General features: G+C 62.3%; 47 protein-coding genes and 1 pseudogene (1 of these 48 running past the window's edge). 29 read left to right on the forward strand and 19 right to left on the reverse strand.

Going from position 1 to position 57671, the window contains the following annotated elements:
- Positions 1-148: 148 nt before the first annotated feature.
- The 4 genes from JHD67_RS10200 to JHD67_RS10215 all read right to left on the reverse strand — a co-directional run bounded on the left by JHD67_RS10200 (position 149) and on the right by JHD67_RS10215 (position 3284).
- Entirely contained in the window at positions 149-304 is a 156-nt protein-coding gene (locus JHD67_RS10200) for a lipid-A-disaccharide synthase N-terminal domain-containing protein (RefSeq protein WP_199099077.1), read from the reverse strand.
- Positions 301-1368, reverse strand: coding sequence for a glycosyltransferase family 9 protein (locus tag JHD67_RS10205; RefSeq protein WP_199099078.1), 1068 nt, complete (start codon positions 1366-1368; stop codon positions 301-303). Before JHD67_RS10205 ends, JHD67_RS10200 begins: the two co-directional genes overlap by 4 nt.
- Positions 1369-1671: 303 nt before the next feature.
- Positions 1672-2175, reverse strand: a complete 504-nt coding sequence (locus JHD67_RS10210; protein ID WP_199099079.1) for a hypothetical protein — start codon at positions 2173-2175, stop codon at positions 1672-1674.
- 11 nt (positions 2176-2186) lie between these two features.
- Positions 2187-3284, reverse strand: a complete 1098-nt coding sequence (locus tag JHD67_RS10215; RefSeq protein ID WP_199099080.1) for a porin — start codon at positions 3282-3284, stop codon at positions 2187-2189.
- A gap of 209 nt (positions 3285-3493) precedes the next feature.
- Here JHD67_RS10215 and JHD67_RS10220 point away from each other — a divergent pair, with 209 nt between their 5' ends.
- Together JHD67_RS10220 and JHD67_RS10225 are read left to right on the forward strand one after the other, a co-directional pair.
- On the forward strand, positions 3494-5257 hold the full coding sequence (locus tag JHD67_RS10220) for an ATP-binding protein (RefSeq protein ID WP_199099081.1): 1764 nt from the start codon (positions 3494-3496) through the stop codon (positions 5255-5257).
- Positions 5257-6621, forward strand: a complete 1365-nt coding sequence (locus tag JHD67_RS10225) for a sigma-54 dependent transcriptional regulator (RefSeq protein ID WP_199099082.1) — start codon at positions 5257-5259, stop codon at positions 6619-6621. Before JHD67_RS10220 ends, JHD67_RS10225 begins: the two co-directional genes overlap by 1 nt.
- A gap of 32 nt (positions 6622-6653) precedes the next feature.
- On the opposite strand, the gene JHD67_RS10230 is transcribed toward JHD67_RS10225, so the two are convergent.
- Both JHD67_RS10230 and JHD67_RS10235 read right to left on the reverse strand, forming a co-directional pair.
- Positions 6654-7190: a Spy/CpxP family protein refolding chaperone gene (locus JHD67_RS10230; protein ID WP_199099083.1), complete on the reverse strand. Its 537-nt coding sequence runs from the start codon at positions 7188-7190 to the stop codon at positions 6654-6656.
- Between the two features lie 87 nt (positions 7191-7277).
- Positions 7278-7592 (reverse strand): hypothetical protein, encoded by a 315-nt coding sequence (locus JHD67_RS10235; RefSeq protein ID WP_199099084.1) that lies wholly within the window; start codon positions 7590-7592, stop codon positions 7278-7280.
- A gap of 502 nt (positions 7593-8094) precedes the next feature.
- Here JHD67_RS10235 and JHD67_RS10240 point away from each other — a divergent pair.
- Entirely contained in the window at positions 8095-9477 is a 1383-nt protein-coding gene (locus JHD67_RS10240) for a phenylacetate--CoA ligase family protein (RefSeq protein ID WP_199099085.1), read from the forward strand.
- Between the two features lie 221 nt (positions 9478-9698).
- On the opposite strand, the gene JHD67_RS10245 is transcribed toward JHD67_RS10240, so the two are convergent.
- Positions 9699-11012: a divalent metal cation transporter gene (locus tag JHD67_RS10245; RefSeq protein WP_199099086.1), complete on the reverse strand. Its 1314-nt coding sequence runs from the start codon at positions 11010-11012 to the stop codon at positions 9699-9701.
- A 210-nt stretch (positions 11013-11222) separates the two neighbouring features.
- On the opposite strand from JHD67_RS10245, the gene JHD67_RS10250 reads away from it, so the two are divergent.
- From JHD67_RS10250 to tkt, 10 genes are all read left to right on the forward strand, one after another.
- A complete protein-coding gene (locus JHD67_RS10250; protein ID WP_199099087.1) occupies positions 11223-11483 on the forward strand; it encodes a hypothetical protein in 261 nt (86 codons plus the stop codon).
- A 142-nt stretch (positions 11484-11625) separates the two neighbouring features.
- The gene (locus JHD67_RS10255) at positions 11626-12429 is read left to right on the forward strand and encodes a VOC family protein (protein ID WP_199099088.1); all 804 of its coding nucleotides are present in this window, start codon (positions 11626-11628) and stop codon (positions 12427-12429) included.
- Positions 12426-12734 (forward strand): hypothetical protein, encoded by a 309-nt coding sequence (locus JHD67_RS10260; RefSeq protein WP_199099089.1) that lies wholly within the window; start codon positions 12426-12428, stop codon positions 12732-12734. The genes JHD67_RS10255 and JHD67_RS10260 overlap by 4 nt, the downstream gene beginning before the upstream one ends.
- Before the next feature lie 311 nt (positions 12735-13045).
- Positions 13046-21607, forward strand: a complete 8562-nt coding sequence (locus JHD67_RS10265; RefSeq protein WP_233171795.1) for a glycoside hydrolase family 94 protein — start codon at positions 13046-13048, stop codon at positions 21605-21607.
- 126 nt (positions 21608-21733) lie between these two features.
- Positions 21734-23125, forward strand: coding sequence for a glucose-6-phosphate dehydrogenase (gene zwf, locus JHD67_RS10270; protein ID WP_199099091.1), 1392 nt, complete (start codon positions 21734-21736; stop codon positions 23123-23125).
- Entirely contained in the window at positions 23119-23853 is a 735-nt protein-coding gene (locus tag JHD67_RS10275) for an HAD family hydrolase (protein ID WP_233171796.1), read from the forward strand. Before zwf ends, JHD67_RS10275 begins: the two co-directional genes overlap by 7 nt.
- Positions 23854-23855: 2 nt before the next feature.
- Positions 23856-24956: a transaldolase gene (gene tal / locus JHD67_RS10280; protein WP_199099092.1), complete on the forward strand. Its 1101-nt coding sequence runs from the start codon at positions 23856-23858 to the stop codon at positions 24954-24956.
- A complete protein-coding gene (pgi, locus tag JHD67_RS10285) occupies positions 24953-26641 on the forward strand; it encodes a glucose-6-phosphate isomerase (RefSeq protein ID WP_233171797.1) in 1689 nt (562 codons plus the stop codon). The genes tal and pgi overlap by 4 nt, the downstream gene beginning before the upstream one ends.
- Positions 26638-28296 carry a phosphoglucomutase (alpha-D-glucose-1,6-bisphosphate-dependent) gene (gene pgm / locus JHD67_RS10290; protein WP_199099093.1) on the forward strand — a complete coding sequence of 553 codons (1659 nt, stop codon included), beginning with the start codon at positions 26638-26640 and terminating at the stop codon, positions 28294-28296. Before pgi ends, pgm begins: the two co-directional genes overlap by 4 nt.
- Positions 28297-28339: 43 nt before the next feature.
- The gene (gene tkt, locus JHD67_RS10295; RefSeq protein WP_199099094.1) at positions 28340-30385 is read left to right on the forward strand and encodes a transketolase; all 2046 of its coding nucleotides are present in this window, start codon (positions 28340-28342) and stop codon (positions 30383-30385) included.
- Between the two features lie 21 nt (positions 30386-30406).
- Here tkt and gnd read toward each other — a convergent pair whose 3' ends face one another.
- The 3 genes from gnd to JHD67_RS10310 form a co-directional block, all read right to left on the reverse strand.
- Positions 30407-31312: a phosphogluconate dehydrogenase (NAD(+)-dependent, decarboxylating) gene (gene gnd, locus JHD67_RS10300; RefSeq protein ID WP_199099095.1), complete on the reverse strand. Its 906-nt coding sequence runs from the start codon at positions 31310-31312 to the stop codon at positions 30407-30409.
- Between the two features lie 111 nt (positions 31313-31423).
- Positions 31424-32947: a mercuric reductase gene (locus JHD67_RS10305; protein WP_199099096.1), complete on the reverse strand. Its 1524-nt coding sequence runs from the start codon at positions 32945-32947 to the stop codon at positions 31424-31426.
- Positions 32947-34272: a glucoamylase family protein gene (locus JHD67_RS10310; RefSeq protein ID WP_199099097.1), complete on the reverse strand. Its 1326-nt coding sequence runs from the start codon at positions 34270-34272 to the stop codon at positions 32947-32949. Before JHD67_RS10310 ends, JHD67_RS10305 begins: the two co-directional genes overlap by 1 nt.
- A gap of 259 nt (positions 34273-34531) precedes the next feature.
- Between JHD67_RS10310 and JHD67_RS10315 the strand changes: the two genes are divergently transcribed.
- From JHD67_RS10315 to ligD, 5 genes are all read left to right on the forward strand, one after another.
- The gene (locus JHD67_RS10315; protein ID WP_199099098.1) at positions 34532-38425 is read left to right on the forward strand and encodes a glycosyl transferase family 36; all 3894 of its coding nucleotides are present in this window, start codon (positions 34532-34534) and stop codon (positions 38423-38425) included.
- 350 nt (positions 38426-38775) lie between these two features.
- Positions 38776-40329 (forward strand): FAD-dependent monooxygenase, encoded by a 1554-nt coding sequence (locus tag JHD67_RS10320; RefSeq protein ID WP_199099099.1) that lies wholly within the window; start codon positions 38776-38778, stop codon positions 40327-40329.
- Positions 40330-40456: 127 nt separating this feature from the next.
- Positions 40457-40606, forward strand: a complete 150-nt coding sequence (locus JHD67_RS10325) for a hypothetical protein (protein WP_199099100.1) — start codon at positions 40457-40459, stop codon at positions 40604-40606.
- 48 nt (positions 40607-40654) lie between these two features.
- Positions 40655-41497: a hypothetical protein gene (locus tag JHD67_RS10330; protein ID WP_199099101.1), complete on the forward strand. Its 843-nt coding sequence runs from the start codon at positions 40655-40657 to the stop codon at positions 41495-41497.
- 135 nt (positions 41498-41632) lie between these two features.
- Positions 41633-43129, forward strand: a complete 1497-nt coding sequence (gene ligD, locus JHD67_RS10335; RefSeq protein ID WP_199099102.1) for a DNA ligase D — start codon at positions 41633-41635, stop codon at positions 43127-43129.
- A 264-nt stretch (positions 43130-43393) separates the two neighbouring features.
- Here the strand turns inward: ligD and JHD67_RS10340 are convergent.
- A pseudogene (locus tag JHD67_RS10340) lies at positions 43394-44092 on the reverse strand (response regulator transcription factor); the annotation flags it as partial.
- 287 nt (positions 44093-44379) lie between these two features.
- On the opposite strand from JHD67_RS10340, the gene JHD67_RS10345 reads away from it, so the two are divergent.
- The 3 genes from JHD67_RS10345 to JHD67_RS10355 all read left to right on the forward strand — a co-directional run bounded on the left by JHD67_RS10345 (position 44380) and on the right by JHD67_RS10355 (position 45847).
- Complete coding sequence (locus JHD67_RS10345; protein ID WP_199099103.1) at positions 44380-44724, forward strand: glycine zipper 2TM domain-containing protein; 345 nt, start codon at positions 44380-44382, stop codon at positions 44722-44724.
- A 223-nt stretch (positions 44725-44947) separates the two neighbouring features.
- On the forward strand, positions 44948-45289 hold the full coding sequence (locus JHD67_RS10350; protein WP_199099104.1) for a PRC-barrel domain-containing protein: 342 nt from the start codon (positions 44948-44950) through the stop codon (positions 45287-45289).
- A 183-nt stretch (positions 45290-45472) separates the two neighbouring features.
- The gene (locus JHD67_RS10355) at positions 45473-45847 is read left to right on the forward strand and encodes a hypothetical protein (protein WP_199099105.1); all 375 of its coding nucleotides are present in this window, start codon (positions 45473-45475) and stop codon (positions 45845-45847) included.
- Between the two features lie 22 nt (positions 45848-45869).
- Here JHD67_RS10355 and JHD67_RS10360 read toward each other — a convergent pair whose 3' ends face one another.
- Complete coding sequence (locus JHD67_RS10360; RefSeq protein WP_199099106.1) at positions 45870-46883, reverse strand: DNA topoisomerase IB; 1014 nt, start codon at positions 46881-46883, stop codon at positions 45870-45872.
- Between the two features lie 65 nt (positions 46884-46948).
- Positions 46949-47800, reverse strand: coding sequence for an ATP-binding protein (locus tag JHD67_RS10365; RefSeq protein WP_199099107.1), 852 nt, complete (start codon positions 47798-47800; stop codon positions 46949-46951).
- Between the two features lie 263 nt (positions 47801-48063).
- Here JHD67_RS10365 and JHD67_RS10370 point away from each other — a divergent pair, with 263 nt between their 5' ends.
- The 4 genes from JHD67_RS10370 (at position 48064) to JHD67_RS10385 (ending at position 51193) form a co-directional block, all read left to right on the forward strand.
- Positions 48064-48432, forward strand: a complete 369-nt coding sequence (locus JHD67_RS10370) for a response regulator (RefSeq protein ID WP_199099108.1) — start codon at positions 48064-48066, stop codon at positions 48430-48432.
- Positions 48433-48473: 41 nt separating this feature from the next.
- Positions 48474-50027: a PAS domain-containing sensor histidine kinase gene (locus tag JHD67_RS10375; protein WP_199099109.1), complete on the forward strand. Its 1554-nt coding sequence runs from the start codon at positions 48474-48476 to the stop codon at positions 50025-50027.
- Between the two features lie 93 nt (positions 50028-50120).
- The gene (locus JHD67_RS10380) at positions 50121-50540 is read left to right on the forward strand and encodes a response regulator (protein WP_255557193.1); all 420 of its coding nucleotides are present in this window, start codon (positions 50121-50123) and stop codon (positions 50538-50540) included.
- 107 nt (positions 50541-50647) lie between these two features.
- On the forward strand, positions 50648-51193 hold the full coding sequence (locus JHD67_RS10385) for a type 1 glutamine amidotransferase domain-containing protein (RefSeq protein ID WP_199099111.1): 546 nt from the start codon (positions 50648-50650) through the stop codon (positions 51191-51193).
- Positions 51194-51196: 3 nt separating this feature from the next.
- Here the strand turns inward: JHD67_RS10385 and JHD67_RS10390 are convergent, their stop codons facing one another.
- The 4 genes from JHD67_RS10390 to JHD67_RS10405 all read right to left on the reverse strand — a co-directional run bounded on the left by JHD67_RS10390 (position 51197) and on the right by JHD67_RS10405 (position 52975).
- Entirely contained in the window at positions 51197-51412 is a 216-nt protein-coding gene (locus JHD67_RS10390; protein ID WP_199099112.1) for a hypothetical protein, read from the reverse strand.
- Positions 51413-51458: 46 nt separating this feature from the next.
- Complete coding sequence (locus JHD67_RS10395; protein ID WP_199099113.1) at positions 51459-51743, reverse strand: hypothetical protein; 285 nt, start codon at positions 51741-51743, stop codon at positions 51459-51461.
- 188 nt (positions 51744-51931) lie between these two features.
- On the reverse strand, positions 51932-52465 hold the full coding sequence (locus JHD67_RS10400) for a DUF4142 domain-containing protein (RefSeq protein ID WP_199099114.1): 534 nt from the start codon (positions 52463-52465) through the stop codon (positions 51932-51934).
- 48 nt (positions 52466-52513) lie between these two features.
- Positions 52514-52975: a PA2169 family four-helix-bundle protein gene (locus JHD67_RS10405; protein ID WP_199099115.1), complete on the reverse strand. Its 462-nt coding sequence runs from the start codon at positions 52973-52975 to the stop codon at positions 52514-52516.
- A 265-nt stretch (positions 52976-53240) separates the two neighbouring features.
- Between JHD67_RS10405 and JHD67_RS10410 the strand changes: the two genes are divergently transcribed.
- Entirely contained in the window at positions 53241-53471 is a 231-nt protein-coding gene (locus JHD67_RS10410; RefSeq protein WP_199099116.1) for a hypothetical protein, read from the forward strand.
- 32 nt (positions 53472-53503) lie between these two features.
- Here the strand turns inward: JHD67_RS10410 and JHD67_RS10415 are convergent, their stop codons facing one another.
- Complete coding sequence (locus JHD67_RS10415; RefSeq protein WP_199099117.1) at positions 53504-54226, reverse strand: response regulator transcription factor; 723 nt, start codon at positions 54224-54226, stop codon at positions 53504-53506.
- Positions 54227-54290: 64 nt separating this feature from the next.
- On the opposite strand from JHD67_RS10415, the gene JHD67_RS10420 reads away from it, so the two are divergent.
- Together JHD67_RS10420 and JHD67_RS10425 are read left to right on the forward strand one after the other, a co-directional pair.
- Positions 54291-54659, forward strand: a complete 369-nt coding sequence (locus JHD67_RS10420) for a hypothetical protein (protein ID WP_199099118.1) — start codon at positions 54291-54293, stop codon at positions 54657-54659.
- A complete protein-coding gene (locus JHD67_RS10425) occupies positions 54604-56694 on the forward strand; it encodes a catalase (RefSeq protein WP_199099119.1) in 2091 nt (696 codons plus the stop codon). Before JHD67_RS10420 ends, JHD67_RS10425 begins: the two co-directional genes overlap by 56 nt.
- Before the next feature lie 157 nt (positions 56695-56851).
- On the opposite strand, the gene JHD67_RS10430 is transcribed toward JHD67_RS10425, so the two are convergent.
- Entirely contained in the window at positions 56852-57133 is a 282-nt protein-coding gene (locus tag JHD67_RS10430) for a hypothetical protein (RefSeq protein ID WP_199099120.1), read from the reverse strand.
- Positions 57134-57602: 469 nt separating this feature from the next.
- Between JHD67_RS10430 and JHD67_RS10435 the strand changes: the two genes are divergently transcribed.
- Positions 57603-57671 carry part of the coding region annotated (locus tag JHD67_RS10435) for a response regulator (protein WP_199099121.1) on the forward strand (this coding region is incomplete at its 3' end). The annotated region continues 2237 nt past the right edge of the window, so 69 of the 2306 annotated nt are shown.

Here is a 57671-nt window from a genome sequence, read left to right on the forward strand (position 1 = left end):
CCCCCCCCCCCCCCCCCCCCCCCCCCCCCCCCCCCCCCCCCCCCCCCCCCCCCCCCCCCCCCCCCCCCCCCCCCCCCCCCCCCCCCCCCCCCCCCCCCCCCCCCCCCCCCCCCCCCTTTCCCCCCCCCCCCCGCAAACCGAGATTCGGTCACGGGTCTCGTGGGCTCGGAGATGTGTATAAGAGACAGGGTATGCTGCTTTCGCGCCGGTGCTCGCTATGAATCCATTGCAGAAGGAATCGGGCGGAGAAGATGATCTGGCCAATCATGCCGATGATTACCCACGCTGTGCTGGTGTTGTTCATGGCGTTAAAGCTCGTGGTTTGAACGGGCTGGTGTCGCGCAGCGGGAGCTGGTTGTCGTCGCGCAGCACAAAGCGAAGGCGTCCAAGCATGTCCGGGTGGGCCGCCACGATGCGACAGGCGGCCTCGCGTGCGGACAGGTCTTGCGTCGAGAGGGCGCTATTGCCCGGACCATAGGGCTCGTAGACGCTGGCATCGGTGACACAGAACATGCCCACCGTGGATACCTGGGCGGCTGCGGCCAGGTGCATCACTCCGCAGTCGGCAGTGATCACCATGTCCATGCCGGCCATCACCGCGGCCATTCGGCGAATGTCGGAGGAGTAGTAGCCGTGCCATTCGGAGCCGAGCATCGAATGCCCATGCATGGGGATAAGCTCGATGATGCTGGCCGAGGGGCAAAGTGTTTTGAAGGTGTCGATGAACTCGCGCCACCATTCCATCGGGTAGCGTTTAGCGCCCGTGGCGTTAGCGAATATGCCCACCACAGGCAGTGATTTGGTTTGCCGGGATGCCGACAGCAACTCATCAATCACGTGGCGCCCATGTGCCAGCTCGGCATCGGCGAGGCGCATGTCCAGCAGCGGGTAGCTTTCTTCGCTCGTTGTGGGCTGGCCTAGCGCCCAGCGCAGCAGGTTCACGGGGCGCTTGGCCATGTGCCGCATCGCCACCTGGGTCGGCGCGGCGTGGGTGAGTCCAGCGCCTTCTCGCCGATCGCTGAAGCCAAGCTTGTAGTTTCCATGGAGCAATCGCGTCATGGCGCGACTGAAGCCGGAGCCGAGGCAGGGGTCGATGATCAAGTCATAGCGCGTTCGCCGCATCTGACGCAGTAAACGCAGGAAGCTCAATGGATGCTTGAAGCCTCGCTTGGGCAGGCAGTAGACATTCTTCACGCTGAAGTAGGTCGAGAACACCTCTTTTGCTATATCTCCCTCGGAGAGCACATCGATCTCCGACCCTTTGAAGTGACGCTCCAGTTCGGCGATCAGTGGCGTCAACAGGATCGTGTTGCCCAGGCGATGATTGGGGCGACAAACCAGGATGCGGAAGATGCCCTTACGGGGCATGGCATCCGGGGGCTGCACAGGGGCGCCGTTCAAGCGGCACCCGCCCCGGTGGTGACGGGCGTGCTCAAGCTCGCGGTTTGCGTAGTGTGAGACCGGATGCGGGGTGGCGTGATGGCGTGGGCTTGCTGGGGCACGGCGACGCTCGCGAAATGGCTGACGGTCAGATGCCAGCGAATTTCATGCCAGTCGCTCAGGTGGCTGTTTTATAAGCAATATCGCCGTTTTTAGAGGGCATCGGTTGAGCGCGTAAATCTGCAGACTGCAAACTTTGTCTGCAAGAATTGGCGGGGTTTGTGTCGCCGATCAGGGCGTGTGGTGTTCCGAGCAATCGGAGATATCGTCGATGGTGCGTGCGGGTAGGCTGACCGTCAGCGCTACGTGCACGCTTGTGTCGACGTGGCAAGTGGCGACATAGCCGATGGCGCCTGGGGTGGTGGCGACAAAACGTACGACGGCATCCTGCGAGGCCAGTACATACGGTGGGCTCACACCTTGGAAGTACTGGCGATCCCAGTAGTCCTGCAATTGATTGCCATCCATGTGCAGCAGTACACGCGTAAACGCCTCGCGCAGCGGCGCGCCGCTGGGTAGATTGACGGGTGTCAGGGGTGTTCCCTGGCCGTCCACGAAAACCTTCTTAAGGTACACATCCCTCAGCATGTTGTGATCGAGTGTCAGTTGCGGCGCATCCGGTGCGGTGATGATGGCGATCTGCGGCTGCGCGGCTGCGGCAGATCGGGCCAGCATCAGCATCAGCAGGCCGTCGACGACGAACTGCCGAACCCGCTGGCTGCGGTTGGCGCGCATCGCGTCGGTGCTCAAAACAGCACGGCGATCGAGGCCAGCCAGCCGGTCGGTGCCAGCGCCTGATTGTGCAAGCCGTCGCGATACTCCAGTTTCAACACCACCCCTTGGATCGGTTTGTAATTGATCGCGGTGGCGTGGACGGTGGTGGTCTGCGCGGGTCTGGAGGATCGATAGCGTTCATAGCGCTCGATCAGGTAGAGGCGTTGCCATAGCGGCACTTCGGCCTGTACGAAGCCGCCTCGTTCGTCGGGGTTTTTGCTGGTGCTGCTGCGATAGATGCCTTCGCCGGTAAGGCTAAGGTAGCGAGAGGTCCAGCTGAAATCGATGCCGCTGAGTAGGTACTTCTGACGAGGCGATTCCAGCTCGTAGTTCACGGCGGAAGCGCCGATGTTCAGTGAGTCACCCAGCAGGTGATAGAGCACGCGGCCTCCGAAGGCCTGGCGAAAATTGTTGTGCAGCGCCTGGTTGGTGCCGTAATTGGTGAACGCGTTGTCCTCGTCGTGCCCGATGTTCAAGTTCTTGCTGTCATCGGCGAATACCCAGTAATCGAGGTCGTTGCCTTGCATCGGGAGCGTCCCGAACATCATGGCGCCCGTGGCATGGCGAGCAAAAGCGGCGGAGGTGGATAGTGGGCGCGACACCGTCCAGGTCAACGGGTCGGCATGCACCAGATTCCATTCGCCTACAGGGGTAAGGAACTTGCCTAAGCGGAAGGTGATGGCCTGATTGGCGTGGTAATCGGCATACAGGCGCTCGATGTCCAGCTCGGAATCGTCGTCGTCGCCGTGGCTGCTGGTGTTGACCGGGTTGCTGGCTTCGATTTCGGCGAAGAGCTGCCAGCGGGTGCCAAGGTCCTTGGTGATGAACAGGCTCAGTTCGCGCACGTTGTACTTCGTGTTCGTACCCTGCACATTGTAGAAGTTGAAGTCGGCGTAGCCGCCAATGCGCAGCCCTTGGCCGGGGAAGTACAGGCCCTGGCCCAGCGTGTAGGGCGTAGGCTGCCAGCTGTTGTCGCCGGTATCCGCCGCCTGGGCGCCTGCAGCGTGGCCCAGCCACAGCAGGGTGGCGGCAAGGCCTTGGCGCAGGAGGCAACGAATGGGCCGGTTCATGGTGATGCCTTGCCTCGAGGGCTTTGTGGTGCCGCCCGATGCGTGAGGCGCATGCGTGGCGGCAGCCGGATTGGTGGTAGCAACCAGGTGGCCCTGTAGGGTGTCCCGGTGCCGCAGCAGATTCTGCGACACTGGACAGGGCGTCGCAAAGCGCGACGTCTGGAGCCATCCACAATCACCTCGATTTCTTACCATCGCGACGCACGCCCTTGACCACACGATCCGCCCTGTTTCGCCTGCTGCTGTGGACCCTGTTAGGTGCCGTGTTGGTGGTGGGCGTGGTGTCCTTCTATCAGTTTCGCGCAGCATTGCGCGGGGAGATTGCGGGGAACCTCCGCTTCGGCGCCAGTACAGTGATGCAGCGCATCGATACCCTGGTGTTCTCGCATGTCGAGAACATGCGCGTGTGGAGTGGGCTGGAGGTTATGCAGGACATCCGGGTCGACGATGTCGACAAACGTCTCTCGCACGTTCTTTCGGACCTGCATGCCGGGCAGGGCACCGCCTACGCCGCGCTGCTTTGTGCCGATGGGCGGGGGCGGGTCGTGGCGGCCAGCCAACCGTCACTCATTGGTGGACAAGAGCCATCGGGCGGCGCCTGGCGGCCGATACCCGGTGCGCGCCTGGGCAATATAGCGATAGCCGAAACCCATTCGGCAGACGGCTGGGGGGCGACTCTGCGGGTGCCAGTGCCCAACGCGTTCGGCCAAGGCAGCATTGGCTACCTCTATGCGGTGCTCGACTGGCGCGCCATCGAGCAATTATTGGATGAGGCGGTGGATCACGGCTCTCGTAATCTTCTCCTGGTCGATGAGCATGGTCATGTGATCGCTGCTTCAGCCGGCGTGCGCTCGCATGTCGATGTTTCGCAGTTAAAGCTCGACTGGCGCTTGCCAGCTCACGGTTCGGTTTCTTATGTGCGGGATGGTGCGGCCTTGGGCTACGGCACCGTTCTGGTCGGTGCCGCCATGTCGGCCGGCTATCAGCAGTTTGAGGGGCTGGGTTGGCACATTGTGATGATGGAGCCGACCGCGGTCTCGTTTGGGCCTATCTGGCGGCTGCTGTGGTCCATGTTGGCCGTGCTTGGGTTGACCTTGCTTGCCAGTCTGTGGATTTCATCGCGACTGGCCAATCGCATTGCCCTGCCCATCGTCGCGCTTACCGAGTTTACGCGTAGCTTCCGGCAGCGAGAATCGGCCATGCCGCCGCTGGCCACCACGCATATATCTGAGGTGCAGGAGTTGCATCGTGCCTATGTGGAAATGATCGATGCACTGGCCCGATCGCGTGAACAGGTGGTTCGCGCCGGCAAGCTTGCAGTGGTGGGTGAAATGGCTGCCATCATGGCGCACGAAGTGCGTACGCCCATGGGCATCCTGCGCAGTTCCGCCCAGCTATTGCAGCGTCAGCCCCACCTTGGTGAGCGCGAGCACGAATTGATCGGCTTTATCTTCAGCGAGACCGAGCGTCTCAATCGTCTGGTGACGTTGTTGCTTGAGTGTGCCCGCCCGGCGCCGCCCGATTTTCGGCCGCACGATCTGCATGCTGTCGTCGACAACGTCATCGGTCTGCTGGCCTCGCGTGCGGACAAGGCTGGCGTATCCCTGTCGCGCAATTTTGGCGAGCAGGAGTTGATCTTCAGCTGCGATCGCGAGCAGATGATGCAAGTGCTTCTCAATCTCGTCCTGAATGCATTGGCCTTCGTGGGCGAGCAGGGGCGCGTACAGGTTCTTACGCGGGTTGATGCCTCCGTGCTGTGGATCTGTGTGGCGGACGATGGCCCTGGCGTGCCAGAGGGCCTCCGTCAGTCGATCTTCGACCCCTTCTTCAGTCGCCGTGAAGGCGGCATTGGCCTGGGGCTTACCATCGTGCAGCAGATCGTGCAGGTCCATGGCGGCGAAATCATGGTAGGCGAGAGCGCCTGGGGTGGTGCATCCTTTGACCTTCGATTCCATGTGCAAGGGCAGGGCTGATGAGCGTCAAGCGGATACTCGTGGTGGATAACGAGGCGAAGATGCGCCGCATCCTCGAGCTGTCGCTAAAGTCATTGGGACATGTGGTGGTGGAGGCGGCCGACGGCGCGGACGCGCTGGCCAAAGTTGAGCAGCAGTCGGTCGACCTAGTGCTCACCGATCTGCGCATGCCGCGCATGGATGGCATCGCGTTGCTTGCGGCTTTGCGCCAGCGCGGGCATGACGTGCCAGTCATCGTAATGACTGCGTTCGGCACCATCGAGACGGCTGTCGCTGCCATGAAGCTCGGCGCCATCGATTACATCATCCGTCCCTTTGAGATGGAAACCGTTGAAATGGCCGTTGCGCGCGCGCTGGCCATGCATGCCGTGCAGCGTGAGAACCGCTTTCTACGCGAGGAGATTTCACGCGGCTGGGGCGAGTTCATCGGTGTCAGTCCAGCGATGCAATCGCTTTACGAGCTGATCCAGCAGGTCGCCCCTGCGCGTAGCAGTGTATTCATCGTGGGCGAAACCGGTACGGGTAAGGAGTTAGTGGCGCGTGCCATGCATGCTGCATCCGGGCGCACCGGTCTGTTTGTGCCTATCAATTGCGCAGCCATTCCAGCGGATCTGCTGGAAAGCGAGCTGTTCGGCCATGTCAAAGGAGCATTTACCGGTGCATTGCGCGATCGCGTCGGCAAGTGCGAACTCTCCAGTGGTGGCACGATTTTTCTTGATGAAATCACTGAAATGCCGGTTAATCTGCAAGCCAAGTTGTTGCGCGTATTGCAGGAAGGTTCTGTCGAGCGGCTTGGTGCCAATGCGTCCGTCGCTGTAGATCTTCGCGTGGTAGCGGCCACCAATCGCGATCCCGTGGAGGCGATGGAGGCAGGCCAGCTTCGTCGCGACTTGCACTTTCGTCTCAATGTCGTTCGCATCGACGTGCCGAAACTGAGCGAGCGGCGCGGCGACTTGCCTTTGTTGGCCAATCACTTCCTGCACAAGTACGCGCTGGAGCTCGGGCGCGTCACGCCGCGGCTGAGCGCCGCCGTACTTGAACGGCTTGAAGCCTATGCGTGGCCGGGCAATGTCCGTGAGTTGGAGAACCTAATGGAGCGTGCCGTCGTGCTTTGCCGGGGCGATGAGCTGACCATGGCACAACTTCCTGCCGAGCTGGTATCGGGTGTGGGCACTGCGGCACCATCTTCGGCCATAGTGTCCCCAGAGGGTTCGTTGATATTGAAGGATCGCGTCGAGTCGCTAGAGCGTCAGCTCATCGAGGACGCTCTGGCGCGTAGCGACAACAATAAAGCAGCCGCGGCGCGCCTGCTTGGCGTGAGCGAGCGAACGCTTTGGTACAAGCTCAAGACCCACCAGGCATAGCCCCGGCGGCTATGGATTCGTGCTCCGTGGGCCTATTTGGAAATGGGCATGGTGGCCGGGGCGGTCTTCGTGGCGTTGGCCTCATGTTTATGCATGGATGCATGCTTGGGGTTCTCGTTCCTGAAGGCACTGTCGGCGATGGCTTTCTGGTCGTCGGAGAGCACGCTGTACAGGTCGCGCATGGAGGACGCCAAGCTCTTCATGTTGTCGGCGTGGAGTTGGGCAAGCGACGCGTAGGAGCTCATGGCATCGTTCGCGTTCATCGAGGAAAGCTTTTGCGCGCGATCATGAAATGCCGTGCGTGTCTTCTGCGCGTTGTCGCGCATGGTCTGCGCGAAAGCATTCCATTGCGGCGCCTGCTTGTCGGTGATTTTCAGTTCCGCGTATAGGTCCTTGATGCGTTGCTCCACCACGTCCTGGCTTTTTTGCGCATGACTGGGCGTGGATGTCGCGTTGGTCGAAGGCGGGCCCTGCATGGCAGGTTTCGTGTCCTGGGCCATGGCGGGTAGGGAAAGCAGCGAGAACGCCAGTGCGATCGGCGTGGCGATGAAGCGAGTGCTGGGTTTCATGGCGGTGTGCTCAAAGGATTGCCGAATGGGATCGACCAAGCCCTGGGGAGCCCGTCGATAACGTAAGCCACGCATGGCGAGCTGCGCTTAGGGCGGGTAGCCATTGGCGTAATACACCACGCCCGGTGGTGGCGGTGGCGGTGCGGTCTGGTAGACCACCACGGGCGGCGGCTGATAAGCGCCCTCAATCGCCGCGCCGGCGGCCACGCCCATCACGGCGCCGATGGCGAAATCGTCGCTGCCCCTTCGGTGATCGTCATGACCGTAGTACGCCTCTTGGCGATGTTCGCCGCCATGGCGGTCATGTTGCGCTTGTGCCGGCATGGCCAGTGCGGTGGCGGCCATGGCGAGCGTCGCCAGGGCCGCGGTCCGGTAGATGTGCCTGCGCTTGGGTTCGTTCATAAGGGCGTACTCCTTGTGGGTGACGAGGGTTCCCTGGTGATGGCTGTGGCGAGCGGATCAGGGCGAATCGGTATAAAGGATCAAACCTTCTCCGGCATTGCCACTGCGTGATCCAAGGCAAGCAAAGCGCTGCGCGTGCGTCGCGGTATCCAGCCTTGAATCACGCCTGTCTTTCGAAAGGTGACCAGTGCGCACGGGGTGAAGAAGCGCACAAAGCGATCATCGCCGTTGGTGGTGGATTTGTATGTGCGGCGTCGTACACATCATTGAGATCGAGGCTCGACGTTGCCCGTGGTCGCCGTGACAGGGTCTTGTGTGTGATACCGAACGGAGCGGCGGTGCTGCCTTTTGTAAGGTTGCTCGCGTCGCCGGTCGGCGCACGGCGTCGTCGCTGCACGAACGGATTCTTCCGACTGGCGTACCCCTCCACCCATGACTCAGGTGTGGCTGTCATGCATGAATGGTTTAGGTTTGCGCGCCTCCGTCTCAGTGGGGGCGCGTCATGAGCGGTTGGTATGAGACGGCCTTCCAGCATGTGCTGTACCCGGCCTACGAGACCGGGCTCCGTCGTCGGAGCACGCTCTCATGGTTGAGTGAGTATCGGAGCAGCCAGTGGCTGCCTCCCGAGGGGGTGGTGGCGTTGCAGTGGGCTCGCCTCAAGCGGCTTCTGGCGCACTGCGAGCGCGAGGTTCCCTTCTATCGTCGGCGCTGGCGTGAACTCGGTATTACCGCCGAGGATATTCAGTGCCCCGATGATTTTGCCAAGCTCCCTTTGCTGAGCAAAGACGATATCCGCAATCATTTTGACGAGCTTCAGGCCGAATCGTGGCGCGACCGACTCTTGTTCAAGGCCACCGGTGGTTCCACCGGCGAGCCGCTGCGTTTTGGCTATACGCGGGAAAGCAACGACCGGCGCACCGCCGTGATGTGGCGCGGTTATGAGTGGGCCGGCTCGCGCATGGGGCGCCGTACGATGTATTTGTGGGCGGGCGCCATCGGTGAATCAGGCCGTATGCGGCGCCTGAAAGATCGGTTGTACAACGCCGCCTTTGCGCGCCGCACGCTGAATAGTTTTCAGATGACCGAGGCCAACATGGCGGAGTACGCCGACGCCATCGATCGCTATCGACCCGAAATCATCGTTGCCTATGTCGGCCCCCTGGTGAGGTTGGCGCAATGGCTGGTCGACGTCGGAAGGTCCATTCATCAGCCACGGGCGATTGTGGGTGCCGCCGAGGCGCTGCACGAGTTTCAACGTGAGTTGTTGGAGAAGGCTTTTGGTTGTCCGGCGTTCAATACCTACGGTTGCCGCGAGGTGATGTTGATCGCGGCGGAGTGCGAGCAGCGCTGTGGGTTGCATGTCAATGCCGATCATCTGGCGGTGGAGCTGGTCGATCGCAATGGCGCCGTTCCGCGCGGGCGTCCTGGTGACGTGGTGGTTACCGACTTGTTCAATTACGGCATGCCGCTCATTCGTTACGTCAACGGCGATATGGCGACCGAGGGTGATGGGGCTTGCAGTTGCGGCCGGGGCTTGCCGTTGCTGAGTCGGGTGGACGGCCGCGTGCTCGACGCCATTATCAGTCCCGATGGGCATTTGCTGCCTGGCATATTTTTTCCCCATATGCTCAAGGAAGTGCGGGGCATCGAACGCTTTCAAGTGGTGCAGCGGCGGCTGGATCAGCTGGATATTTCCATTGTTCGCGGCAAGGATTTCGAGGAGGAGGCGCTGCCCTTCATTCGACACGAGGTCCATAGGGTTCTTGGCGCCAGCGTGGCTCTCAACTTCCAGTTCGTCGATGACATTGCGTTGACACGCAGCGGCAAGCTGCGCGTCACGGTGTCAGAGCTTCACCATCGGGAGGGGCTGGCCGGCCCGGCGTGAGCGTCTTTTGCGGGGCTCTCAGAGTTGCCATGCCCATGGAAAGGCGACCGTTGTCGCCGTGAATCCCATGCAATGCTGGTCGGTTTCGATCCGGTGCGCATCCCGGCAGCTCGGGGCGGCGCCCGCGAGGCATGGCCATCATTCTCGAAAGTGCGGGCCACTTAGGTGCGGGTGTGTGGGCATCTTTGGGTGATGGTCGGGCATGGGGGTCTGGCCACAGGTCACTTTCCCCAGGTGATGAACATGACGATCGCGGCGGCGGCCATCGCCGCTGTCGCGAGCCAGCCGAACAGCTGGAGGAACCACGGCAGGGTGAATGCCCCCATCACCTTGGTTCGAGAGCTCATCAGCATCATGACGACCATCAGCGGCACGGCGACCACGCCATTGATGACGGCGCTCCAATACAGCGCCTTCACCGGGTCCAGGGGCGTAAGGTTGAGTGCCATCCCTGCCACGCTCGCCACGATCAATACACCATAGAAGAACTTGGCGTTCCTGGGCTTGTGGCTCAGCCCGGCGCGTTGGTTAAGCGCGCCGGAGGCCGCGTAAGCCGTGGCGCCGGCAAGCACGGGAACCGCAAGCAAGCCGGTGCCGATGATGCCTGCCGCAAAAAGTGCAAAGGCCAGCTTGCCGGCCAGCGGCCGTAGGGCTTCAGCGGCATCCGCGGATGTGTTGATGTCGGTCTTGCCATGCGCATGCAGCACGACGGCGGCCGTCAGGATGATGAAGAAAGCGATGGCGTTCGAATAGATCATGCCGACACTGGTGTCGATGCCTATGCGTCGCAGGGCGGCGGGCGCTTGCGAGGGGCTTATCTTGAGCGGCTTTCGTTGGCTGTACGGCCACATTTCCTCTACTTCTTGCGACGCCTGCCAGCAGAATAGATAAGGGCTGATGGTGGTTCCCAGCAGGGCCACCACGCCGACGGCGTACTTGGCGTCCTTGACGATGTGAGGTACGACTACGCTCTTGAGTACGGCCCCCCAGGGCACATGAATAACGAGCACCGTTGCCACATAGGCAAACAAGCTGAGCGTGAGGAACTTGAGGAAGGGTGAGTAGCGAGGGAAGGGGATGAACATCTGCAAGAGCAGGGACACCACCGAGAATACCGCCGCATAAGCGAGTGCCGGACCGCCTATCAGCAGTTTCAGCGCGGCTCCCATGGCGCCGATATCCGCCGCAAGGTTAATGACGTTGGCGGCCACTATCGACGCGACCAGCCCATAGACCAGGGGCCTTGGATAATGGTTTCGTATGCCGGTCATCAGGCCGCGGCCGGTTACGCGGCCTATTCCAGCGCTGATGGCCTGTATCGCAATCATCAGCGGTATCGTGAGCAGGATGCACCAAAGCATGCCGTAGCCAAAGGCGGCGCCTACCTGCGAGTAGGTGGCGATTCCGCTGGGGTCGTCATCGGCGGCGCCGGTGATCAGGCCGGCGCTGAGGCGTCGCCAGAACGGCTTTGGACGCGGGCCGTCGCGCAAGGCGGCGTGCTCATCGCCGGTCCTACTTTCGGGGCTCTGTGACATCGGTGGCCACCTGGGTTCCGTCGCGCAGCGGTTTCATCGGTCAAGGTGCACGCCATGGCGCCCGGTACGAGTATGCACCCCTTGCGCCTGGGTCCTCGTGGCGGCGCGCGACGGTGGTGCGCGGCGTCGGTTTGGATGCGCGCACCAGCGCACCTCGATGCGTACATCAATAGCGTATCGCCGAACCCAAGGATTCACGAGGGTCGGTATATGAAACGTATTCCTCCCCTCGCGGCCTTGATTCCGGCCCTGTTCGCGTTCACGCCGGCTGCCCGTTCGGCGGCAAGGTCGACGATGGTGACGGTGCCGCATGGCCGCGCAGGAGAGCGTGCCTATCCTGGGCGCTTACACGGCACGCTGGGTGCGATAGCGAACCGACAGCGGGCGGGTCTCCGACTAGGTTTCGATGAGCACGAAACCGTGGTGGAGAAAGGCTATGAAAGCGCGTTTGTGGTCGAGGGCGGTGGGTAACAAATCCAGGCGGCGTGCGACGAGCAAGCCGGCGGTGCCGGTCACCGAGTGGCAGGCGCCCTACAGTGTGCTTCTGGGGGTCCTGGTCCTGGCCATAGCGATTCCTGCCATAGGTTCTTCGCCGCCCTGGCCGTCGCTCGTCATGCCGCCCAGTCAAGAGCACCATGTCGGCAAAGTGATCTTTGTGGAGTTGGTGACTCCCGATCTCGCAGCGACGGAGCGGTTCTACTCCGGCTTGCTTGGCTGGGTTTTCCAGAATGATCGGAGTGGCGACCGGCAATACGCCGCGGCGCTGGTGAATGGGCACCTGGTGGCGGAGTTGATGCAGAAGCCGCTAACTCCTGGCACCAGGAAGCAGCCCGCATGGCTGGGCTTCCTGGCGGTGCGGGACGTCGATGCAACGGAACGCTCCGCATTGCAGGACGGGGCGAAACTGCTATACGGCCCGCGCGACTTTCCCGGGCGAGGCCGCGAGGCCGTGTTCAGCGATCCTCAGGGTGCGGTTTTCGCCGTGCTGGCCTCCAGTAGCGGGGATCCACCCGATACGCTGGCAGCGCCCGGCGAGTGGATATGGAGCGCGCTGATAACGAATGACCCGGACGCGGACGCGGCTTTCTACCAGAAGCTATTCCATTACGAGATCTACGACGTAACCGGCGATGCAGCGGAGCAGCATCTGTTGCTGGCATCGGACAGCTACGCACGCGCCAGCGCCAATACCCTTCCGGGCAATCGATCCGTCGCGTATTCCCATTGGCTCAATTTCATTCGTGTCAACGATGCGGCGGCCATGAGCGCGCGCGTCGTGGCATTGGGTGGCAGGGTGCTGGTCGAGCCACGAATCGATCGTCATGGCGGCATGGTCGCCGTGGTTGCCGACCCCAACGGCACGCCGTTTGGTCTGCTGGAGTGGCCCGACGCCGAAACCAAGCTAGTGATGCCATGAGCATCCCTTCGCTACGTTGGTCGGTAAGCGCCCTGATGGTGGGATTGTTTGTCAGTTTCGCGATCGGCTGCGTGGTTCGAGGAGGCGGGTATGGCGGCGGCGTGGATGTCGTGGGCGGCTTGGACTATTACGAGCCCTACGGTGTCGAATACGGAGGCTGGGGCCCGGGTTATCAGGTAGGCCCCGTGCGCGGCAATGATCGCCGGCATGCCGTGTCCGGTGGGCGATCTGCGGCGCATGCCCCCGGGATGTCTTCCGGGTCGCGCGCGCCGCCGTCCATCCCGGGTGGCTCGCGCGGGCGCTGATTTCGCGGGGTTTGCGGTGTTCTCGGCGTGACTGCTCTGTCAACGCGCCGAGACATTCACGGGGTTTCGCGTTGGTGCCTGCCTTCTTCACATCATCCTTCCCGATGAGACAGTAGAAATGAACGTCTGGGCGTCGTCGCGACGTCCATGCGCGCGGTGCATGGCATTTCACCGCTCTACTTGATCTCAAGACGGGAACGTGGCTTTTGAAGATCCGTAACCCGCTCTCTGCGTCTTCGCTCCGTCGTCTCAGGGTGGCCTTGCGTCGACGTTCTTTAAGTCGGCCTATCTCGCACGTGCCTGAGCCCGCCTTGCGCTCGGAGCTGTTCAGCGCCGAGCAGATGGATCTGCATGGCGCTGCGCTCGCCAGCGCGCACCGCGCAAGCGCCAACTCGCGCGACAACTCGCTGTTGGATCGCCTGGCGGACAATGAGGCGGTGCTCGCGCATGCTTGCGATATGCTCACGCGGGCTCATCGCGCGGATCGGCGAATTACGCCGGCCGCCGAGTGGCTGCTCGACAACTATTACTTGATCGAAGAGCAGATTCGAACGGCGCAGAGGCATTTGCCGGAAGGCTACAGTCGTGAGCTGCCGCGCTTGCTCAGTGGGCCGTCCGCGCAGTTGCCGCGCGTCTACGATATCGCGCTGGAGACCATTTCCCACGGTGACGGTCGCGTGGATGGCGAAAGCCTGAGTCGCTTCGTCTCCTCGTACCAGACTGTCACCATGCTCACGCTCGGTGAATTGTGGGCGATTCCGATCATGCTGCGGCTCGCCTTGATCGAGAACCTTCGGCGTGTCGCATCGCGCGTCATGGTCGACTGGGGTGACCGCAATCTCGCGCACAAATGGGCCGATCGGATGACGGAGATTGCCGAGCGCGACCCCAAGAGCATAGTGCTCGCAGTGGCCGATATGGCGCGATCCGACCCGCCCATGACCAGTTCGTTCGTTGCCGAGCTGACGCGGCGATTGCAGGGGCAGGGGCCCGCATTGGCGCTTCCGCTGAACTGGATCGAGCAGCATCTGGCCGAATCCGGCTTGAACATCGAGCGTCTGGTGCAGGTGGAGGCGCAGCAGCAGGCGGCCGACCAGGTATCCATCGGCAACAGCATCGGTAGCCTGCGCATGCTCTCCGCCATGGATTGGCGCGAGTTCGTGGAAAGCACCAGCACGGTTGAGCGCATCTTGCGAGAGGACCCGGTGGGGGTTTATCCGTCGATGGATTTCGCCACGCGTGACCACTATCGCCATGTGGTGGAGCGACTGGCGCGATTTGGCGCGCTGCCCGAAGCCGAGGTGGCGCTTGTCGCCATCGAGCTTGCGCAACAGTACGGGCAGTCCGGTGAGGGCGGGGAAGCTCAGGCGCATGTCGGCTACTACCTGGTCGGCAAGGGGCTGCCTGCACTTGAAGAGCGCATCCATGCCCGGCTGCCCCTTCGAGATGCCTGGCAGGAGCGGGTCACCCGGGCGCCACTGACGTTCTATATGGGTGCGATCGTGCTGCTGACGCTGTTGCTTGCCTGGCCACTGTTGAATGCCCTGGGCAATCATGGCGTGCGTGGGTTCGGGCGCGTATTGATGGCGGCCCCGGTGATTTTGGTGGCGAGTCAGTTGGCGATCAGTCTGGTGAATTGGCTGGCATCGATCGTGATTCGACCGCAGATGTTGCCGCGCATGGACTATTCGCGGGGGCTGCCAAGCCAGGTACGTACGCTGGTGGTGATCCCCTCCCTGTTTTCCTGCCCGCAAGATGTCGACGATCTCGTCGAAGGTCTGGAGGTTCGTTTTCTCGCCAATCGCGACGATCACCTGCATTTTGCGCTGTTGACCGATTTCACGGACGCACATGCTGAAGTGATGGAGCAGGATGAGGGTTTGCTCCAGATGGCGCAGCGACGGATCGACACGCTCAATGAGATCTATGCCGACCCGGCCGCCGATCGGTTCTTTCTGTTTCATCGGCCCCGGCGGTGGAACGCCATCGACAAGATGTGGATGGGCTACGAGCGCAAGCGAGGAAAGCTTGCCGATCTCAATGCGCTGCTGCGCGAAGGTCGCCTCGATCGATTCGCCTTGATTGTCGGCCGGGTCGCCGTGCTCAAGGATATCAAGTACGTCATCACACTGGATGTCGACACGCAGCTCCCGCGCGGCGCGGCGCGCCAGTTCGTCGGTGCCATGGCCCATCCGCTCAATCGGCCGGTCTACGACGCCGGTAAGCGAAGGGTCGTTGCGGGCTATGCCATTCTCCAGCCGCGCGTCGGCATCAGCCTGCCCAGTGCCGCGCGTTCGATCTATGCAAGGCTATTCGGCAGCGATGCCGGTATCGACCCCTACACCCGCGCCGTATCCGACGTCTATCAGGATCTGTTCGAGGAAGGATCGTTCATCGGCAAAGGCATCTATGACGTGGATGCCTTCGAGCTTTGCATCGGCGATCGGTTCCCCGAGAACAGCATTCTCAGTCATGACTTGATCGAGGGCTGCTATGCCCGCTCGGGATTGATCAGCGACTTGCAGCTGTATGAGGAATATCCCTCCCGCTACAGCGCGGATGCGCGTCGCAGGCATCGCTGGATTCGTGGCGATTGGCAGCTATTGCCGTGGCTGCTGCGTCGCCCGCCTGGGCTTGATGGTGCACGTGCTCCCAGCCATTTGTCGGCGCTCTCGCGCTGGAAGATCTTCGATAACCTGCGTCGCAGTCTGGTTGCGTTCGCGTTGCTTGTGCTGCTCTTGCTCGGCTGGCTCTGCATGTCTCCTGCGGTCGGGTGGACTATCGGCGTGCTGGCCGTGCTGTGGGTGCCGCCGTTACTGACATCGCTGCTTGGCCTTGTTCAGATATCCCGTGATCTACCGCTCGATCAGCATCTGCGAGTGGCGCTGCGTGCGGCCGGTCAGCACTTTCTGCGCGCCTTGCTCGCACTGGCATGGCTGCCGCATGAGGCGCTATCCAATATGGATGCGGTGGTGCGAACGCTGTGGCGCATGGCGGTCAGTCGGCGAAACCTGTTGCAGTGGAGTGCCTCGCGGGATGTCGAGCGGAGCAGCAAGACGACGTTGTTGGGGTTGTATCGGTTGATGTGGGCCGCACCGTGCCTGGCCGTGGTGTTTCTGGGCGTGTTGGCGCTTCGATGGCCGATGGTTCTGGTGGTGGCGGGGCCGGTGCTCTTGTCCTGGCTGGTCGCGCCGGCGGTCGCCTGGTGGCTGAGTGAGCCGCCGGCAAGCGCCGCGTTCCAGCCAAACCCGAGCCAGTTGCGTTTCCTGCGGATACTGGCGCGCAAGACATGGGCCTTCTTTGAGGTGCATGTCGGGCCGCAGGAGAACTGGTTGCCGCCCGACAATATCCAGGAAAAGCCTTCCCTGATCGTGGCGCACCGCACGTCGCCAACCAATATGGGCCTGGCATTGCTGGCGAACCTGGCGGCCTACGATTTCGGCTATCTGACGGCGGGCCGATTGCTGGATCGTACCGGGCACACCCTGAGCAGCATGCAGCGCATGGCGCGTCATCGGGGGCACTTCTACAACTGGTATGACACGCTTTCCCTGCAGCCACTGCCACCGCACTACATCTCGGCCGTGGACAGCGGCAACCTCGCGGGGCACCTGCTGACGCTGCGTGCCGGGCTGTTGGCGCTGGCCGACGATCCCGTGTTCGATAGCCGGCTGCTGGATGGCCTGGAAGACACGCTTGAGCTGGTGCGCGGGGCATTGCGTGTGTACGGCATGGACGTGGCTGTGCTGGGTGGTTTTCAGCAGCAGATGGAGGCTGTTCGCCTGGCGCCGCCGCGCACGCTCGCCGAGGCACAGGCCAGCATGAACCGCCTGCTCGTGGAGGCTGAGGCCGTGGCCGCCTCGCTGGATATCGATGCGGAGGGCGACGGCAGCCTCTGGCTGTCGGCACTGGTGACGCAGTGCCGGGATGCGAGTGATTACCTCGGGCAGTTCGTTTGGGTATTCGATGCGCAAGAAGATCCGTGGCCGGAAGGCATGCCATCCTTGCGACAGCTGGGTGCCGTTGGCGGTGATCCCCTGGTTCCGATGGCATCGGGCATTTCACCGGAGGTGCGGCAGGCGGCGACCGAGATCATCGCGCTCATCCAGCGGCTCGCGAGCCAGTTGGGTGAGCTTGCGGTCATGGAGTATGGCTTTCTCTATGACGAGCAGCGCGACCTGCTTGCCATTGGCTACAACGTGGATGAGCGCCGACTTGATGCCGGTTATTACGACCTGCTTGCGTCGGAGGCTCGGCTCACCAGTTTTGTGGCCATCGCCCAGGGGCAATTGCCGCAAGAAAGCTGGTTTGCGCTGGGGCGACTGCTGACTGCGACGGATGGTGATCCGGTGCTGTTGTCGTGGACCGGGTCGATGTTCGAATACCTGATGCCCATGCTGGTCATGCCCAGCTACGGCGGGACGCTGCTGGACCAGACGTGTCGCGCGGCAGTGGCGCGGCAGATCGAGTACGGCAATCAACGCGGTTCGCCTTGGGGTATATCCGAATCCGGATACAACACGGTGGATGCGCATTTGAACTATCAGTATCGCGCATTTGGCGTGCCTGGCCTTGGCCTTAAGCGCGGCCTTGGCGATGAGCTGGTGGTGGCGCCTTATGCCACGGCCCTGGCGTTGATGGTGGCGCCGGAGGCGGCGTGTGCAAATCTGCAGCGACTGGCCGGCGAGGGGCTGGAAGGGCGTTTTGGGTTCTATGAGGCGGTCGACTATACGCCGGCACGTTTACAGCGTGGGCAGCATTCGGCGGTGGTGTTGTCGTTCATGGTCCACCACCAGGGCATGAGCCTGTTGGCGCTGGACCATGTGCTCGGGCACCAGCCGATGCAGCGGCGCTTTGAGTCCGATCCCAGCCTGCAGGCGACGCTGCTCCTGCTGCAGGAGCGCATGCCCAGGGCGGCGATGGAGTATCTGCACACGGCCGAGTTTTTAGCGGGCAATGGCGCCGCACCCGCGCCGGAAGCTACTTTGCGTGTATTCACCGATCCGGATCGGATGAGGCCGGCGGTGCAGCTGCTTTCCAATGGCCGATATCACGTGATGGTCAGCAGCGCCGGCGGCGGCTACAGCCGCTGCCGCGACATGGCGGTTACGCGTTGGCAAGAGGACATCAGTTGCGACAACTGGGGCATGTTCTGCTATCTGCGTGACGTGGCCAGCGGCGAGTGCTGGTCGGCCGCCCATCAGCCGATGCTGGCGCCGACCGATCATTACGAGGCCATTTTCTCCGACGCACGCGCCGAGTTTCGCGTGCGAGCGCACGACTTCGATGCGCATACCGAAATTGTGGTGTCCCCCGAGGACGACATCGAGCTTCGCCGCATTCGACTTACCAACCGCGGACGCGCCCGCCGCACCATCGAAATCACCAGCTATGCCGAGGTGGTCCTGGCGCCGGCCATCGCTGATGCGTTGCATCCGGCTTTCAGCAACCTGTTCGTGCAAACCGAGCTTATCCGCTCGTTGCAGGCCATTGTGTGCACGCGGCGGCCGCGCACCGGTGGCGACCCGGTGCCGTGGATGTGTCATCTGATGGCCGTGCACGATGCCGACATCGACGAGATATCGTACGAGACCGACCGCGCGCGCTTCATCGGTCGGGGACGCAGCCTGGCGAACCCTGCAGCCATGGACGGCGCTGCCGGTCGACTGTCGGACAGCGAGGGCTCGGTACTCGATCCCATCATCGCTATTCGCTGTCGCATCACGCTGGAGCCTGAGCAGTCGGTGCTGGTGGATATGGTGACCGGGGTTGGCGAGACCCGGGATGCCTGCATTCACCTGATCGACAAGTACCGGGACCGTCACCTGGCCGACCGTGTATTCGATCTCGCCTGGACACACAGTCAGGTGCTGTTGCGTCAGCTCAATGCCAGCCTGGCCGATGCGCAGCTTTATGAGCATATGGCCACATCCATCATTTACGCGAATGCATCCTTGCGCGCCGAGGCGGGCATCCTGCGGGCCAATCGGCGCGGGCAATCGGGCCTGTGGGGGCAGGCGATTTCCGGCGACCTGCCTATCGTGCTGCTGCATGTATCCCGCCTGGCCCAGATTGAGCTCGTGCGCCAGTTGGTCCAGGCACATGCGTATTGGCGGCTCAAGGGTCTGGCGGTGGACCTGGTGATCTGGAACGAGGATCACGAGGGCTACCGACAACAACTGCAGGATCAGATCATGGGCCTGATCGCGTCCGGGGTGGAGGCCAGCCTGATCGATCGGCCTGGCGGCATCTTCGTGCGTTCCGCCCAGCAGATATCCAACGAGGATCGCATCCTGGTGCAAGCCGTCGCGCGCCTGGTGCTGGCCGACAACCGGGGGAGCCTGGTCGAGCAGATCGGTCGCCGCCAACTGCGAACCAAGCCGGCGCGCTTGCAGGTCACCGAGAGCCGGATTCCCTGGTATAGCGAAGTCAAGCCGATGGCCGAGGTGGCGCCCGGCGCCCTGCAGTTGCGCAGCCCGTACGGCGGATTCAGTACCGACGGTAGCGAGTACGTCATTACGCTGGGCGCGGAACAGGCCACGCCAGCGCCTTGGGTCAATGTGCTGGCCAATGCCCAGTTCGGCACCATCGTGTCCGAAAGCGGCGGCGCCTATACGTGGGCGGAGAACGCGCACGAGTTCCGCCTGACGCCATGGGGTAACGATCCGGTGACCGACGCCAGCGGCGAGGCCATCTATCTGCGTGACGAACAAACCGGCCGCTATTGGTCGCCCACGCCCTTGCCGCGACGGGGCGAGGGCGCGTACCTGACCCGGCACGGGTTTGGCTATAGCGTGTTCGAGCACAACGAGGATGGCGTGCGCTCGGAGTTGTGGGTGTATGTCGCGCTGGATCTTCCGGTCAAGTACATGGTGTTGAAAGTGCGCAACGGCTCCGGTCGACTGCGGCGCTTGTCCGCCACGGGGTATGTGGAGTGGGTGTTGGGTGACTTGCGCTCCCGCACCGCGATGCACGTGGTCACGGAGTCCGATCCGGTGACGGGCGCGATATTTGCGCGCAACGCCTACAACACGGAGTTTCCGGATCGCGTGGCGTTCTTCGACGTCGATAATCCTGGGCGCAGGGTGACGGGGAACCGCAGTGAGTTCCTGGGCCGCAACGGCAGTATGCGTGCGCCCGCGGCGATGGCGAATGCACGCCTGTCGGGGCTGGTGGGGGCGGGGCTGGATCCGTGTGGAGCGATCCAGATTCCGTTCGACCTGGATGATGGCGACGAGTACGAGATCATCTTTCGGCTTGGTCTTGCCAGTGACACCAAGGCGGCGGTCGAGTTGGTGCAGCGATGCCGGGGCTTGGGTTCGGCGGCGGCCGCGCTCGATGCCGTGCGCCTTCACTGGCGTTGGACGCTGGGCAAGGTTCAGGTGCAAACGCCGGACCCTGCGGTCAATGTGCTCGTCAACGGCTGGTTGATGTACCAGACCATTGCCTGCCGCTTCCTGGCGCGTAGCGGCTATTACCAGTCGGGCGGCGCTATCGGTTTTCGTGACCAGTTGCAGGATTCCATGGCGATGGTGCATGCGGCACCGTACCGCGCGCGCCAGCATCTTCTGCTTTGCGCGGCGCATCAGTTTCCGGAGGGCGATGCACAGCATTGGTGGCATCCGCCGTTGGACCGGGGTGTGCGCACGCGGTGTTCCGACGACTTCCTGTGGCTTCCCTTGGCCACCTGCCGCTATGTCGTTGCCACCGGGGACAGCGGGGTGCTCGACGAGGTGGCCGGCTATATCGAGGGGCGCACGGTCAATCTCGATGAGGAGTCCTATTACGATCTACCCGCGCATTCGGAACTGCGTGAAACCCTGTATCAGCACTGCGTGCGCGCTATCAAGCACGCCGCGTCGCGCGGTTCGCATGGGTTGCCGTTGATGGGGTGTGGCGACTGGAACGACGGCATGAACCGCGTGGGCGAGCATGGTCGCGGTGAAAGCATCTGGCTCGGTTTCTTTCTGTACGACGTGTTGCTTCAGTTTGCGCCCATTGCGCGCATGCGTGGCGATGAGGCATTTGCCGCGCACTGCGAAGCCGAGGCCGAACAGCTCAAGCATGGCCTCGAACGGCATGGTTGGGATGGCGCCTGGTATCGGCGCGCCTATTTCGACGATGGCACGCCGCTGGGTTCGGCCGGCAATGAGGAATGTCAGATCGATTCGATCGCCCAGAGCTGGTCGGTTCTATCCGGCGCAGCCGGCGATGCGCGCCGGCGACAAGCCATGGCTTCGCTGAACCAGCGGCTGGTGCGTCGCGATATCGGGATCATCCAGCTGCTGGACCCGCCGTTTGATCGCTCCGTGCCCGATCCTGGCTACATCAAGGGCTATGTGCCCGGCGTGCGTGAGAACGGCGGCCAATACACCCACGCGGCCATATGGGCAACGATGGCCTTTGCCAAGCTGGGCGATGGTGAGCATGCGTGGGAGCTGCTGCGCATGATCAACCCCATCAACCATAGCCTCAGTAGTGAGACCATGGATATCTACAAGGTCGAGCCCTATGTCGTCGCGGCCGATGTTTATGCGGCGGCCACTCACGTGGGGCGGGGCGGCTGGACGTGGTACACCGGCTCGGCGGGCTGGATGTATCGACTGATGGTGGAGTCGCTGCTTGGCCTGCGCATGGAGGGCGCGTACCTGTGCATCGCGCCGGTGCTGCCGGCGGACTGGCAGTCGTTCCAATTGGATTATCGGCACGCCGAAACGGACTATCACATCACCGTCACCCGGGACGACGATGGCGAAGATGGCGATCAGGTCCGCCTGGACGGCGAGCTTCAGGGCGGCCAATGCATCTTGCTGACGGACGATGGCCTGGATCATTACATCGATGTGCGGTGCCGGTTGGCGACGCAGGATTAGCGTCACACCGCGGCAAGGCGATCCATGCCCGATCTTAACGCGGCATGGGCCATGCTCGGTCTTCGTCTGGCCGCGTTGGCTGTAGCGGCTGCCTGCCCAGCGTCATAAAGGAACCCGCAACCCGTCATGACGAGCCTTTCCTCCGATGCGTTTGTCTTCTTTGGTGCGACCGGTGACCTGGCGTACAAGAAGATCTTTCCGGCACTGCAAGCGATGATTCAAGCGGGCGAGCTGGATATGCCGATCATCGGCGTGGCACACGCCGGCTGGACACGGGAGCAGCTGCAAGAACGTGCGAAGGCCAGCCTGCATGAACATGGCGGGGTCGATGCCGCCGCATTCGCCAAGCTTTCCGCGCTGCTGCAGTACATCGATGGCGACTACAACGATGCGGCCACCTACAGTCAGCTCAAGCAGACGTTGGGTGGCGCGCAGCGGCCGCTGCACTACATGGCCATTCCGCCCAGCATGTTCAGCACCGTAGTGCAGGGCTTGGCCAAGTCCGGTTGCGCCAAGGGCGCGCGTATCGTGGTGGAGAAGCCGTTCGGTCGCGACCTGGCGTCGGCGCAGGCGTTGAATCGCACGTTGCATCAGGTGTTTCCCGAGTCGTCGATCTTTCGCATCGATCACTACCTGGGCAAGGGGGCCGTGCAGAACCTGCTCTACTTCCGTTTTGCCAATACCTTTCTGGAGCCGATCTGGAATCGCACCTACGTCGACAGTGTGCAGATCACCATGGCCGAGAGTTTTGGCGTCGAGGGTCGCGGCAGCTTCTACGAGGAAGCCGGGGCCCTTCGTGACGTGGTGCAAAACCATCTGCTTCAGGTCACCGCGCTACTGGCGATGGATACGCCCATTGGTCACGACGCTGCCGCGATGCGCGCGGAGAAGCTCCGCGTATTCCAGGCCATGCGCCCGCTGGACCCCAGCGAGGTTGTGCGGGGCCAGTTCAAGGGGTATCGCGAGGAGAAAGGCGTGGCACCCGACTCCCAGGTCGAAACGTTCGCGGCCTTGCGCCTGCATATCGATACCTGGCGCTGGGCGGGTGTGCCGTTCTATATCCGCGCCGGCAAGTGCCTGCCGCTCACGGCCACCGAGGTGATGGTGAATCTGAAGCGCCCGCCGTTATCGGTGTTCGATGAGATCACGTTGGCGCAGTCGAACTATTTCCGCTTTCGTCTCAGTCCAGAAGTCGTGATATCGGCCGGCGCGCGCGTCAAGAAGGCAGGCGAGCCCATGAGTGGTGAAGCCGTGGAGCTGATAGCGCGCCATCAGCCCTCGCAGGAAGAGCAGCCTTATCGGCGACTGCTGGGCGATGCCATCCACGGCGATGCCTCGCAGTTCACCAGTGACGCCTGTGTCGAAAGGGCGTGGGCCGTGATCGATCCCGCGTTGGGCGATGCCGAGCCCGTGCATGAGTACGCCGCCGGTACCTGGGGCCCCGCGTTGGCGGCCGATCTGGTGACGGAAGGCGATGGCTGGCACGATCCCAAGGCAGAGGCCACGACGCCATGCTGACGACGCTTCCGCTGGTGTTCCTGCTCGATGTCGACAATACCCTGCTCGACAACGATCGCTTTGCCGCCGACCTCACGGCGCAGCTCGATCGCGACTTCGGCAAGGACGAGCGCGAGCGCTATTGGTCCATCTATGCCGGGCTGCGGGACACGTTGGGCTACGCCGACTACCTGGGGGCGCTCCAGCAGTTTCGCCTCGACAACACCAACGAGGCGGCGCTGCTGCAATTGTCGTTCTTCCTGCTCGATTACCCGTTCGTCGAGCGAATCTATCCGCATGCGCTGGACGCCATCCGCTACCTGGAAACCATCGGCACCTCGGTGATTCTTTCCGACGGCGACATGGTGTTCCAGCCGCGAAAGATCCAGCGGACGGGTCTGTGGGATGCGGTGGCGGGGCGCGTGCTGGTCTATGTGCACAAGGAGCGCATGATCGACGCGACACTGCAGCGCTATCCCGCTGCGCATTACGTCATGGTCGACGACAAGCCGGGGTTGCTTGCCGCGGTCAAGCGAGTGCTTGGCGGCCGGGTCAGCACCATATTCGTTCGTCAGGGGCACTACGCCGCTGAGGCGGCGCAGGCCGCGCCTGATCCCACACCCGACTACACCATCGACCACATCAGCGATCTGCGGGGATTCGCGAAGGCGGATTTCCCCGCCCTCGCCACGCTCCATGTCGCCCGCACCCGTGGCGACGCCACCACCAAGGCAGCCCCTCCGGAGTAGCCATGAAACCCACCCGTCGATTACACGATCTCGGCCAGAGCCTGTGGCTGGACAACATCACCCGGGAGATCCTCGATAACGGCACCTTGCACCGTTACATCGACGATCTCTCGATCACCGGACTCACGTCCAATCCCACGATCTTCGATGGGGCCATGGGCAACGGTCAGGCCTATGACGCGGCCATTCGCGAGAAAGTGAAGGCCGGGAAGTCCGGCGAAAGCCTGTTCATGGAGTTGGCGCTGGAGGATCTCCGCCGTGCCGCGGATATGTTCATGCCCGTGTACGAGGCCAGCGGCCATGTCGACGGCTGGGTTTCCATGGAAGTGTCGCCGTTGCTCGCCCGTGACGCCGCCGGCAGCATCCAGGCAGCGCAGCAGATTCACGCGCAAGCGGCCCGGCCCAATCTGTTCGTGAAGATTCCCGGGCTCCCTGAGGGGCTTCCCGCCATTGAGGCTTCCATCTACGCCGGTATCCCGATCAACGTCACGCTGCTGTTTTCCCGCGAGCACTATCTCGCCGCCGCCGAGGCCTATATGCGCGGCATCGAGCGGCGCCTGGAGGCCGGGCTGGATCCACGGGTGGGCTCGGTGGCGTCCGTGTTCGTGAGTCGCTGGGATGTGGCCGTTAACGACAAGGTTCCCGCCGAGCTGCACAACAAGCTGGGTATCGCCGTTGCCCAGCGCACGTATCGCGCCTATCGCGAACTGCTCGCCGCACCGCGTTGGCGCAAGCTGGCCGATGCCGGCGCATTGCCCCAGCGCTTGCTGTGGGCGAGTACCGGCACCAAGGATCCCGGTGCGTCGGATACGCTGTATATCCAGGCGTTGGCGGCTCCGGATACCGTCAACACCATGCCTGAGAAAACCTTGCTGGCCTTTGCCGAGCACGGCGTGCCGAGTGTGGTGATGGCCGTGGATGGTGGCGACGCGGAGAGCGTGCTGACGCGCTTTGAGCGGGCGGGCATCGACCTTGATGCGCTGGCGAGCCGGTTGCAAAGCGAGGGCGCGCAATCCTTCGTCAAATCCTGGCGGCAGTTGCTGCAGCGTATCGCGGACAAGGGGGCCGGGCTTCCCACGGCCGCGCAGCGGGCCGCGTCATGATGCCGTCTCCCGCCGCGCCATCCGCTGCGGGCCTGACACGGCTGCCGGCCTGGCAGGCGCTGCTGCAGCACGCCAGGCAGATGGATCGCAAGCATCTGCGTGAACTGTTTGCCAAGGACCCCGCCCGAGGCGAGCGGCTTCATGTCGAGGCCGTCGGTATGTATTTCGATTACTCCAAGCAGCGGGTCGTCGACGAGACGATGCGCTTGCTGCGCGAGCTGGCCGAGGCCTGTGGCTTGAGGCAGCGCATGGAGGCCATGTTCCGTGGCGACAAGATCAATACCACCGAGGGGCGCGCCGTGTTGCATATCGCCTTGCGGGCGCCGGTGGGCGCGCGCATCGATGTCGATGGCGAAAATGTAGTGCCGAAGGTGCACGAGGTGCTCGATCGCATGGCCAGCCTGGCCGCGCACGTGCGTGATGGAACCTGGCGCGGTTACACCGGTAAACCCATTCGGCATGTCATCAGCATCGGCATCGGTGGGTCGGACTTGGGGCCGGTCATGGCCTATGAGGCGCTGCGCCACTACAGCCAGCGCGCACTCACGTTCGGGTTTGTATCCAACGTCGACGGCACGGATTTCGTCGAGGCAACGCGTGGCCTGGACCCCGCCGAGACGCTTTTCATCGTGTGCTCAAAGACCTTTACGACCCAGGAGACGCTGACCAATGCGCACGCGGCGCGTGAATGGTGCCTGCGTAGATTGGGTGGCGACGACGCTGAAAAGGGTGGGGCGATCGCGAGGCATTTTGTGGCGGTGTCCACCAATGCCGAAGGGGTGGCCAGGTTCGGCATCGATACCGGCCATATGTACGGCTTCTGGGATTGGGTCGGTGGCCGCTACTCGATGGATTCGGCCATTGGCCTGTCGACCATGCTGGCTATCGGGGCAGACCATTTTCGCGAGATGCTGGCCGGGTTTCATGCGATGGACGAGCATTTCCGCCAGGCGCCGCTGGAGAGCAATCTGCCGGTGCTGATGGGCTTGCTCGGTATCTGGAACAATAATTTCCTCGGCGCCTCGACGGTGGCTGTACTGCCTTACGAGCAATACCTGAAGCGATTTCCGGCCTACCTACAGCAGTTGACGATGGAGAGCAACGGCAAGCACGTGACGCTCGACGGCGCGGCGGTGGACTACGACACCGGTCCCATCTACTGGGGCGAGCCGGGCACCAATGGACAGCATTCGTTCTATCAGCTGATTCATCAGGGCACCCGCTTGATTCCGTGTGACTTCATCGGTTTCTGCCAGCCGTTGAACCCGCTGCCGGACGGGCATGGCGGCGACCAGCACGACTTGCTTATCGCCAACCTGATCGCGCAGAGCGAAGCCCTGGCGTTCGGCAAGTCCGCCGACGAGGTGAGGGCGGATGGCGTTGTGCCTGATCTGGTGCCCCCGCGCACCTTTGAGGGCAATCGGCCGAGTACGACGGTGCTTGCCGAGCGACTAGACCCCTACACGCTGGGTACATTGGTGGCACTGTATGAGCACAGTGTGTTCGTGCAGGGCGTGATCTGGCATATCGACTCGTTCGACCAGTGGGGCGTGGAGCTCGGCAAGGCATTGGCCAAGCGCGTCGAGGGCGAGATCGCCAGCAAGGACGCCAGCGGACTTGGCCATGACAGCTCCACCCATGCGTTGATTCAACGGTATCGCCGGTTGCGTGAGGCGCGCTCGTGAGCGCGTCTATCAGTCCGCTGGCCGGAAAGCCGGCGCCGCCCTCCTTGCTGGTCGACGTGGCCAGGTTGCTGGCGGCGTATACCGAGCTTCGCCCCGATCCGTCGCTGCCGTCGCAGCAGGTGGCCTTTGGCACCTCCGGTCACCGGGGCAGTTCCTTCGATCGCAGTTTCAACGAATGGCACGTGCTGGCCATCAGTCAGGCCATCTGCGAGTACCGCAAGAGCGCGCAGATCAGCGGGCCACTCTATATGGGTCTGGACACCCACGCGCTATCGCAGCCGGCCTTCGAAAGCGCGCTGGAAGTGTTGGCCGCCCATGGCGTGGAAACCATGATCGCTCGCGGTGGGGAGTTCACGCCCACGCCCGCGGTGTCCCACGCCATTCTCGGCTACAACCATCGGCGAAGCGCCGGGCTGGCCGATGGCATCGTGATTACGCCTTCGCATAATCCGCCCGATAACGGTGGCTTCAAGTACAACCCGCCCAACGGTGGTCCGGCCGATGTCGATATCACCGATTGGATTCAGGATCGGGCCAATGCCTTGATGCGGGGTGGCCTGCGGGAGGTCCGGCGCGTGCCGTTCGCACGGGCACGCCATGCGTCGACCACGCATGAGTTTGATTTCCTCGATACCTATGTAGGCGATCTCGGCAGCATGATCGACTTCGACGCGATCCGCGGTGCCGGCATCCATATGGGCGTGGACCCGCTGGGCGGCGCTGGCGTGCACTATTGGGCGCCGATCGCGGAGCGCTATCGCATCGACCTCACCGTGGTCAGCGAGGAGGTGGACCCGCAGTTCGGCTTCATGACCGTCGATTGGGACGGCAAGATCCGCATGGACCCTTCGTCGTCCTATGCCATGCAGCGGTTGATCGGGCTGAAGTCCAGGTACGACGTGGCCTTCGCCTGCGATACGGATCACGATCGCCACGGCATCGTCACGCGCAGCGGCGGCTTGATGGTGCCCAACCAGTACCTGTCGGTGTTGATCGACTACCTGTTCAACCACCGTCCGCACTGGGGCGCCAAGGCTGCCGTCGGCAAGACCGTGGTGAGCACCGCGCTGATCGATCGTGTCGCCAAGCGGTTGGGGCGGCGACTCTATGAAGTGCCGGTCGGCTTCAAGTGGTTCGTGAGTGGCTTGCTTGACGGGTCGCTGGGGTTCGGCGGGGAGGAGAGCGCCGGCGCGTCGTTCCTGCGCCGCAATGGCGAGGTATGGACCACCGACAAGGACGGCATCGTGCCGGCCCTGCTGTCGGCAGAAATCACGGCGCGCCACGAGGGCGATCCTGCCGAGCGATATCAGTCGCTGGTTCAAGCCCTGGGCGAGCCGGTGGCCGATCGCGTTGAAGCGCCTGCGACGCCCGAGCAAAAAGCGCGGCTGGCGAGGCTTTCGCCCAAGCAGGTGCAAAGCACCACGCTGGCCGGCGAGAAGATCGAAAGCGTGATCGACCACGCACCCGGCAACAACGCGCCTATGGGCGGCATCAAGGTTTCCACGGCCAATGGGTGGTTTGCCGCGCGGCCATCAGGTACCGAGGACATCTACAAGATCTACGCCGAAAGCTTCACAGATGGCGCCCATCTGCAATCGATCCTGCAAGAGGCGCAGCAGATCGTGGATGCGGCACTCAAGGGCGATGCGGCCTGACTCCCTACGCTGATCCCTCCTTCTTGCCCCGCAGGTAGCCGACATGTCCGCCAAACTCGACCAACTGTGCATCAATACCATCCGTTTTCTTTCGGTGGACATGGTGCAAAAAGCCAACAGTGGGCATCCCGGCATGCCGTTGGGGGCCGCTCCCATGGCTTATGTGCTGTGGACCCGATGGTTGAGGTACAACCCGCACAACCCCGCGTGGGTGGATCGCGACCGCTTTGTGCTGTCGGCCGGGCACGGCTCGGCGTTGCTGTACAGCCTGCTGCACCTGAGTGGCTACGACCTTTCGCTGGACGACATCAAGCACTTCCGTCAATGGGGCAGCAAGGCACCGGGACATCCCGAGCGCGGCCATACGCCGGGGGTCGAAACCACCACCGGGCCGCTGGGGCAGGGCATGGCCAATGCGGTAGGCATGGCTATCGGCGAAGCCCAGCTGGCGGCGCGCTTCAACCGCCCCGGTCATCGGGTGATCGATCATCACACCTACGCCATCGTCAGCGACGGCGACCTGATGGAAGGCGTGGCGTCGGAGGCCGTTTCGCTGGCGGGGCATCTGCAGCTGGGCAAGTTGGTGTGCCTCTACGACGACAACTACGTCACCCTTTCCGCGGGTACCGACATCACGTTCTCCGAGGATCGCGCGCGCCGGTTCGAAGCCTGCGGTTGGCACACGGTGCGGGTGGGCGACGGCAATGACCTTGATGCCATCCAGGCCGCCCTGCATGCCGCGCATGCGGAGCATCGCAGGCCGTCGTTGATCCTGGTGCGGACGCATCTGGGTTATGGCTCACCCGAGCAGGACAGCTTCAAGGCGCACGGCTCCCCGCTGGGCGTGGAGGGTGTGCGCAAGACCAAGCAGACCCTGGGGTGGCCCGTCGAACCGGACTTCCTGATACCGGACGAAGCGCTTGCGCATTTCCGTCAGGCAGTGGCGCGCGGCGCCGAGCACGAGGCGGCATTCGACCAGCGGCTGCGCGCTTACGTAGAAGCGTTTCCGGAGCTTGCGGCCGAATTGCAGCGCAGTCTGGCGGCTGAGCTTCCGCCACGCTGGGATGCCGATATCCCGGTGTTCGCCGCTGACGCCAAAGGCCTCGCCACGCGCGATGCGTCCGGCAAGGTGATGAACGCCATAGCGCAACGTTTGCCGCCATTGATCGGCGGCTCCGCCGACCTCAATCCATCGACCAAGACAGAGCTGAAGGATCAGGGCGATTTCAATCCGGCCGCGTCGAGCAACGAAGACATGCAAGGCTCGGATCCGGCCGGCTGGAGTTCGCGGGGACGCAATATCCATTTTGGTGTGCGCGAGCATGCAATGGGCGCTATCGTGAATGGCCTTGCCGCGCACGGTGGCTTTATTCCGTTCGGCTCGACCTTTCTGATCTTTTCCGACTACATGCGACCACCCATTCGGCTGGCCGCGTTGATGGGGCTGCACATCGTGCATGTGTTTACCCATGACAGCATCGCGCTGGGCGAGGATGGCCCCACCCATCAACCGGTGGAGCAATTGGCGAACCTGCGGGCGATTCCCAATCTGGTTGTGATCCGCCCAGCGGATGCCAATGAGACGGCCGTGGCCTGGCGGGTAGCGGTGGAGGCGCACGGCCCGGTGGCGTTGGTGTTGACCCGGCAGAACCTTCCCACGCTCGATCGGCAGCGCTATGCCAGCGCCGATGGTGTGCGCCAGGGTGCCTATATCCTGAGTGACGCGCCTTCCGGCGAGCCCGCGTTGATACTTATCGCCAGCGGTTCGGAGGTGAGCCTGATGCTTGAAGCGGCGCAGCGCCTGCAAGAACAGGGCGTCGCCGTGCGCTGCGTCTCCATGCCGAGCTGGGAGTTGTTCGAGGCGTTGCCGCAAGCGGAGCGCGACCGGGTGCTGTTGCCATCGGTCCGGGCGCGACTCGCCATCGAACTGGGCGTGTCGCAGGGCTGGGAGCGCTATGTCGGCGTACGCGGCGACATGCTCGGCGTCGAGCGTTTCGGGGCTTCGGCGCCGGCAGAGGTGCTGTTGCGTGAGTATGGCTTCACGGTCGACAACGTCTGCGCTCGCGCCATGGCCCTGCTCGATAAGTGAATGCGGCGGAGGGCGAGTGGGTCACTCGCTCTTGATGGGGTGTCCGCCGAATTCGTTGCGCATGGCCGACAGCAGCTTGTCGGAGTATGAGTCGTTGTCGCGCGAGCGCAGTCGTTCGATCAGCGACTGGGTAATAACCGGCGCGGGCACGTTGAGGTCGATGGCCTCATCCACGGTCCATCGCCCCTCGCCTGAATCGGCGACGTAAGGCGCGATGCCGGTCATGCTCGGGTTCTTCGCCAGCGCCGCTGCGGTCAGGTCCAGCAGCCAGGAGCGCACCACGCTGCCGTAGCGCCAGATTTCCGCCACCTCATGCAGGTCGAGTGCGAATTCTTGCTTGTGCCGAAGGATCGAAAAGCCTTCGGCATAGGCTTGCATCATTCCGTACTCGATGCCGTTGTGAATCATCTTGGTGAAGTGGCCGGATCCGACGGGGCCCACGCGGCCCCAGCCTTGGTCCTTGGCCGGCGCAAGTGTTTCGAAGATAGGGCGCATGCGCTCGACCGCCGCCGCCTCGCCGCCGATCATCAGGCTGTACCCCTCGGCCAGGCCCCAGACGCCGCCGCTGGTCCCGCAGTCGATGTAATGGATCTGCTGGGCCGCAAACGTCTGGGCCCGGCGCATGGTGTCCTTGTAATTGGAGTTGCCGCCGTCAATGACGGTGTCGCCAGGCGCCAGTAGCGGCAGCAGCTGCTTGAGCGTGCTATCGGTGATGTCCCCGGCCGGCACCATCAGCCATAGCGCGCGCGGCGCGTGCAGCGCCGCGACCAGGGCGGCGAGTGAGTCGGCGGAGTGGGCGCCTTTGCTCTCCAGCGCCTTGCGTGCGTCGGGCTTGGGGTCGAAGCCCACCACCTGGTGTCCGCCTCCCGTGAGGCGCTGTGCCATGTTGGCGCCCATGCGGCCGAGGCCGATCATGCCGATGTTCATGAGATCTCCTGGGGTGAAGTGAAGGGCGCAGCGTTGCCGCAAGCCCGCATGGTGCGCCCATGGCGGGCAAGGTCGCGTGACAGGGTGCGTGTTGCCGCGCGCCTCATGGCGCTATCGGGCCAGCCAGCGGCGGGCCCTGGCCTGCAGGCGTGGCGTGAAGCGCGTGCGGTAGTACGCCTGCGCGGCCTGCTGGATCGCCGCCGCCTGGGTCGGGTAGGCATGGATAACGCGGGCGAGTGTGCGCAAGCCAATGCCCGTCACCATGGCGAGGGTGATTTCATTGATCATGTCCCCGGCGTGGCGGGCGACGATGGTGGCGCCGAGGATCTTGTCGGTGCGGCCCTTGACGTGGATTTTCACGAAGCCGTTTTCTTCGCTGTCGGTCACCGCGCGTGCGATTTCGTGCATGGGGATGGTGAAGGTTTTTATCGGTATATCCAGCTGATTGGCCTCACGCACGTAGAGGCCGACATGCGCGATCTCCGGGTCCGTGAAAGTGCACCATGGAATGACCAGTTCGCTGAGGCGCTCGCGGCCGCCAAACAAGGCGTTCTGCACCACGATGTGCGCCGCGGCCTCGGCGGTATGCGTGTACTTATGCTCCAGGCATACGTCGCCAGCGGCATAAATGCTGGGATTGCTGGTGCGCAGAAAATCGTCGACGCGTACGCCGTCGTCGAGGTCGTAGTCGACACCGGCGTCGTCGAGCCCCAGTTGCTGCACGTTGGGTGCGTGACCGACCCCGGTCAGGATGGCGTCCACGGCCACCGTATTCCGATAATCGTCACTGACCAGGTCAACCAGCTTCTGGCCATTTTCCACGCGCACGGCGATGGCGCTGGTGTTGAGTCGAACCTCAATGCCGTCGCGGGCGAATGCGTCGGAAAGGATCTGGGCGGCATCGCGCTCCTCCTTGCCGAGGAACAGCGGCATGTCCTGCACGATGGTGGTTTGGGCGCCGAGCCGGCAGAACGCCTGGGCCAGCTCGCAGCCCAGCGGTCCACCGCCGATGACCATGAGGCGGCGCGGCAATTGAGTCAGGTCAAACACGTTCTCGTTGGTCAGATAGCCCGCTTCCGCCAGGCCGGGGATCGACGGAATCATGGGGCTGGCGCCGGTCGCAATCAGTGCCTTCTCGAAACGCAGCACGTCTCCCTTGACCATCAAGGCGTCCGGCCCGGAGAAACGGGCGTCGCCAAAGAACAGGTCGATGCCGTCCTGGGCCAGTCGCTGGGCGGAATCGCCGCCACTGAGATGGGTTCGTATGCGCCTGACCCGTTCCATCACGGCCGGAAAGTCGACGCTGATATCGCGTGGCACCTGGGCGCCGTAGCGGCGCGCGTCGCGCATCTCCGCGTATAGCTGTGCCGTTCGGATCATGGTTTTGGAGGGGATGCAGCCGTCATTGAGGCAGTCGCCCCCAATCATGTTGCGTTCGATCAATGCCACCCTGGCGCCCAGCGCCCTGGCTACCCTGGCGGCAGCGAGCCCGGCGGGGCCGGCGCCGATCACGACCAGCTGATAAGGCGCCGAGGCGTTGGGGTTGCTCCAGGCGCGAGGCCGAACATTGGCGATGCGCTCATGCTCATACGCATCCTGGGGCGTGCTGATCGATGGGTCGCGCGGATGCGGCATCAGGGTGATTCCTTGTCGAGATGGTTGCCTGATGGCAGCCAGCCGCCACGAAAGCCGGCGCGATGCAGTCCGTTGCGGAGGTAGGCGCAGTTGCGCATCAACTGCCATACCCCTTCGGTGCGATGGTTCTCGATCATCATGCACACGATGCCTTGGTCGAGCCCGTAGTGCCCGGCCGATACCCAGGGCTCGCCGCGGCCATTGACGACCGATGGATTGAAGCTGCTCGCCAGGCGGTCATCCGTGAGTATGTCGGGATACCGATCGATCATGTGGCGTATCGATTCCAGCACGATATCGGGCGCGAACGGCAGCGATGCCAGCACGGCGGGGGCGGATAGCGTGCCGTCATCGGGACCGTAGGGCACGCCCCGGGCAGCGTAGCCAAACAGCCGTCGCGGCGCGTTGTGCACGCCCGGCTGCTCGTCGGTGGGGCCGTCGCAGGCGGATAGGCCCCAGCAGCGCTCGTCGTAGCCGGCCAGTTCATGGGGATTGCGTTGCACGTACTCGCGCTGGATGGCGACGGCTCTGCGCGAGTTCTGGAAGTAGTCCGAGCGTACCTCGCGCATAAAGCGGTCGCGGATGCCGCGAAAATCAATCCATGCGTGCGAGAACTGATGTACGAACAGTGGCCCCGCATACAAATAATCGTTGTTGTAGAGATTTTCCCACTGGTAGGTGGCCGTCCAGGATTTGTAGCAAGCCGTGGTGATGGGGTGAGTGGGCGAGCCCATGGCCAGGGCATAGAGCAGGATGGCCTCGCTATAGCCCTCCCAGCCGTAGTGCAAGAAGCTGCATTCTGGCTTCCAGCCTTGCCGTATGGTGTCGCCGCCGCCCTGTGCCCAGCGCCAGTCGATGCGCCGATAGAGAACGTCGGCAAGCTCGCGCAGTTCGGCTTCATGCTCCGTTGCTGCCGTGAAGTACATGCTTGCGGCAAGCACGCCGGCGATGAGTAGCGCCGTATCGATCATCGACAGCTCCGAGCTCCATACGCGGGCGCCGCTCTCCCTGTCGAGAAAGTGGTAATAGAAGCCCTTGTAGCCGGTGGCCTCAGGGCGGCCGCTCTGGTCGCAATCGCGCAGAAAGCTTAGTGCGGCGAGGCAGTGTTGGACCGCACTGCGGCGATCCAGCCAGCCGCGCTCCACGGCGGCCGGGTATGAAGCCAGCGCGAAGCCCACCACGGCGATGCTGACGGGCGATCCGGGGCGGGAGGTGTCGGCCACCAATCCGTTGCGCGGGTTCGTGTTCTGCAAGAAATAGTCGAACGCCGCATGCTGCAGCCGATCGAGCATGGCTTCATCCGTGAGCGTAGTCAGCTGTGCCATCGAATGAGTCCCAGATAGGGCCGCCTGAATGGATGGGGCTTCACCACGTTATCCGGAAAGAGGTCAGTGATGATGTCGCAAACGGGTGTATGTGCCGCGTGTAGGAAAGGTGCGGGAGATCGCCGCGCGCATCGCTTCTCGACGCGGTCGCACAGGCAGGGTGGAGGCTTCACACGGTATTACTCCCAAGTGGCCCTATGCTCGGCCGCTCGCGATGCGAAACCGCGTCGCTATTGCGCGTACGGAGTCACGACGCCTCATGCCGTCCCGCTTGCCGCCATCCGCTGATACGCCGTTGCGAGCGCAGTTGCTCTCCAACGGGCGCTATACCGTGATGGTGAATGCGGCGGGGGCCGGCTATGGCCAGTGGCGCGGGCTCGCCGTCACGCGTTGGCGCGAAGATCCCGTGGGCGATGCCTGGGGCAGCTACCTGTTATTGCGGGACGAGGACAGCGGCGAAACCTGGTCCTCGACGCCACAGCCCTACGGTGCCGCTGGCGATGCGCATGCCAGCGAGTTCTGCGATGGCTACGTGCGCATGACGTGCCAGCATGAATCGCTGACCAGCCAGCTGGATATCGCCGTTGTTGCGGATCGGGATATCGAGTGGCGGCGCATCACGCTTTCCAATACAGGTACGCGCGATCGCACCATCTCGCTGACATCGTATGCCGAGATGGTGCTTGGGCCGGCTGCTGCGGATGCGGCCCATCCGGCCTTCTCCAAGATGTTCGTGCAAACCGAGTGGGTGGGGCAGGATGCGGCTCTGCTGGCTACTCGCCGACGCCGATCACCCGATGAGCCCGAAGTGTGGGCTGCGCATCGGGTCGTGGCTTCGCCTGGCACCGACGTCGATGACCAGCATGAGTCGGACCGCATGCGTTTTCTGGGGCGTGGGCGAACGCTTCGTAGTGCCCAGGCCATGCAGGCGGGTGCCGCATTGTCGGGTACCCATGGCAGCGTGCTGGACCCTGTCTTCAGTATTCGGCGCCATGTGCGCGTAGCGGCCGGTGCCCGTGTGCAGGTTAGGTTCCTGACCGCGTTGGCGAGCTCGCGCGCGGACGTGCTCGCGTTGATCCGCTCCGTGGATGGGCGCGTGCCGGATGAAGACATCCTCGATGGTTCGGCGGCCCATGTAAAAGCGGAGCAGGCGCGCCTGGGAATCGATGCGGGCTTGGCCGCACGTTTCGATGGCATCACGGCGGCGTTGTTGTATGCCGATCCTGCGCTCCGATCTCCCGCCGAGCGGCTTGAGCAGGGTGTCGGGGGAGCGCCGGTGTTATGGAGCTGCGGCATCTCCGGCGACCGGCCCATCATCCTGTTGCGCATCGTCCGCGCCTCCGATATGGCGTGTGTGGACGAACTGCTGCTCGCTCAGCGCTATTGGCGGGCGAAGCAACTGGGTGTCGACCTTGTGCTGCTGGCCAACGGTGATGCGGGCGACGACGCATGGCATGCGATGTTGAGCCAGCGTGTCGCCGCCCAGAACGATGATCTCAAGGCCCAGGGTTCGGTCGCCACGGCGCAGGCATTCGCGCTTCGCCATGATGATATGTCCGACGCGGTGCACAAAGGCCTGGCGACGGTGGCGCGCATCGTGCTGGACGCCGCCACGGGCCTCCCTGCGCCGATTGCGCAGCCACGCCCGGCGATCGCTGGCACGTCTGCGCGGTTCATGCCGTGGACTCCAGGTGACGCTCCGGCCCCTCGGTCAGCACCGGCGACAGCCGCAGGCGAGTTTGACAATGGCTTGGGTCGTTTCAGCAGCGCCGGGCGCAGCTACACCATCACTCTTGATGGCGGCGAGTGCACACCAAGCCCCTGGATCAATGTCATTGCCAATGCGGACTTTGGATTCCTGGTCTCGGCGGAGGGCGGCGGCTACACCTGGTCGGACAACAGCCAGCAGAATCCATTGACGCCCTGGCCAAACGATCCGGTCAGCGATGTTCCCTCCGAGGTGCTGTATCTACGGGACGAGGATAGTGGCCAATGGTGGAGCGCCACCGCGGCGCCGGTTCGCGTGCCCCATGCGACTTACCTCATCGAACACGGCAAGGGCTATAGCCGTTTCAGCCATGCCGCACATGACATCGAGGTCGAGCTTTTGCAGTTCGTGCCGACGCAGGATTCGATCAAGCTATCTCGACTTCGCCTCCGCAATGCGTCGAACCGCAAAAGACGCTTGTCGATCACTGCATACGTGGCATGGGCGCTGGGCGCCAACGGCACCGTACCGGCTCCCTTCGTCACCACCTCGCGCGATGTAGAGACCGGTGCGCTATTCGCCTGCAATCGTTGGCGTGCCCCATTCAGCGAGCGAGTGGCCTTTATGGATCTCGGCGGACTGCAGCAGTCGATGACGGGAAGTCGCCTGGACTTTCTTGGCCGGTTTGGTGCGGTCGACTGCCCGCTCGCCTTGGTCGACAGTGCGCCGCTATCGGGTCGGGTGGGTGCGGGGCTCGACCCCTGTGGAGCGCTGCAGGCATGGATGGAACTGGCGCCCGGCGAGCAGGTCGAGTTGCGGCTCATGCTCGGCGAGGCCTTGTCGATCACGCAAGCGCAGTCACTGGTGCAGAAGTACCGGGTAATCGATCTTGATATTGTCCTGGCGGACGTTCGATCGCTGTGGGATGACGTGCTCGATACCGTACAGGTCACCACGCCTGATCGTGCCATGGACATTCTCCTCAACGACTGGCTGCTCTATCAGGCACTTGGATGCCGCATGTGGGCGCGCACGGCTTACTACCAGGCAAGCGGCGCCTATGGATTCCGCGATCAGCTCCAGGATGCGATGTCCCTGTGCGTGGCTCGCCCCGATCTGGCGCGCGAGCACCTGCTGAGGGCGGCGGGTCGACAGTTCGTGCAGGGCGATGTGCAGCATTGGTGGCTGCCGCCATCAGGGCAGGGTATCCGCACGCGGATCAGCGACGACCGAATATGGCTTGCCTACGTTGCCGCCCATTACGTGGCGACGACGGGCGATAAGGCCGTGCTGGACGAGATCGTGCCCTTCCTGGATGGGCCGCTCATCAAGGAGGGCGACGTCGATGCGTTCTACCAGCCGGGCATCGCCAGCGAGCGCGGCAGCGTCTACGAGCATGCCGCGCGGGCAATCGATTCCGGCATGACGCTGGGTGCGCACGGGCTTCCTCTGATCGGCACCGGAGACTGGAACGACGGCATGAATAATGTCGGCGCGCAAGGGCGCGGCGAAAGCATCTGGCTCGCGTGGTTGCTGCTGTCGACGATTCGGGATTTTCTGCCGTATGCCAGCGCCCGCAGCGATCAGCCGCGAATCGATCGTTGGCAGGCTTATGCCGCGAGCTTGCAGGTGGCGCTGAATGGCGAGGCTGGCTGGGATGGCGAATGGTACCTGCGGGGCTACTACGACGATGGCACGCCCCTGGGTTCGAGCGGGAGCGCCGAATGCAAGATCGATGTCATCGCGCAATCGTGGAGCGTGATGTCCGGGGCGGCAGATCCGCACAAGTCGGCGAAAGCGATGGACGCCGTCGAGAAGTACCTGATACGTCGCGATGAAAAGATTGCGCTGCTGTTTGCGCCTCCGTTCGATCACACGCCATGGAACCCCGGCTATATCAAAGGCTACCCGCCCGGGATGCGTGAGAACGGCGGTCAATATACTCACGGCGCCACGTGGTCGATCTTCGCTTACTCCATGCTCGGGCAAGGTGATCGGGCGGCCGCGTTGTTCGACATCCTCAACCCCATTCGGCACGCCGAATCGGCGGAGGCGGTCGCGCGCTACCGGGTTGAGCCGTATGTTGCCTGCGCCGATGTCTATTCACAGAGCCCCCATGTCGGCCATGGCGGCTGGACGTGGTACACCGGTTCGGCCGGCTGGCTCTACCGCGCCGGACTGGAGGCTATCGTGGGTTTTCAACGGCGTGGCGGGAGCCTGCGAATCCATCCTTGCATTCCAAGGTCCTGGCCGCGCCTGGAGGTTGTCTACCGGCATCGTGGCGGTCAGCACGGGCTGACGCGGTACGTGATTGCCATCGAGAATCCAGATCGAGTCAACGGTGGCGTCGCGTCGATGGAGCTGGATGGCGAGGCGCTCGGTACGGATCAGATCCCGCTTGCCGATGATGGAGGCGAGCACCGTGTTTACGTCAGGCTCGGATAGGTCGCCAGCGCGCATGGCCTTCCCATAGCAACGGGCTGCCTTCGCACCGCGCCATGCCTTTTGTCGAATGTCCCCGTTTCAACGGTGAGTGGTCGCCATCGCGGGTGGCGATGCCCAGGGCTTGGCGGCGGCTAGTACGCCCCTCGATGGACGTGCTAACGTGGCCGCGTCGGAAAAGGCAGACTTGGTTTGGTAAGCCCAAGTCCTTTCGGTAACGAAAGCTCTGGTCTTTGGCTTCGCGCTTGAGATCCCCGCGACGAATATCGGACGCCACGCGCGTCCCATCATTCGTCCGTGTGGCTCTCGAACCCGAGGAACGCTCCGGTCGAATATCGACCCAGGAGTCTTTCATGACCAGCCTTCATCCGAATTCCTATGACGTTGTTATCGCCGGCGCGGGCCCCGTCGGTCTTTTCCTCGCCTGTGAACTCAGGCTCTACGGCCTGTCGGTCGTGGTGCTGGAACAAGCCGAGGACGCGCAGTCGCCCTTGAAGCGCCTTCCATTTGGCATGCGCGGCCTTTCGGCGCCGACCCTGGAAGCATTATCCCGCCGTGGACTGCTGGACGCCGTTGTCCAGGCGCAGCGAGCGAACGACGCCTCGGGCGCCACGCGGGCGGCGGCACACTGGATGCAGCAAGCACGGCGTCCGGCGGGCCACTTCGCCGGCATCCCGTTCTTCCATGACCAGGTCGATGCCGCTCGATGGCCCTATCGCCTGCCGAGTCCTGTCGGCACCAGTTTGATGGTGGATTTGGCGTCGCTGGAAGCGGTTCTCGCGACGCGGGCCATCGCCATGGGTGCCGAGATCCGGCGGGGCATTGCCGTCGACGGATTCGAGCCAACGGAGAACGAAGTCATCCTTCGCACGGCGCACGATACCCTCAGTGGTCGCTGGCTGGTCGGTTGCGATGGTGGTCGAAGCACGGTGCGCAAGGTGGGCGGCTTCGACTTCGTCGGCACGGAACCGGAGTTCACGGGTTATTCCCTCCAGGTCGACATGGAGCAACCGGATGCACTCCGGACTGGCCGCACCTATACCGCGACCGGCATGTATACCTATGCCCGGCCTGGAACGATCGCGATGGTCGATTTCGATGGCGGCGCCTTTCATCGCACCCAGCCCATCACGCTCGACCATGTGCAGGCCGTGTTGCGCCGTATCTCCGGAACGGAAGTCACCTTGACCGCGTTGCGGCTCGCCAGCACCTGGACCGATCGTGCGTACCAGGCTGCCGCCTATCGCCGGGGACGGGTTCTGCTTGCTGGCGACGCTGCGCATGTTCACTCGCCCTTGGGTGGTCAGGGGCTCAATCTGGGGATCGGCGATGCGATGAACCTCGGTTGGAAGCTGGCCGCCGCGAGTCGCGGCGACGCGCCAGCGGGCTTGCTCGACAGCTATCAGGACGAGCGGCATCCGATCGGGGCGCACGTTCTCGATTGGTCACGCGCACAGGTTGCACTTATGCGACCGAGCCCCAGTTCACGTGCGCTCGAGGCCATTATTCGCGACCTCATGGATACACGCGACGGTGCGACCTATGTCGCCGGGCGCGTGTGGGGCATTTCTCTACGCTACGATTTGGGCGACAGTCATCCACTGGTGGGTTGCACCGTTCCCGATTTCGCGCTGGCCAGCGGTGCCAGCGTGGCCGCACTGCTAGGAGACGGGCGTGGCCTCTGGTTGGACTTTGCGTCGCATGCGCCGTGGCGGGAGTTCGCAAGCCACTGGCATGGTCGTATCACGTATGTCGCTAGCGACGCCCAGGATCGCCTTGGCCTGAACGCGTTGCTCGTGCGTCCCGATGGCGTTGTCGCCTGGGTCGACGAGGGGGATCTTGACCATGAGAAAGCGGCGCGGGCGGCGTCGCGCTGGTTCGGCGAGCGCAGGCCCGCGAGTGGCTGACGCTATCGCTTATCCATTCACGGAGATCACGACGCATCGCGTGAAATATCACATGGCAATAACGCGTTCCGCCGCACGGTAAGTGCCCAGGCTCGGTCCTCTCAACCCGCCAAAGGAGAACGCCACGATGTCGCTGAAAAACAGTGGTTCTCGCAGAACAGCCTTGGGTTACGGCGCGCAAAAGCAGCGAGGTGGTATCGGCTATGTTTTCTTGTGGCTGCTGGGTGTACCTATTCCCGTGCTTATCCTCATATCGCTGTTGCGTGGCTGTGCCTGAGGCATGACGTCGACACCGTTTGCTCACTGACCTATCGAGGGTGATGTCATGGCACAAGTCATGGAAACTTCTGTACTGGTGGAGGGTGGCCCCATCCACCCAGTGATGAACTGGGGCGCTATTCTCGCGGGCTGGTTGGTGGCGACCGGTATGGCAGGCCTGCTTTATGTCGCGGGATTGGCGCTGGGCTTTGCAGCCTTTAATCCTCATGATGTCGCCGCTACGGCCAAGGGCATAGGCATTGGCACCGCGGTGTGGGTGGTCTTGAGTTGGATTGCTGGTCTTTTTGTTGGTGGCATGTTTGCCAGTTGGTTCGATGGAAAGTCGGACGAAACCATGGGCGCCATGCATGGTGTTGCGGTGTGGGGACTGTCGTTGACCGCTACCGCCCTTTGGCTCTCGCTGGGGATGGGTTTCGCCTTTCATCACGATAAGCCGGTCGACGATTCGGTCGGCCCGTCAGGCCACGCCTCGATGGTCATGACGAACGATGAGGCCGTGTGGGTGCTGCGGGCAGATGTGCATCGCTTTGCCAGCCATGGTGAGGCCGTGCCGGCCGAGTTGTCGACGGAGGGGGCTGTGGTCGATGCGCTGCTCTCAGGGCACGAGGCCGCCGCCAAGGCCATTCTTCTTGCCTCCACCACAGAAACTCCCGAATCCATCGACCAAGCCTTGAGCAGCTGGTCGAGTCATGTGTCGACGGCACAAGCTCAATTTAAGGCCCGGGCCGAACAAGCGGCGCGCTATGCGTCCATGGTGCTGTGGATTGGCTTCCTGAGTGGCTTGCTGGCCTTGGTGACGGCGACATGGGGTGGCTGGCTTGGCGCCAACCACATTCACAGGGTGTATCACACGCGCCGGTATGCGGGGCGTCCGTTTGCCGTCAAGTGAAGCAGGGTGCGGTTGCGCCAGGCTGCTTTGTTTCGGCGCTTCGCGATCGCCAGCTGCGTTCAGGCCTGGCCCGCATGCGTCGCACCACGATGCCTGTGCGCGGGTCTCTCAGGCGGCCTCACGAAGGATAGTGTCATGGCACGACCCATCTGGAGCGGGACGCTGTCCTTTGGACTGTTGAATGCTCCGGTGTCGCTGATGTCCGCCGAGCGCAGTGTCGATCTTCATTTTCGTATGCTCGACAGTCGCAGCAAGATGCCGATCCGCTACGAGCGGGTGAATGCCGATTGGCCTGGGCGGACGGGCGAGTGGCTCAAGTTCAAGCGACTGGAGAGTGATGAGTTCGCCGTAGTCGGTTACACCCGCGCGAAAGGTCAGCGCCAAGGCTCTGGGTCGCTCTTGCTGGGGCGTCCTTCGCCAAGAGGGGGTTGGAACTATGCGGCTCGCGTGGGCGCGCGGTTCTCGGCGGCGCAGCTGAGCGACATAGCCAGTCGCCTTGCAGTTTGCGCGCGCAGGAAACCCACCGTCCACGTAGATACGATCGATCCCTTGCTGCGCGATGCGCAGTGGGTCGCGCCCAGGGACGTGATTGAAGTCTACTACCGTGGGCTGGGTGGGCATGGGCTTCTCAGGCAGCCTAGCCTGAAGACCTTGCGGCCTGACAAATCCCCTGGGGATCTGCGCGATTTGGATCGTCGAGAACTTCCTCCTTCCGCAACGACTACCACCATGAAGAAGATCAAGGGCAAGAAGCAGGGCGCGGTTGCCATAACGCACCCCGAGCGCATCGTCTTTCCGGATATGGGTATCACCAAGCATGATGTGGCCGAGTACTACGCTTTCGTCATGGATTGGTTTCTTCCGGGGGTGGTTGACCGTCCCGTTTCGGTGCTGCGCTGCCCCGAGGGCCTGAAGGCGGATTGCTTCTTTCAGAAGCACATGATCGAGGGTCTGAAGCATGTCGGTAGCGCTTTTCTCCAGGAGGAGTCGGGTGCCAAAAGGGTCTACCTTTATCCCACGGGCCCGGAGTCCATCATTGAGCTGGTGCAGTTCGGCGCGATGGAGTTTCATTGCTGGGGCGCAACAATCGAGGCTCCAGAGTGCGCCACGCAAATCGTCCTGGATCTTGATCCAGCGGAAGATGTCGCCTGGTCACGGGTCATTGCGGCTGCCCGACTGACAAGAAGGCTCTTGCAGCGGCTTTCCTTGCAGTCCTTTGTGAGGACCACGGGCGGGAAAGGGCTTCATGTGGTGCTGCCGCTGAGGCCCGCCGTGCCGTGGGAGACAGCCAAGGCATTTGCCCGAAGTTTTGCGACGGCGATGGCGGAAGCGCACCCCGACGAGTTTGTGGCGGTTGCGAGCAAGGCGAAGCGAATGGGGCGAATCTACATCGACTATCTGCGCAACAGCCGGGGCGCGACCAGCATCGCCTCCTACTCGTTGCGCGCCCGTCCCGGTGCTCCCGTTTCCGTGCCGCTGCGTTGGGAGGAGTTGGGGCGTCTCACGAGTGCCTCCGCATTCAATATCCGAACGCTGCGAAAACGCCTGGGCCGGCTACGCGGCGACCCATGGGAGGGCTTCGACGCCGTGGTGCAGGGCCTTACCCATATCACCAGTCCATTAGCGCGCTAGACGCGTCACGCGTTGGCCCTGGTCGCCCTGTATGGCCATGGGGCCTTTCTCTGGCGTGGGCGTGGGATCGCCTACGGGTGGCTGTAGTGGGGCGGGCTCGGGGTCGGTGAGTGGTGGTCGCGCAGGTTGAGGGGTCGGGTCCGGTGCGGGAATTTCAGGGTCCTCAGAGGGAGGCGGGGGCGGGGGCGTCGGGTGCGCGGGGCCACCGTTCCTGCCGGCGCCGGCTTGATGAATCGAGTGGGGGATGGCTTGATCCCACTGAGGGGCCACGTCCCCGATCCTATAGCCCGCCGAGTGGATCGTATGGAGCAATGGGTGGGCGAATGGTTTGTCGATGACGCGGCGCAGGTTGTACAGGTGCGATCGCAGGGTGTCGGAATCGGGTAGCGTGTCACCCCAGATCTCGCGCTCGATGGCGCTGCGGCTGACCACGCGCGGAGATTCACGCATAAGGATGGCTAGCACTTTCAGGCCAATGGGCGAGACGTCCAGTTCCTGGCCTGCGCGCGTTACGCGGAACGTGGCGGTATCGAGTACAAGGTCGCCCACCTTCAGCACGAGCGTCGATACCTGTTGCCTGTTGCGCCGGATAAGTGCGCGCAAGCGTGCCTCCAACTCTCGCTGTTCGAAGGGCTTGACCAAATAGTCGTCGGCGCCTGCCTCCAGTCCGGAGAGCTTGTCCTCAAGCGTATCGCGTCCCGTAAGCATCAGTATGGGCGTGGACTTCTTGGCGTCACCGCGCAGCTTTCGGCAGATATCCAGGCCATCCATGCCGGGCAGGATCAGGTCAATGACCACGACGTCATAGCTATGGGTGACCGCGAGATGCAGGCCGCTTATGCCGTCGGTTGCGTAGTCGATGGAGTAGCCGTAGCGCTCCAGTGAGTCGCCCACCGCCTGCGCGACATCTCGATTGTCCTCGATGAGAAGTATCAGCCCCGACCTTAGATCGCGATTGGACATCAGTGAGCTCCGGCAATGAACGTGTTGATCGATGCCTTGAGCAAACGACGGGTATCGTGAGGTGTTCGTGAATCCGTAAGGCGAAATTCAGATTGTGTTTTGATCGCGGTGATTTCTTTGATGCGATGACGTGGACGGCATTGGGCGATACACAGCCCGCATCCGCGATGCATGGCGATCTGCAGGCCAGCTCAAAACCAAATGAAGTATGAGCGACGAGTGAGCAGTTAACCCGCGCATCACGGTCGTGCGCGTAACCAGGAGAGGCTATCCGGAAGGAGATATCCATGAATACTGTAGCGAAGGTTCTCGCCGCGTTGTTGCTCGTTCCTGGCGTCCTGGGTTCAGCTTCCGCGCAAAGCAATCCTCCGGTTGAAGGCCGGACGGTTTGCGAAGATGTTCCTGTAAAGCAGGTCAACTCCAGTGATACGCACCGTGTCGCGGGAACCGCCATTGGCGCCGTCGCGGGTGGCGTCATTGGTCATCAGGTGGGTGGCGGCAAGGGTAAGACGCTGGCAACGGTCGGCGGTGCGGTGGCCGGCGGAGTAGTGGGCAATCAAGTACAGAAGAATCACCAGGACAACAACGCCACCTATACCACTGAGCGTCGCTGTCATCAGGTTCAGGACTAGGGCGTGTCGTGTGTGAGCGGCTCCTGCTGCCAGGCTCGCCGAGTTTGCGTGTGGCCGTTTGATTTGCGAGATGGCGAGACAAGACGCTGGTACGGTCGAGCATAAAACTCATCGCCGCGTCACTTTATGGAGTCACGCAAATAACAAGCGGTCGCGTAATGTCGAACTCGATGATCCACGCCCGTGGATCGATAGTGGCAGTCCACCTTTGAGGTACATCTCCATGACCTATGCTCCCAAATATCTATCCGCATCGACGCTAACGGGTGACTCCGTAAAGAACCATCAGGGTGAGTCGCTCGGTGATCTCAAGGACATCATGATCGACACATCGACCGGCGCCATCGCGTACGGTGTTCTCTCTTTCGGTGGTGTGCTCGGCATGGGCGAAAAGCTCTTTGCCGTGCCTTGGAGTGCGCTGCAGGTGGATGGCGAAAACAAGCAGCTGCTTCTCAATGTGGCTAAAGATCGCCTGAAGGACGCGCCAGGGTTCGACAAGGATCATTGGCCGAACTTTGCTGATACGACATTCGCAACGCAGGTGCAGAATTACTACACCCGTTAACCTGGTCGTGGACAGGGCAGATCATGGCGACTGAGCTGTGCTCTGTCTTTGTCCTCGTTGTACGAGGGGCCTTCTCTTGATCGAGCTTGAGTCGGCGCTCGGGTCGCTAGCCTGTGATGGCGGCTGTCGGCGCATCCGGCCCGGCAGCGTGGCTTGTGTGCTGGATCCTGCGCGTGATTTGCCATGCCACTGAACGCTTACGATGGAAGAGAGGTGGGTTATATGGGGGCGCCCAATGATGGGCCAGCGGCGCACGGCTGCTCCTCGGATGCCTTCTTCACGTCGCACGATATCTCCACCATCTTGCTGTCGCGATCGAGGCCGGCACGGGTCAGTCCAAGGGCATGCCTGAGTCGGCGACAGCTCGAGCACGCACTTGAGCGCATAGATCAGGCCATCCCTCGGTTATTGGGCGATCATGCCGTGGCGGCGAGTTTTTGGAGTGAGCTTTCCGGGGTGCTTTCCAAGTACATCGGGCGAACGGGCGCGGACGACTATGAGTGGATGGTGCAGCGACTGAAGGCGGTCCTGGCCATTCATGGTGTAACGATGCGCTGAGTGGCAACGGGTGCGTAGCCGCTCAAGCGCTTTTGGCGGGTGAGCTTCGTGTCGATCCCCTGAGAAAGCGAAGGCAAGCCATTTCCAGCTGACGCGGTTTGGTGACGACACTTTTCGGGACCATCTTGAGCAGGCGGCCGTCACGCCAGCCTTGAAATACGTCGGGATGAATATACGAGGCGCGACAAACGGCGGGTGTGTTTCGCAATACGGCGGCGACTTGCTTTACGACCTGCGCAATGCATGCATCCATTGCCTTCTGGTCGGTGCTCTCCGGTCTGCCGGTATCGGCGAGCAAGGCAATGGCCTGGGTGGTTCCCTTCCAGGTGCGAAATTCCTTGGCGGTGAAGTCGCCGCCGCTTATGTCGCGCAAATATCGATTCACCATGCCCGAGTCGATGGGGCGATAGCGCCCTGCATCATCCTTGTATTGAAAAAGATGTTGCTTGGGCAGGGCCTGGAGTCGCCGTATCAGTCTTACCAGACGGTGATTGTCGAGGGCGACTCGGCTTTCCTTCCCACTCTTGGCACGAAAGCGGAAGTACAGGCGTCCCTGCGCAAAGCGTACATGGCGGGAGCGCAGGGTGGTGAGTCCGTAGCTGCCGTTTTCCTGGGTATATGCCTCGTTGCCTATGCGGATCTGGGTTTCGTCCAGTAGCCGCACAATAAGGGCAATAACCTTTTCCTGCGGCAGGCCGGGGCGCGCCAAATCGCTTCGTACCCTGCGGCGAAGCCGGGGCAGGGCTTCGCCAAATTCGATCAAGTGAGCGAACTTGCCTTTATCGCGCTTCTCTCGCCAGCGTGTGTGATAGCGGTATTGTTTGCGCCCTTTGGCATCGCGCCCGGTGGCCTGCAGGTGGCCCTGAGGATTTGCGCAAATCCACACATCGGTATAGGCCGGCGGTATGGCGAGGGCTCGGATGCGGGCGAGGACGGTGTTGCTGACTATTCGTTGTCCATTGTGAGCATGGTAGGTGAAGCCTTTGCCAGCTCGTTGGCGCCGAATGCCCGGTTGGGTGTCGCTTACATAGACCAAGGCCTTGGAGGCAGGCGGTGTCCTGGCCGGCGTGGTGCGCCTGAGGCTTGGGCGCCGCCTTGGTCTCAAGCGAGGGTGTCCCTGGCCAGGAAGGGGATGCCTGGCAGGTCGGGCTCAGGGGCGTTGGCCTCGCTGGTTTTGCCGGCTGCCATAGTCGCATCGCATGGCAGGTAAAGGCTTACTGTCGCGCCTTCGTTGGGGTTGCTTCGGATGTCCATGGCGCCGCCCTGCTGGCAGACCAGGTCATGCACCAGGGTCAGGCCAAGGCCGACACCCTTGCCCTTGGGTTTGGTGGTAAAGAACGGCTTGAACGCATGTTTGCGTACATGCTCGGTCATGCCGTGGCCGCTATCGCTTACGCAGATCTCGACATATCGGTCCATGCGCCGCCCGGGGTCCAGGCCGAGCGCGCACAGGTGCGCATCATCGCGCAAGCACGTGCTGATCGTGAGTTTGCCCCGGCCTGACATGGCCTCCCGGGCATTGATGGCGAGATTGAATATCGCACTTTCGAGCTGATCGGCGGCGCAAGCGATGGGCGGAAGATGATCCGGCGCTTCAATGGCAAGCGCTATCCCATCACCCAGTGCCCGGGCGAGGAGTTCGTGCATGGGCTTCAGCACGCCATGGACGAAGGCGACCGAAGGTGCCGAAGATTGCCGATAGACCACGCCAAGCAGGCGTTGGGTTAGGGCGCCTGTTCGCACGGCCGCCTCCAGCGCATCCTCCACAAATGAATGGGCTTTATCGGGAGCTCCACGCTGCAGGTGAAGCGAGGCCATTTCAAGCTGGCCGACGATGCCCTGGAGGTTGTTGTTGAAGTCGTGCGCAATGTTTCCCGTGAGTTGGGCAGCAAAGGTGTTCGAGGCCCACGGCGTGGCCTTCGTCGCACCCTCGCGTTCCGCGAAACTACTCATGCGCTGTCTCGGCTACCGACTCGTGGGTCTGGATGGCATCGCTGTAAAAGCCCCGTACATGCCTTTTCATAAGCTTCCACGCCGATTCGTCGTCACAGCGTGTCCGGAGTGTCTAGGTCGCGTGCGGGCGAAGATGGTCTTGAGCGCTTGGCGTTGAGCATGAATCGCACCTAAGGAGCGGCGCGGATACAACATCCCCATCACGATTTGGATACTTGCATTGGTTTGCACTAAACGCTGCGAAGCTGTTGCCGGGGATGGTCATGAGCGTGGTACTCATCGTGGAGGACGACGCCAGCGTCATGGAAGTTACGAGCTTGCTTCTTGAGGATGCCGGTTATGAAGTGCTTCCCGCCGAGGGCGCTGAACAGGCTTTGCGTGCGGCGGAGGAGCGGCCGGATATCGATGTGATCTTCACGGACGTCAATCTGCGCGAGGGGCTCAATGGTATTGAGCTCGCTCGCATGCTGAAAGAAAGGGGTAGCAGAGCCGCCATGATCGTTGTCTCGGGCGATCTGGGTTGGTCGGGGGTGTCGCTCGCGCCCTACATGCACTTCCTGGCCAAGCCGTATGGCCGCAATACACTGCTTACTGTGGTGGCAGAGGCGTGCGCCAAGCGCAAGCTCGCCTAGATTCCACCGTCCTATTCGCCCGATTGCATTTGGCCATAGTCGTGAATCAGCAAGAAGAGTCTTCGATCGACGCGCCGCAGGATCGGTTCACCATGGAGGACCGCTTTGAGCTGCTGGTCCACTCCGTGGTGGATTACGCCATCTATATGCTCGATACCGACGGATATATCACCAGTTGGAACAAGGGTGCGCAGCAGATCAAGGGCTATAGCGCTCACGAGGTGATGGGGCGGCACTTTTCGATCTTCTATACGGACGAGGATCGGGCCGCGGGTGCGCCGGCGAAGGCGCTATCGGTCGCCCGTGCTGAAGGGCGGTTCAATGGCGAGGCGTGGCGTGTCAGGCGCGACGGAAGCCGATTTCTCGCGCTGGTAGCCATCGATGCCGTCCATAACCGCCAGGGCAACCTCATCGGCTTTGCCAAGATCACGCGCGATATCACGGAACGCCGTGAGACCGTGGCCAGGCTGGAGGAGAGCGAGCGGCGCTTCCGCCTCTTCGTTGAGGGTGTGCCTGATGTGGCGATTTGCATGCTGGACGTGTGCGGGCGTGTCCGTCACTGGAATGCGGGCGCGAGACGCCTCTGCGGATATGACAGTGAAGACATTATTGGTGAGCCATTCGCTACGCTATTTGCCGAATCGTCCCGCAAGGCCGAGCTGGTGGACAAGTTGCTTTGCGAGGCGGCAGGCGCGGGCATTCGCGAGGTGGAGCATCAAGGGCTTCGCAAAGATGGTTCTTGCTTTGTCGCGCACACGTCACTCCGGGCGCTCAAGGATACGGGCGGTGAGCTGCACGGCTACGCCTTCATCATTCGGGATCTCAGTGAGCGACGGGCGACGGAGAACGAGCTGCTGGCCACTCGCGAACAGTTGCTGCAGTCCCAGAAGCTCGATGCGCTGGGTCAGCTGACCGGGGGTGTGGCGCATGATTTCAATAATATTCTTCAGGCCATCACGGGAGGGCTCGAAATGGCATCGTTGCGCCTGGCCCGTGGCGAGAGCGACAAAGTCCAATACCATCTGGACAGCGCCGTGCAGTCCGTGCAGCGCGCGATGCACCTGACCCGGCGCTTGCTGGCATTCGCGCGACGTCAGCCGCTCATGCCGAGTTGCGTGGACCTTAATGAGCTGGTGACATCCATGGCGGACCTGCTTGAGCGCACGGTCGGGGCGAGGATCGGCGTCGACATCAAGCCCGGGCCTGCGAACCTCTATGTGTTCTGTGACGCCAGTCAATTGGAGACCGTGCTCCTGAGCCTGGCGATCAATGGTCGGGACGCCATGCCTCAAGGAGGGCTCCTCTCCATAAGCACGCAATTGGCGAACAGCGACACCGATGGGAAGGACTACGCGCGCCTGGTGGTTAGCGACAACGGCTCGGGTATGTCCAGGGAAACCATGGCGCGAGCGTTCGAGCCATTCTTTACGACCAAGCCACAGGGGCAGGGGACGGGTTTGGGGCTATCGATGATCGATGGCTTCGTCAGGCAGTCGTCTGGAGCCATCCATATGGAATCGACCCTGGGCGAAGGCACCCGGGTGGAGATTCTGCTTCCGGCTTGCGAGCCGCCATCGCCGGTTCCGGCGGCTTAGCTAGGCCGCTTCATCGGGCTCGTGCGCCGCATCATGGCCCATCCACATCGCGCTGCGGATAACGCAAGCACTTTCCACACATGACCGGCTGACATGAAAAAAAACGAGTTCACCATCGGGCCCCCATCCACGGATTCATGCGCGGGCACGATACTGCTGGTAGAAGACGATCTCGACGTCCAGCAAATGACCCGCATGATCCTCGAGGATGGTGGCTATCGGGTACTCTCCGCCATGAATGGCACCGAAGCCCTGATGGTGCTATCGCGGCATCGAGTCAGCGTGCTCGTCAGTGATATCCATACCGCGGGCGGCATCGATGGCATCCAGTTGATCCATCGCCTTCGCCAGGCGGGCTTGCAGATACCGGCCATCCTTACTTCCGGGGATACTCCCAATCGTTATGGGGATTATCCCGAAGCCATCACGTTCATTCCCAAGCCCTATAACGGCGTGGTCCTGCTGGCTGCCGTGTCCAAGGTGCTCGATCCATCACCGGGCCATGATTGCTAGAGGGGAATTTCCCTGCGGCCGGCACATCACGGTGCCCTGACGTGGGCGCGACAATCTATCCATGAGGCTTCGGTCAAGATGACGCTCCAACGTCACTGGAGAATGTCATGAGCGAAGACACCCTGAGTGGCTGCAAGGTCGCCATGCTTGCCACCGATGGTTTCGAGCAATCGGAGCTGGAGGAGCCAAAGCGCCTGCTGGAGGAGGCGGGTGCCAAGGTGCATGTGCTGTCTCTGGACGGCGCCAGGAACATCAAGGGCTGGAATAAGAAGGCCTGGGGCGATGACGTTGCGGTGGATGTCACGTTGGGCGACGCGAAAGTCGAGGGCTATGACGCGTTAGTTTTGCCAGGTGGTGTCATGAATCCGGACCGTTTGCGCCTTGAGCCGGCGGCTATCGCATTCATCAAATCGTTCGGCGCCTCCGGCAAGCCCTTGGCGGCCATCTGTCACGGTCCTTGGACACTCATCGATGCCGGCCTTGTTTCGGGCCGAAAGCTGACCTCGTGGCCCTCGTTGCGCAAGGACCTGGAAAACGCGGGTGCGCATTGGGAGGATAGTGAGGTCGTGCGTGACGGGCCGCTGATTACCAGTCGCAAACCCGGGGATATCCCGGCATTCGTCCAGGCCGTGATAAAGGCACTTAAGCCCTGAGTTTCAAGACGAAGGCTTCGGCTTCTTCGACGGCACGTTCTGCGGCTCCCTTGGTGTCTTTTCATCGGGCATGTCCGTGCCGGGCTTGCTTGGGGTGGGTTGTGGCTCAGGGTAGCCGGAGGTGCCGGGTGGGCGGCGCGGCTTGTGATCTTCGGGCTGGTTCATGGCAATGACCTCGGTGTCGCTGGAAGCGGCATTAGGGTGAAACACGCGATCCATGCCTCGTGCGGGTGCAGGCGGCAGTCGCCCACTGCGTGGTCACCACTCAGCGAATCGGTGGGCGCGCATCGTTTCGAAGCTGCGTGATCTCGGCCCTGGCCTCATCGCCGTTACTCTGCATGTCTTTGCCGGGTGAATGGGGGGAAGTTCGCCCCAGGGTAATGTTCTTGGTGGCCCTCACTTCTCGATTGGCGAAAGTCCAGATTTCGCCCGTGCCGGTTATGAATACGGTCCAGTAGAGATCCGACTCGGGGCCGTAGTCGATAAGAAAATGGGCATAACCGTCCCCCTTGGGTGTGGCTAGCGGCAGCGGAGGATTGAGTTGAATCATGGATGAGTCCTCATGGGGTTGCGCGGTAAACATTCGAATACCCATGCAGCGCTCCGGTGTCGCGCAGGCAGGTCTTTGGTCGATGGCCTTGGCAGGTGCCGCGCCAGCCAGGTGAAACGATATTCAGCGTGGATGCTGCACGGTCGGAACGCCATCGATCCTTGCATGGGCTGTAGCCCGAAAATGCGCTATGGCTTAGCTGGCTCCAGGGCCTCCGCCATGTGCAGGGGATGTTCAAGCGTGGGAAGCGTCCTCAGCGCAAATGCGCTTAGGTCGGGATCGCGGCCGTGCGATGCCTCTTCAAAGAGCGAGATCGCCTTCTTGTGGGCCGCGATCATGGTGGAAACGTAGGCTCGGTCAAATGCGTCGCCGGTGAGCGGCACCAAGTGATCCATGGCATCGGACGGTGGTGCGTTGTCCGCTCCAAGGGCTACGTGCTTCCGATCCGCTAGCTCGGCAAGGTCCCGGTTGGCTTTTGTATGGTCACCGACCAATGTTTCGGCGAGCGATTTGACGCGCGAGGACGATGACTTGCGAATGGCGAGCCGCCCCATGCTTACCTCTGCCGCTCCGTCCGTTGACGCTTTCTTGAGGAACTCTTGGTCAGGCGCTGTAAGGGCGCTCGATGGGGCGTTCTCCGGTGGTGAGGCCATGGCGCCGCCGGTGGCGAAGGTCAGCGCCAGCGAAAGCGCCAGGGCAAAGGTGTGATGGGCGCCGTGCATGGCGCTGCCTCCGTATCCCGAGAGTGTCGGTGTCTAAGGCACCATGCGTCAGTGACTCTTCACATCATGCATGGCGTGCTTGAGGTTTCGCATTTCGTCGTGGCCGGATCGAACGGAGCTATAGACTTCGTCGATGACGCGGTGCGCGGCTGGCGATAGCTTTTCGTCCTTCATGGCGCTTTCGTACTTGGCCTTGATGTGGTCTTCGCCGCGCTCCACTTCATCGATCACAGCTGTATCGCCCTTGCTCAGCGAGCTTCGGATATCCACAAAGACGCGATGCGCGGAAGCGAGGATGGTGCCTTCATCCTCCGGCTTGCCACCGGCGGATTGCACGGCGTGCTGGAGGCGGATGGCGATATCCCGGCGTTCATTGGCCCTGCGTAGAAAGACTTCGCGAAAGGCTGGGTTCTGCGCGTCTTTGGCGGCCTCGCTATAGCCGTTCACGCTATCGATGGTCGTTTCGATGAGGCTGTTGAGTACGCGAATCTCATGGTCTTTATTGGTCATGTTTGCCGCCCGATATGAATGTGCGGCAAAAGATGACCGGTGGGGTGTGAGGATCTGGCGATTCGACGGTGAGGTGCGCGTCACGGTCGGCGGATCGTTCTGCTTTCATTCCGTCTTGGCTTGGTGTGCGGGCGAACGGGTGCAGAAGATCGCCAAACATTGACGTTCGCGTGATGGGCGCGATAGCGGTATCTCGCGTGTCATGGCTCCCGGTTGTGAACGCAGATAGTGCTGCGTTCAGCCGGATAGCCGGCGCGGAAACAGAATGAACAACGGTGATCTATCCACCATGCGGTGGTGGCTACGGGTGTTGCGCGCCAGCATGGCTTACGTCGGCTTGCTGCTGATGCGGCTTGCCGGAAAACGATCCTACAGTGCGTTGGCTTTGTTCGATGTCATCGTCCTGGTGCTGGTGGGCGGCACGTTGCGCACCGCCATTGTCGGCCGCGACGATTCCATGAGTGCCGCGTTCATAGGCGTTTTCACGATCGTGTGATCGCCCTAACCCAGGGTGCGGCGGCGCCCTCGCTAATGGCTGGGGTTGTGCGACGACGGGGAGGCGAAGCTGTCCATCCGATAGCCGGCGGCGGGGATGGTATGCAGCAGGGCGGTGTTGAAGGGCTTGTCGATGACCTGGCGGAGATTGTAGAGGTGGGAGCGTAGCGTGTCTGAGTCGGGCAGCTCATCGCCCCATATTTCGCGCTCAAGATCGCGGCGACTTACGACGCGCGGCGCTTCGCGCATCAGGACAGCGAGAATTCTCAGCCCAATAGGCGTAACAACCAAGGGTTGGCCCGAGCGCTCGACACGTAGCGTCGACGTGTCGAGGGTGAGATCGTCTACCTTGAGAACTTCCGGGGCGGCTTGGTGCCTGTCGCGCCGGATAAGCGCGCGTAGACGCCCCTCTAGCTCTCGCAATTCAAAAGGCTTCACCAGGTAGTCGTCGGCGCCGGCATCCAGGCCCGTCACTTTGTCGTCCAGCGAGCCTCTACCGGTCAGCATGAGTACTGGGGTGGCTTTGCGCGCGTCATGACGAAGCTTGTGGCAGATCTGCAGACCATCGAGACCGGGTAGTCCGACGTCGGCCACCACGACGTCATAGCTGTTGACGATCGCCAGGTGAAGGCCGGTGACTCCATCGGCCGCGTAGTCCACCGAATAGCCCCGCAGTTCCAGGAATTCGCCCAGGTTTGAAGCGACTGCCTGGTCATCCTCGATAAGCAGGATAACGCCTTTTTGTTTGCTATACATGTTCGCGCTCCCAGTCCAAAACAGCCTTGCTCATAGAGAGAACGATCCCTGTCGTGAGGCCGGCGTGAACCGAAACTCACGCTTGGCGAGATGGGTTCAGGTCGATGTACGCGGGCTTTACCTCATGGAAGGTTGCCATGCTCGCTCGACTGAAAATCCCGTTGTCGGTATGGGCGACATCGTCTTCGATGCGATGAATGGTCGAGAAATGCATTGCTCCATGCGGGCTGATATACCAGCAGGAAAGCTTGGCCGGACTAACGCTTCTTTGCCGACGGGAAAGCCATCGATCGTCATTGGCCGTGGGCGCAATGTCGACATGCTGTTCACCCTGGCGGGCACAGTCTCAATCATTGTCCGTCGATCGAGATACGAATATGGCTACCCGAAAATCATCGACCAAGTCGAGGAAGCCTGTGGCAGTAGCGAATGAGCGTGGAAAGGGCGATGAGCTGCACCAGCTTGCGGGAGGCTCGCATCCGCAGCTGACGACGGATCAAGGTATCCCCGTCGCCGACAATCAAAATTCGTTACGGTCGAGCGAGCATGGGCCAACGTTGTTGGAAGACTTCATCCTGCGGGAGAAGATCACCCGCTTTGATCATGAGCGGATACCCGAGCGCATTGTGCATGCCCGAGGAACCGCCGTTCACGGCTACTTCGAGCTGACGTCCTCGTTGGAAAAGTACACCACGGCCAAGCTTTTGACGGAGGTGGGCGAAAAAACGCCCTTGTTCTGTCGCTTTTCCACGGTGGCGGGTGGGGCAGGGTCGATCGATACGCCCAGGGACGTGCGCGGCTTCGCCGTCAAGTTCTACACCAAGCAGGGCAATTGGGATCTCGTAGGCAACGATATTCCCGTGTTTTTCATCCAGGATGCCATCAAGTTTCCCGACCTGATTCATGCGGTGAAGATGGAGCCGGACCGAGGCTTTCCACAGGCCGCATCTGCCCACGATACCTTCTGGGATTTCGTCTCGCTTACCCCTGAATCCATGCATATGGTGATGTGGGCCATGAGCGATCGAGCGATCCCGCGGTCGCTGCGCATGATTGAGGGTTTCGGCATTCATAGCTTCCGCCTGATCGATGCAGAAGGTCGGTCGACCTTCGCCAAATTCCATTGGCGTCCCACGTTGGGCTTGCAGTCCACCCTGTGGGACGAGGCCGTCAAGCTCGCCGGGGCGGATCCGGATTTTCACCGTCGGGACATGTTTGAGGCCATCCAGGGCGGAAACTATCCCGAGTGGGAATTTGCAGTGCAGCTGTTCACCGAGCAGGATGCCGCCAAGTTCGCGTTCGATCATCTGGACCCGACCAAGTTGATCCCTGAGGAAGTCGTTCCACTGAAAGTTGTGGGGCGCATGGTGCTCAATCGTTGGCCGGATAACTTCTTCGCCGAAACCGAACAGGTGGCGTTTTGTCCGGCTAACATCGTGCCCGGCATCGACTTCAGTAACGATCCCCTGCTTCAGGGTCGGCTGTTCTCCTATCTCGATACGCAACTCAGTCGGCTGGGCGGGCCCAACTTCCACCAGTTGCCCATCAACGCCCCTAAATGCCCTTACGCAAACCACAGTCGCGACGGCCATATGCAAACCACGGTGCCGAAGGGCCGAGTCGCCTACGATCCGAGTTCCCTGGAAGAAAATAGTCCTCGCGAGAGCAAGATTGGATTTCGCAGCTTCGCTGCGCAGAATGAACATGCAGCCAAGGGGCGAATCCGCGCGGAGAGCTTCGCCGATCACTATTCGCAAGCCCGCCTTTTCTATCGCAGCCAAACCGAGTACGAGCAGGCTCACATCGCCTCCGCCCTTGTTTTCGAACTGTCGAAGGTTGAAACCAGGCACGTAAGGGATGCCGTAGTGGGGCATCTCAGGAACATTGATCCGGATTTGGCTGGCCGTGTTGCCAAGGGGCTGGGGATGGGCGCACTCCCGCCTGCCCCGCGGGCAGCCGTGGAGCCTATCGACATGCCGCTGTCGCCGGCGCTGCAAATCATCGGCCGCATGAAGGCCACCCTACGGGGTCGCGTTGTGGGCATCCTGGTCGACGACCAATCCGATGCGGCGACGATCCACGCGCTTCGCAAGACGGTGGAGCGCGCGGGTGCAACCGTCAAGCTGGTTGCTCCACGGCTCAGCGTGACCCTCAGCGACGGGCATGTGGTTGCCGTGGATGGTCAGCTGGCGGGAACGCCATCGTTGGTCTTTGATGCGGTTGCGCTGATCTTTTCGCCGGAGGCAGGCAAGGCACTTTCGACCAAGGCCGAGGCGATTGATTTTGTGCGCGACGCCTACGGGCACCTAAAAGCCATTGCCACGGATGCGGGTGGCGAGTTCCTTCTGAAAGCTGGCAACGTCAAGAAAGATCGTGGCGTGCTGGATGCCGCCGATGGAAAGGCGTTTGTGCAGTGTGCTCAAACCCGCTTTTGGGCGCGCGAGTCGAAGATTCGTCAGTTGGCCTAAGCGAGGTTGCCCGCTGTTTTCTTGGCCACGAGACGCCGTCTTTCATGTATGCATCCCTCTATCCATCGCCTATGTGGTCAGGGCTTGCGCTAGTCTCGTCAGGCATGCAGTCGCGCACGTTCATCGATGCGACGAGGGATTCACCGCCATATCACTGCTAGCTCACCGCGCTGACGGTAATTTGGCAAATACCCTCTCTAGCAGGATACGAACCATGGCAAACCAATCGCACACCATCTCGGACCATCATAAAGAAGCGGCGAAACACCACGAGCAGGCTGCCAAGCACCACAAGCTGGCTTCTGATCATCACGACAAGGGTGATCACGCCAAGTCTGCCGAGCACGCGCATCTGGCGCACGGGCATCATCTGAATGCCACGCATCACCATGAAGAAGCTGCGAAGCAACATGCGCAACATCATGGCAATGGTAATCACAAGTAGATCCTGGCCTCACCGCTCCAAAGCCGAGTGACCCCGTCATGGCGGGGTCCTCGGCTCATTGCTATCGTTCTGGGCTCTTTGCTGTACGTAACGCTGCCGCCAGATGGCCAGCCAGGTTCAGGCCATGGGGGCGAGGGGTCGCAACGGCTCGTCTCGCCCTTTCCTAGCTGGCGCCGGACGGTATCAAGCCTCCATTCAGCAGTGCTTGCCTCGAAGGCGTGGGGTGTGGCCCTTCGGTCCCGGCGATGTGAACTGATGTGGCATGTCTTCACGTGGCACTGATCGACCCTGGTGCAGTTTTCGTGTGGCTTGAGGCATGGTCAGCGCTCGGCTGACTTGCGTGCGTCGTTTTGCCATGACGACCAAGACCAGTCAGTGGCGTGACGTTAACGCATGACTGCGGCAAACAGACCCACGTCTTCGGCGCGTGGCGACTCGCGATCCATGAGCCTCGAGGTTCGTTATGGCCTATTCGAAACAAACGGTCGATTTGCCAGGCGGGCTGAGCTTTCTTGCAGGTGGCGGTGAGACT

It is taken from the genome of Dyella sp. ASV21, from assembly GCF_016428975.1.
Classification (GTDB): Bacteria; Pseudomonadota; Gammaproteobacteria; order Xanthomonadales; family Rhodanobacteraceae; genus Dyella.

Excerpts from the sequence above, each read along its gene's own strand:
- JHD67_RS10200 (WP_199099077.1), bottom strand. The coding sequence starts at position 304 with ATGAACAACACCAGCACAGCGTGGGTAATCATCGGCATGATTGGCCAG.
- JHD67_RS10205 (WP_199099078.1), bottom strand. The coding sequence starts at position 1,368 with ATGCCCCGTAAGGGCATCTTCCGCATCCTGGTTTGTCGCCCCAATCAT.
- JHD67_RS10210 (WP_199099079.1), bottom strand. The coding sequence starts at position 2,175 with ATGCGCGCCAACCGCAGCCAGCGGGTTCGGCAGTTCGTCGTCGACGGC.
- JHD67_RS10215 (WP_199099080.1), bottom strand. The coding sequence starts at position 3,284 with ATGAACCGGCCCATTCGTTGCCTCCTGCGCCAAGGCCTTGCCGCCACC.
- JHD67_RS10225 (WP_199099082.1), top strand. The coding sequence starts at position 5,257 with ATGAGCGTCAAGCGGATACTCGTGGTGGATAACGAGGCGAAGATGCGC.
- JHD67_RS10230 (WP_199099083.1), bottom strand. The coding sequence starts at position 7,190 with ATGAAACCCAGCACTCGCTTCATCGCCACGCCGATCGCACTGGCGTTC.
- JHD67_RS10235 (WP_199099084.1), bottom strand. The coding sequence starts at position 7,592 with ATGAACGAACCCAAGCGCAGGCACATCTACCGGACCGCGGCCCTGGCG.
- JHD67_RS10240 (WP_199099085.1), top strand. The coding sequence starts at position 8,095 with ATGAGCGGTTGGTATGAGACGGCCTTCCAGCATGTGCTGTACCCGGCC.
- JHD67_RS10245 (WP_199099086.1), bottom strand. The coding sequence starts at position 11,012 with ATGTCACAGAGCCCCGAAAGTAGGACCGGCGATGAGCACGCCGCCTTG.
- JHD67_RS10250 (WP_199099087.1), top strand. The coding sequence starts at position 11,223 with ATGAAACGTATTCCTCCCCTCGCGGCCTTGATTCCGGCCCTGTTCGCG.
- JHD67_RS10255 (WP_199099088.1), top strand. The coding sequence starts at position 11,626 with ATGCCGCCCAGTCAAGAGCACCATGTCGGCAAAGTGATCTTTGTGGAG.
- JHD67_RS10260 (WP_199099089.1), top strand. The coding sequence starts at position 12,426 with ATGAGCATCCCTTCGCTACGTTGGTCGGTAAGCGCCCTGATGGTGGGA.
- zwf (WP_199099091.1), top strand. The coding sequence starts at position 21,734 with ATGACGAGCCTTTCCTCCGATGCGTTTGTCTTCTTTGGTGCGACCGGT.
- JHD67_RS10275 (WP_233171796.1), top strand. The coding sequence starts at position 23,119 with ATGCTGACGACGCTTCCGCTGGTGTTCCTGCTCGATGTCGACAATACC.
- tal (WP_199099092.1), top strand. The coding sequence starts at position 23,856 with ATGAAACCCACCCGTCGATTACACGATCTCGGCCAGAGCCTGTGGCTG.
- pgi (WP_233171797.1), top strand. The coding sequence starts at position 24,953 with ATGATGCCGTCTCCCGCCGCGCCATCCGCTGCGGGCCTGACACGGCTG.
- tkt (WP_199099094.1), top strand. The coding sequence starts at position 28,340 with ATGTCCGCCAAACTCGACCAACTGTGCATCAATACCATCCGTTTTCTT.
- gnd (WP_199099095.1), bottom strand. The coding sequence starts at position 31,312 with ATGAACATCGGCATGATCGGCCTCGGCCGCATGGGCGCCAACATGGCA.
- JHD67_RS10305 (WP_199099096.1), bottom strand. The coding sequence starts at position 32,947 with ATGCCGCATCCGCGCGACCCATCGATCAGCACGCCCCAGGATGCGTAT.
- JHD67_RS10310 (WP_199099097.1), bottom strand. The coding sequence starts at position 34,272 with ATGGCACAGCTGACTACGCTCACGGATGAAGCCATGCTCGATCGGCTG.
- JHD67_RS10315 (WP_199099098.1), top strand. The coding sequence starts at position 34,532 with ATGCCGTCCCGCTTGCCGCCATCCGCTGATACGCCGTTGCGAGCGCAG.
- JHD67_RS10320 (WP_199099099.1), top strand. The coding sequence starts at position 38,776 with ATGACCAGCCTTCATCCGAATTCCTATGACGTTGTTATCGCCGGCGCG.
- JHD67_RS10325 (WP_199099100.1), top strand. The coding sequence starts at position 40,457 with ATGTCGCTGAAAAACAGTGGTTCTCGCAGAACAGCCTTGGGTTACGGC.
- JHD67_RS10330 (WP_199099101.1), top strand. The coding sequence starts at position 40,655 with ATGGCACAAGTCATGGAAACTTCTGTACTGGTGGAGGGTGGCCCCATC.
- ligD (WP_199099102.1), top strand. The coding sequence starts at position 41,633 with ATGGCACGACCCATCTGGAGCGGGACGCTGTCCTTTGGACTGTTGAAT.
- JHD67_RS10345 (WP_199099103.1), top strand. The coding sequence starts at position 44,380 with ATGAATACTGTAGCGAAGGTTCTCGCCGCGTTGTTGCTCGTTCCTGGC.
- JHD67_RS10350 (WP_199099104.1), top strand. The coding sequence starts at position 44,948 with ATGACCTATGCTCCCAAATATCTATCCGCATCGACGCTAACGGGTGAC.
- JHD67_RS10355 (WP_199099105.1), top strand. The coding sequence starts at position 45,473 with ATGCCACTGAACGCTTACGATGGAAGAGAGGTGGGTTATATGGGGGCG.
- JHD67_RS10365 (WP_199099107.1), bottom strand. The coding sequence starts at position 47,800 with ATGAGTAGTTTCGCGGAACGCGAGGGTGCGACGAAGGCCACGCCGTGG.
- JHD67_RS10370 (WP_199099108.1), top strand. The coding sequence starts at position 48,064 with ATGAGCGTGGTACTCATCGTGGAGGACGACGCCAGCGTCATGGAAGTT.
- JHD67_RS10380 (WP_255557193.1), top strand. The coding sequence starts at position 50,121 with ATGAAAAAAAACGAGTTCACCATCGGGCCCCCATCCACGGATTCATGC.
- JHD67_RS10385 (WP_199099111.1), top strand. The coding sequence starts at position 50,648 with ATGAGCGAAGACACCCTGAGTGGCTGCAAGGTCGCCATGCTTGCCACC.
- JHD67_RS10390 (WP_199099112.1), bottom strand. The coding sequence starts at position 51,412 with ATGGATCGCGTGTTTCACCCTAATGCCGCTTCCAGCGACACCGAGGTC.
- JHD67_RS10395 (WP_199099113.1), bottom strand. The coding sequence starts at position 51,743 with ATGATTCAACTCAATCCTCCGCTGCCGCTAGCCACACCCAAGGGGGAC.
- JHD67_RS10400 (WP_199099114.1), bottom strand. The coding sequence starts at position 52,465 with ATGCACGGCGCCCATCACACCTTTGCCCTGGCGCTTTCGCTGGCGCTG.
- JHD67_RS10405 (WP_199099115.1), bottom strand. The coding sequence starts at position 52,975 with ATGACCAATAAAGACCATGAGATTCGCGTACTCAACAGCCTCATCGAA.
- JHD67_RS10410 (WP_199099116.1), top strand. The coding sequence starts at position 53,241 with ATGAACAACGGTGATCTATCCACCATGCGGTGGTGGCTACGGGTGTTG.
- JHD67_RS10415 (WP_199099117.1), bottom strand. The coding sequence starts at position 54,226 with ATGTATAGCAAACAAAAAGGCGTTATCCTGCTTATCGAGGATGACCAG.
- JHD67_RS10425 (WP_199099119.1), top strand. The coding sequence starts at position 54,604 with ATGGCTACCCGAAAATCATCGACCAAGTCGAGGAAGCCTGTGGCAGTA.